Source organism: Litorivivens sp. (genome assembly GCF_057445395.1).
The window spans coordinates 1-47,556 of record NZ_JBVBUV010000025.1 but is presented as its reverse complement, the minus strand read 5'-3'; the positions used below and the strand labels follow the sequence as shown (position 1 = coordinate 47,556).

Annotated in this window: 50 protein-coding genes; 21 read left to right on the top strand and 29 right to left on the bottom strand. The window is 56.2% G+C overall.

What is annotated here, in order from left to right; translation table 11 throughout:
- Positions 1-24 precede the first annotated feature (24 nt).
- Both rpmB and rpmG read left to right on the top strand, forming a co-directional pair.
- Positions 25-261 (top strand): 50S ribosomal protein L28, encoded by a 237-nt coding sequence (gene rpmB / locus AC222A_RS09460; protein ID WP_372748257.1) that lies wholly within the window; start codon positions 25-27, stop codon positions 259-261.
- Between the two features lie 11 nt (positions 262-272).
- Positions 273-443, top strand: a complete 171-nt coding sequence (rpmG, locus tag AC222A_RS09455; RefSeq protein ID WP_372748258.1) for a 50S ribosomal protein L33 — start codon at positions 273-275, stop codon at positions 441-443.
- A gap of 63 nt (positions 444-506) precedes the next feature.
- On the opposite strand, the gene AC222A_RS09450 is transcribed toward rpmG, so the two are convergent.
- Positions 507-959 carry an SRPBCC family protein gene (locus AC222A_RS09450; protein WP_372748259.1) on the bottom strand — a complete coding sequence of 151 codons (453 nt, stop codon included), beginning with the start codon at positions 957-959 and terminating at the stop codon, positions 507-509.
- Between the two features lie 85 nt (positions 960-1,044).
- Between AC222A_RS09450 and AC222A_RS09445 the strand changes: the two genes are divergently transcribed.
- From AC222A_RS09445 to AC222A_RS09435, 3 genes are read left to right on the top strand one after another with little or no spacing between them, the layout of a single operon-like run.
- Positions 1,045-1,941: an alpha/beta fold hydrolase gene (locus AC222A_RS09445; RefSeq protein ID WP_372748260.1), complete on the top strand. Its 897-nt coding sequence runs from the start codon at positions 1,045-1,047 to the stop codon at positions 1,939-1,941.
- 19 nt (positions 1,942-1,960) lie between these two features.
- Positions 1,961-3,115: an iron-containing alcohol dehydrogenase gene (locus tag AC222A_RS09440; protein WP_486774894.1), complete on the top strand. Its 1,155-nt coding sequence runs from the start codon at positions 1,961-1,963 to the stop codon at positions 3,113-3,115.
- A gap of 8 nt (positions 3,116-3,123) precedes the next feature.
- Positions 3,124-3,567, top strand: a complete 444-nt coding sequence (locus AC222A_RS09435; RefSeq protein WP_372758545.1) for an acyl-CoA thioesterase — start codon at positions 3,124-3,126, stop codon at positions 3,565-3,567.
- Here the strand turns inward: AC222A_RS09435 and AC222A_RS09430 are convergent.
- The 3 genes from AC222A_RS09430 to truC form a co-directional block, all read right to left on the bottom strand.
- The gene (locus tag AC222A_RS09430; protein ID WP_372748638.1) at positions 3,540-4,421 is read right to left on the bottom strand and encodes an alpha/beta hydrolase fold domain-containing protein; all 882 of its coding nucleotides are present in this window, start codon (positions 4,419-4,421) and stop codon (positions 3,540-3,542) included. The genes AC222A_RS09435 and AC222A_RS09430 overlap by 28 nt on opposite strands.
- 48 nt (positions 4,422-4,469) lie before the next feature.
- On the bottom strand, positions 4,470-5,309 hold the full coding sequence (locus tag AC222A_RS09425) for an acyl-CoA thioesterase (protein ID WP_372748639.1): 840 nt from the start codon (positions 5,307-5,309) through the stop codon (positions 4,470-4,472).
- 172 nt (positions 5,310-5,481) lie between these two features.
- Positions 5,482-6,228, bottom strand: coding sequence for a tRNA pseudouridine(65) synthase TruC (gene truC, locus AC222A_RS09420; RefSeq protein WP_486774893.1), 747 nt, complete (start codon positions 6,226-6,228; stop codon positions 5,482-5,484).
- 116 nt (positions 6,229-6,344) lie between these two features.
- On the opposite strand from truC, the gene AC222A_RS09415 reads away from it, so the two are divergent.
- Positions 6,345-7,004: a glutathione S-transferase family protein gene (locus tag AC222A_RS09415; RefSeq protein ID WP_486774892.1), complete on the top strand. Its 660-nt coding sequence runs from the start codon at positions 6,345-6,347 to the stop codon at positions 7,002-7,004.
- A 74-nt stretch (positions 7,005-7,078) separates the two neighbouring features.
- Here AC222A_RS09415 and AC222A_RS09410 read toward each other — a convergent pair whose 3' ends face one another.
- Positions 7,079-9,013: a flavin-containing monooxygenase gene (locus AC222A_RS09410; protein ID WP_372758544.1), complete on the bottom strand. Its 1,935-nt coding sequence runs from the start codon at positions 9,011-9,013 to the stop codon at positions 7,079-7,081.
- Between the two features lie 115 nt (positions 9,014-9,128).
- The gene (locus tag AC222A_RS09405) at positions 9,129-9,317 is read right to left on the bottom strand and encodes a hypothetical protein (protein ID WP_372748643.1); all 189 of its coding nucleotides are present in this window, start codon (positions 9,315-9,317) and stop codon (positions 9,129-9,131) included.
- A 91-nt stretch (positions 9,318-9,408) separates the two neighbouring features.
- Here AC222A_RS09405 and AC222A_RS09400 point away from each other — a divergent pair, with 91 nt between their 5' ends.
- The 4 genes from AC222A_RS09400 to AC222A_RS09385 all read left to right on the top strand — a co-directional run bounded on the left by AC222A_RS09400 (position 9,409) and on the right by AC222A_RS09385 (position 13,335).
- Positions 9,409-10,665, top strand: coding sequence for a dicarboxylate/amino acid:cation symporter (locus AC222A_RS09400; RefSeq protein ID WP_372748644.1), 1,257 nt, complete (start codon positions 9,409-9,411; stop codon positions 10,663-10,665).
- Positions 10,662-11,234, top strand: coding sequence for an NUDIX domain-containing protein (locus AC222A_RS09395; RefSeq protein ID WP_372748645.1), 573 nt, complete (start codon positions 10,662-10,664; stop codon positions 11,232-11,234). The genes AC222A_RS09400 and AC222A_RS09395 overlap by 4 nt, the downstream gene beginning before the upstream one ends.
- A gap of 77 nt (positions 11,235-11,311) precedes the next feature.
- The gene (argA, locus tag AC222A_RS09390; protein WP_372758819.1) at positions 11,312-12,607 is read left to right on the top strand and encodes an amino-acid N-acetyltransferase; all 1,296 of its coding nucleotides are present in this window, start codon (positions 11,312-11,314) and stop codon (positions 12,605-12,607) included.
- The gene (locus AC222A_RS09385) at positions 12,607-13,335 is read left to right on the top strand and encodes a 16S rRNA (uracil(1498)-N(3))-methyltransferase (RefSeq protein ID WP_372749951.1); all 729 of its coding nucleotides are present in this window, start codon (positions 12,607-12,609) and stop codon (positions 13,333-13,335) included. The genes argA and AC222A_RS09385 overlap by 1 nt, the downstream gene beginning before the upstream one ends.
- Positions 13,336-13,468: 133 nt before the next feature.
- Here AC222A_RS09385 and AC222A_RS09380 read toward each other — a convergent pair whose 3' ends face one another.
- The 8 genes from AC222A_RS09380 to pilG are packed head-to-tail and all read right to left on the bottom strand — an operon-like array spanning position 13,469 to position 25,189.
- Complete coding sequence (locus AC222A_RS09380; protein ID WP_372749950.1) at positions 13,469-13,951, bottom strand: chemotaxis protein CheW; 483 nt, start codon at positions 13,949-13,951, stop codon at positions 13,469-13,471.
- An 11-nt stretch (positions 13,952-13,962) separates the two neighbouring features.
- A complete protein-coding gene (locus AC222A_RS09375) occupies positions 13,963-14,880 on the bottom strand; it encodes a chemotaxis protein CheB (RefSeq protein ID WP_372749949.1) in 918 nt (305 codons plus the stop codon).
- A 25-nt stretch (positions 14,881-14,905) separates the two neighbouring features.
- Positions 14,906-20,809 (bottom strand): hybrid sensor histidine kinase/response regulator, encoded by a 5,904-nt coding sequence (locus AC222A_RS09370; RefSeq protein WP_486774891.1) that lies wholly within the window; start codon positions 20,807-20,809, stop codon positions 14,906-14,908.
- Positions 20,810-20,821: 12 nt separating this feature from the next.
- Positions 20,822-21,655 carry a CheR family methyltransferase gene (locus AC222A_RS09365; protein ID WP_486774890.1) on the bottom strand — a complete coding sequence of 278 codons (834 nt, stop codon included), beginning with the start codon at positions 21,653-21,655 and terminating at the stop codon, positions 20,822-20,824.
- Between the two features lie 47 nt (positions 21,656-21,702).
- The gene (locus AC222A_RS09360) at positions 21,703-23,790 is read right to left on the bottom strand and encodes a methyl-accepting chemotaxis protein (RefSeq protein WP_486774889.1); all 2,088 of its coding nucleotides are present in this window, start codon (positions 23,788-23,790) and stop codon (positions 21,703-21,705) included.
- Between the two features lie 58 nt (positions 23,791-23,848).
- A complete protein-coding gene (locus AC222A_RS09355) occupies positions 23,849-24,391 on the bottom strand; it encodes a chemotaxis protein CheW (RefSeq protein WP_372749981.1) in 543 nt (180 codons plus the stop codon).
- Between the two features lie 11 nt (positions 24,392-24,402).
- Positions 24,403-24,768, bottom strand: coding sequence for a twitching motility response regulator PilH (pilH, locus tag AC222A_RS09350; RefSeq protein ID WP_372749980.1), 366 nt, complete (start codon positions 24,766-24,768; stop codon positions 24,403-24,405).
- Between the two features lie 34 nt (positions 24,769-24,802).
- The gene (gene pilG, locus AC222A_RS09345; protein WP_372749979.1) at positions 24,803-25,189 is read right to left on the bottom strand and encodes a twitching motility response regulator PilG; all 387 of its coding nucleotides are present in this window, start codon (positions 25,187-25,189) and stop codon (positions 24,803-24,805) included.
- Positions 25,190-25,412: 223 nt separating this feature from the next.
- Here pilG and gshB point away from each other — a divergent pair, with 223 nt between their 5' ends.
- Genes gshB through ruvX form a run of 4 tightly spaced genes read left to right on the top strand, consistent with a single transcriptional unit; the run spans position 25,413 to position 28,259 of the window.
- Complete coding sequence (gene gshB / locus AC222A_RS09340; protein ID WP_372759062.1) at positions 25,413-26,369, top strand: glutathione synthase; 957 nt, start codon at positions 25,413-25,415, stop codon at positions 26,367-26,369.
- Positions 26,370-26,374: 5 nt separating this feature from the next.
- Positions 26,375-27,244: an energy transducer TonB gene (locus tag AC222A_RS09335; RefSeq protein ID WP_372750024.1), complete on the top strand. Its 870-nt coding sequence runs from the start codon at positions 26,375-26,377 to the stop codon at positions 27,242-27,244.
- A 41-nt stretch (positions 27,245-27,285) separates the two neighbouring features.
- On the top strand, positions 27,286-27,846 hold the full coding sequence (locus AC222A_RS09330; RefSeq protein WP_372750023.1) for a YqgE/AlgH family protein: 561 nt from the start codon (positions 27,286-27,288) through the stop codon (positions 27,844-27,846).
- Complete coding sequence (gene ruvX / locus AC222A_RS09325; protein WP_372799131.1) at positions 27,843-28,259, top strand: Holliday junction resolvase RuvX; 417 nt, start codon at positions 27,843-27,845, stop codon at positions 28,257-28,259. The genes AC222A_RS09330 and ruvX overlap by 4 nt, the downstream gene beginning before the upstream one ends.
- Positions 28,260-28,282: 23 nt before the next feature.
- Here the strand turns inward: ruvX and AC222A_RS09320 are convergent, their stop codons facing one another.
- A complete protein-coding gene (locus AC222A_RS09320; protein WP_372750021.1) occupies positions 28,283-29,434 on the bottom strand; it encodes a PilT/PilU family type 4a pilus ATPase in 1,152 nt (383 codons plus the stop codon).
- Positions 29,435-29,449: 15 nt separating this feature from the next.
- Positions 29,450-30,484 (bottom strand): type IV pilus twitching motility protein PilT, encoded by a 1,035-nt coding sequence (locus tag AC222A_RS09315; protein ID WP_372758406.1) that lies wholly within the window; start codon positions 30,482-30,484, stop codon positions 29,450-29,452.
- A gap of 73 nt (positions 30,485-30,557) precedes the next feature.
- Here AC222A_RS09315 and AC222A_RS09310 point away from each other — a divergent pair, with 73 nt between their 5' ends.
- Positions 30,558-31,250 (top strand): YggS family pyridoxal phosphate-dependent enzyme, encoded by a 693-nt coding sequence (locus AC222A_RS09310; RefSeq protein ID WP_372749930.1) that lies wholly within the window; start codon positions 30,558-30,560, stop codon positions 31,248-31,250.
- Between the two features lie 2 nt (positions 31,251-31,252).
- The gene (trmL, locus tag AC222A_RS09305; protein WP_372749931.1) at positions 31,253-31,717 is read left to right on the top strand and encodes a tRNA (uridine(34)/cytosine(34)/5-carboxymethylaminomethyluridine(34)-2'-O)-methyltransferase TrmL; all 465 of its coding nucleotides are present in this window, start codon (positions 31,253-31,255) and stop codon (positions 31,715-31,717) included.
- Here the strand turns inward: trmL and AC222A_RS09300 are convergent.
- Positions 31,694-32,605, bottom strand: a complete 912-nt coding sequence (locus tag AC222A_RS09300; protein ID WP_372749932.1) for a LysR family transcriptional regulator — start codon at positions 32,603-32,605, stop codon at positions 31,694-31,696. The genes trmL and AC222A_RS09300 overlap by 24 nt on opposite strands.
- 99 nt (positions 32,606-32,704) lie before the next feature.
- Between AC222A_RS09300 and AC222A_RS09295 the strand changes: the two genes are divergently transcribed.
- Genes AC222A_RS09295 through AC222A_RS09285 form a run of 3 tightly spaced genes read left to right on the top strand, consistent with a single transcriptional unit; the run spans position 32,705 to position 34,665 of the window.
- Positions 32,705-33,580 carry a pirin family protein gene (locus tag AC222A_RS09295; protein ID WP_486774888.1) on the top strand — a complete coding sequence of 292 codons (876 nt, stop codon included), beginning with the start codon at positions 32,705-32,707 and terminating at the stop codon, positions 33,578-33,580.
- 46 nt (positions 33,581-33,626) lie between these two features.
- Complete coding sequence (locus AC222A_RS09290; protein WP_372748703.1) at positions 33,627-34,172, top strand: NADPH-dependent FMN reductase; 546 nt, start codon at positions 33,627-33,629, stop codon at positions 34,170-34,172.
- A 49-nt stretch (positions 34,173-34,221) separates the two neighbouring features.
- On the top strand, positions 34,222-34,665 hold the full coding sequence (locus tag AC222A_RS09285) for a low molecular weight protein-tyrosine-phosphatase (protein WP_372748704.1): 444 nt from the start codon (positions 34,222-34,224) through the stop codon (positions 34,663-34,665).
- 73 nt (positions 34,666-34,738) lie between these two features.
- Here the strand turns inward: AC222A_RS09285 and AC222A_RS09280 are convergent, their stop codons facing one another.
- The 10 genes from AC222A_RS09280 to AC222A_RS09235 form a co-directional block, all read right to left on the bottom strand.
- Positions 34,739-36,124, bottom strand: coding sequence for a tetratricopeptide repeat protein (locus AC222A_RS09280; protein WP_486774887.1), 1,386 nt, complete (start codon positions 36,122-36,124; stop codon positions 34,739-34,741).
- Positions 36,121-36,723, bottom strand: a complete 603-nt coding sequence (locus AC222A_RS09275; protein WP_372748706.1) for an energy transducer TonB — start codon at positions 36,721-36,723, stop codon at positions 36,121-36,123. Before AC222A_RS09275 ends, AC222A_RS09280 begins: the two co-directional genes overlap by 4 nt.
- Positions 36,724-36,729: 6 nt before the next feature.
- Entirely contained in the window at positions 36,730-37,137 is a 408-nt protein-coding gene (locus AC222A_RS09270; protein ID WP_372748707.1) for an ExbD/TolR family protein, read from the bottom strand.
- An 11-nt stretch (positions 37,138-37,148) separates the two neighbouring features.
- Entirely contained in the window at positions 37,149-37,676 is a 528-nt protein-coding gene (locus tag AC222A_RS09265; protein ID WP_372748708.1) for a MotA/TolQ/ExbB proton channel family protein, read from the bottom strand.
- A gap of 3 nt (positions 37,677-37,679) precedes the next feature.
- Positions 37,680-39,068: a MotA/TolQ/ExbB proton channel family protein gene (locus AC222A_RS09260; RefSeq protein ID WP_372748709.1), complete on the bottom strand. Its 1,389-nt coding sequence runs from the start codon at positions 39,066-39,068 to the stop codon at positions 37,680-37,682.
- Positions 39,068-39,907: a DUF3450 domain-containing protein gene (locus tag AC222A_RS09255; protein WP_372783873.1), complete on the bottom strand. Its 840-nt coding sequence runs from the start codon at positions 39,905-39,907 to the stop codon at positions 39,068-39,070. The genes AC222A_RS09260 and AC222A_RS09255 overlap by 1 nt, the downstream gene beginning before the upstream one ends.
- 421 nt (positions 39,908-40,328) lie before the next feature.
- Positions 40,329-40,826: a dihydrofolate reductase gene (locus AC222A_RS09250; RefSeq protein WP_486774886.1), complete on the bottom strand. Its 498-nt coding sequence runs from the start codon at positions 40,824-40,826 to the stop codon at positions 40,329-40,331.
- Positions 40,823-41,662 carry a thymidylate synthase gene (locus AC222A_RS09245; RefSeq protein ID WP_372748713.1) on the bottom strand — a complete coding sequence of 280 codons (840 nt, stop codon included), beginning with the start codon at positions 41,660-41,662 and terminating at the stop codon, positions 40,823-40,825. The genes AC222A_RS09250 and AC222A_RS09245 overlap by 4 nt, the downstream gene beginning before the upstream one ends.
- A 2-nt stretch (positions 41,663-41,664) precedes the next feature.
- Complete coding sequence (gene lgt / locus AC222A_RS09240) at positions 41,665-42,471, bottom strand: prolipoprotein diacylglyceryl transferase (protein WP_372809672.1); 807 nt, start codon at positions 42,469-42,471, stop codon at positions 41,665-41,667.
- A 2-nt stretch (positions 42,472-42,473) separates the two neighbouring features.
- The gene (locus AC222A_RS09235; RefSeq protein ID WP_372749707.1) at positions 42,474-43,265 is read right to left on the bottom strand and encodes a sulfite exporter TauE/SafE family protein; all 792 of its coding nucleotides are present in this window, start codon (positions 43,263-43,265) and stop codon (positions 42,474-42,476) included.
- 110 nt (positions 43,266-43,375) lie between these two features.
- On the opposite strand from AC222A_RS09235, the gene AC222A_RS09230 reads away from it, so the two are divergent.
- Positions 43,376-44,131, top strand: coding sequence for an NRDE family protein (locus tag AC222A_RS09230; protein ID WP_372759302.1), 756 nt, complete (start codon positions 43,376-43,378; stop codon positions 44,129-44,131).
- Between the two features lie 12 nt (positions 44,132-44,143).
- On the opposite strand, the gene ptsP is transcribed toward AC222A_RS09230, so the two are convergent.
- Together ptsP and AC222A_RS09220 are read right to left on the bottom strand one after the other, a co-directional pair.
- Positions 44,144-46,438: a phosphoenolpyruvate--protein phosphotransferase gene (gene ptsP, locus AC222A_RS09225; RefSeq protein WP_372759303.1), complete on the bottom strand. Its 2,295-nt coding sequence runs from the start codon at positions 46,436-46,438 to the stop codon at positions 44,144-44,146.
- Between the two features lie 2 nt (positions 46,439-46,440).
- Positions 46,441-46,950: an RNA pyrophosphohydrolase gene (locus tag AC222A_RS09220; protein ID WP_372760539.1), complete on the bottom strand. Its 510-nt coding sequence runs from the start codon at positions 46,948-46,950 to the stop codon at positions 46,441-46,443.
- Between the two features lie 198 nt (positions 46,951-47,148).
- Here AC222A_RS09220 and AC222A_RS09215 point away from each other — a divergent pair.
- Positions 47,149-47,556, top strand: a 408-nt coding sequence (locus AC222A_RS09215) for an HAD family hydrolase (protein WP_486774885.1), incomplete at its 3' end; no start/stop codon positions are given.

The window sequence follows — 47,556 nt, the reverse complement described above, 5'->3', positions numbered from 1 at the left end:
GTCTGAAAGACGAGCGAGAGTATCATGTCCAGAGTGTGTCAGGTTACTGGTAAGCGTCCCGTAACCGGAAACAATGTATCCCACGCCAAAAACCGCACCAAGCGTCGTTTTTTGCCGAACCTGCACAGACATCGCTTCTGGCTGGAAAGCGAAAAGCGCTTTGTGACCCTGCGAGTATCGAGCAAAGGTATGCGCATCATCGACAAGAAGGGCATCGACGCTGTTGTTAGCGATCTGCGTGCCCGCGGCGAAAAGGTATAAGGTAGAACATCATGGCCAAGAAAGGTGTAACCGAAAAAATTCGTCTGGTGTCCTCTGCTGGCACCGGCCACTTCTATACCACGTACAAGAACAAGCGTAACTCGCCTGACAAGTTCGAGTTCAAGAAGTACGATCCGGTTGTTCGCAAGCACGTGATCTACAAGGAAGCCAAGATCAAGTAATTGATCGGCGACCTGACGCATCGCGAAAGCCCGGCGCTGCCCGGGCTTTTTTGTGCGCGCGTGCTACGCGTTTGATGACGCCCGCCGCTCCGCCTCATCAGCGATGCCTTGGCTCATACGGCGAAAACCGTCGCGCAGGAAGTGCCCGAGCAACAACCCCACCACCGGTGCAAACCAGCCACTGAGCTCAAAACTGGAGAGATACCGGGTGCGCCCGTCCGCCAGCGCTTCAATGCGGTGTGATCGATAACTCTTCATGGCTCCCAACGGCGCCGGCTTTATGCCGTAACTCAACAACACCCCGGGCTCATGCTCAAAGATGTATTCTCTCTGCGCTTGCGCCACAAATGGCAGAACCCGCACACGCATGTCTATTGGGTCACCAACTTTCAGCGTGGAACGACAGGTCTCCACAAACGTATTCCAACGCGGATAGGCCTCAAGATCCGTGAGAACTTCCCACACCTGCGCGGCCGAAGCCTCAATTTCGTGACTATATCGAATGGTAATTGGCATTATTTCCCGACCTGGCAAGAGCAGTGCTGTGCAATGGACGGCAATTTTGCCATAGTTGGCCACAACTTTTGAGAACTTCGGACACATGCAGAGTAACGGAACCAATATCAGCGGCATCGACCAGTGGCTGGAAGCAGGCACCTTTTTTGCCGTCGACGGCCACAAGCTCTTTTACCGGGACAGCGGCCCGAGCGACAAGCCCGTGGTCTTGCTTATCCACGGCTTCCCCACCAGCAGTTGGGACTGGTACAAACTGTGGCCCTTACTGGAAGAACACTACCGCCTCATCGCGCTGGATATGCTTGGCTTTGGCTTCAGCGACAAACCGCGCGACCACACCTACAGCATTCACCAGCAGGCCGACATCGTCGAGGACCTGATCTGCGCACTGGAGATTGATCGCTTTCACGTATTGGCCCATGACTATGGTGATACGGTTGCCCAGGAACTGCTCTACCGACAAAACACCGGCAAGGGCAAGGGGCACTGGCTCTCCGTCTGCCTGCTCAACGGCGGTCTGTTTCCAGAGACCCACCGCGCCCGCCTGATACAGAAATTACTGGAAGGTCCACTCGGCGCTTACATTTCCCGACTATTCGGCAAAAAACAGTTTGAGCGCAGCTTTACCGCCATCTTTGGCACGGCAAGCCGACCCAGCCAGACAGAACTTAACGCTTTCTGGGAATTGATATGCCGCCAACACGGCAATCAGATTCTTCACAAGCTGATTCACTACATGGCTGATCGCCGCAAAAACCGGGAACGCTGGCTGCTTGCGCTGCGCGATAGCTGCGTACCGGTGATGCTGATCAACGGCAACGCCGACCCGGTATCTGGCTCGCATATGGTCGCGCGCTACCGGGAACTGGTCCGACCCAACGACACGATTGTCGACCTGCCGGAGATTGGCCACTACCCACAGGTTGAAACACCCAGCGCCGTGGCCTCTGCCTACCACAGTTTTGTGCAGGAGCAATCGTAACCATCTACGAAGGGATGCAATCATGAACTTCCAGTTTGAAACCTGCCGCCGGATTGTTTTTGAAAACGGGGCCAGCCGCCAACTTCCCGAGCTCTGCCAGGCCTTGGCCCGAAAACACTTGCTGCTCGTTACCGATCCGGGCCTGAAAGCCACGGGTATCGTGGAACGCATCCAGCAGCTCCTTGAGCAGGGCGGCCTTGCGGTCAGCCTGTACAGCGACGTTCAGGCCGATCCACCGGAAGCCGTGGTGCTCGCTGCTGCTGCGTTTGCTCGCGAACAAGGCATCGATGGCGTGATCGGTCTCGGTGGCGGCAGCTCCATGGATGTAGCCAAACTCATTGCGGTGCTCGCCTACTCGAACCAATCACTGACGCAAATGTACGGTATTGGCAATGTGCAGGGCGAGCGCCTGCCACTGATCCAAATACCCACCACCGCCGGCACCGGCTCGGAAGTCACTCCGATTGCCATCGTCACCACCGGCGAAACCACGAAGATGGGGGTAGTCTCGCCTCAACTACTGCCAGACATCGCCTTGCTCGACCCGGAGCTAACTCTCGGCCTGCCACCAGCGGTAACCGCCGCCACCGGGATAGACGCCATGGTGCACGCCATAGAGGCCTACACCTCCAAACTGAAGAAAAACCCATACTCCGATATGCTGGCCAGACAGGCGCTGACTCTAATGGCCGCCAACCTGCCCATCGCCATCAATGAAGGCAACAACATTGAAGCCCGTAGCAACATGCTGCTCGGCGCCTGCCTTGCCGGTCAGGCCTTTGCCAACGCACCAGTGGCCGCTGTACATGCACTGGCCTATCCACTGGGCGGGCACTACCACATACCGCACGGTTTAAGTAACTCGCTAGTGCTGCCGGCCGTTCTGGAATTTAACGCCAGCGTCGCCGCAAACCACTACGCCGAACTCCTGCCCTGCCTGCAGCCAGGGGTGCAGATTTTGTCACCGCACACCGCCTGTGATCAGTTCATTGCCGCCATGCGCAAGTTAGTCGCCCAAGCGCCGCTGCCGCAAACCCTGAAAGAGGCCGGCGTACCGGAAAGCGACCTACCGATGCTGGCGAGCGATGCCATGCTGCAACAGAGGTTACTGGTAAATAATCCGCGGGAAGTCAGCGAGGCTGACGCACTGACCATCTATCGATCGGCATTTTAGGGAATACCATGACACCCAAGGATCGCGCCTACTACAAACGCTTCTACCCCATCACCACCCGCTGGATGGACAACGACATCTATGGACACGTGAACAACGTTACCTACTATTCCTATTTTGATAGCGCAGCCAATCGCTTTCTCATTGAAGAGTGCGGCCTGGACATACACAGTGGTGACATTATTGGGTTCGTGGTGTCATCAGGCTGCGAGTACTACACGCCGGTTGCATATCCGCAGCAACTGGAAGCCGGACTGGCAATTGAAAAGCTGGGTAACAGCTCGGTGCGCTACAACATCGGAATTTTCAAGGCCGGAGAAGATTACGCTGCTGCGAGCGGTCACTTTACCCATGTTTTTGTCACCCGGGCACAGCAGAAGTCGGTACGCATACCCGACGTCATGCGCGCAGCCATGGCCAACATTCAGTGCAACGACTCCGGCGAACGCTGAAGAAATCGCATACTCGCGTCAATCGCTGACCCGCTGAGAGCAAAGGCCGTAAAGTGCCCCCTCAATCGGAGCAGGTATAGTTCTGCCGGAACACCTTGTTGCCGAAGCGCCGCATAGAAATCGGTCGCGTGATCGTCGGCAACCAGCAAATCAGCCGCTCCGTGGTAGATAAAGAATGGCGGCGCATTGTCGTGAACGTGAACAACCGGTGACGCCTGAGCAAAGGCCTCGGGCATCTGTTCTATCGTCCCACCCAAAAACTGCGGCACCAGCCGACCGCCTGTAAATTTGCGCAGATCAGATGGCGTTCCCCCTGCCACCACCGCGTAGGGACGAGTAACAGCGCCACCGTAAGGAACATCCAGATCGCTTGCGGTGCCTGCCACCAAGCCCAACAAACTCACCAGATGGGCTCCGGCGGAATAGCCCAATGCCGCCACCCGCGACCGATCAATCGCGAATTCATCCGCGCGCTGGTGAATCCAGTGCATGGCCTGCTGCAGATCGTGGAGCTGCGCCGGAAAACGATACTGCGGCGCAAACCGGTAGGCGATATTTACCGCGACGAAGCCGTTGGTCGCAAGGCGCTCGCTAATACCCGCCATATCCTCGGGAGAGCGCCCTTCCCAGCCTCCACCGTGTACTACCAGTACCGCCGGGAACGGCCCTGCGCCCAGAGGTCGATAGACATCTGCCAGCAAGGGCTCCGGCCAGCGGTCTGGGCTATAACGCAGTCCGCGCACTACCTGATAGTCAGTTTGCTGCAGCTCGACCTCGGCAGCCCCCGGCGGCACCCCTTTATGGGACGCACAGGCTGACAGGAAGAGTAAGGCGGGTAAAATGAGCAAACGCACGATGAGGAAATCTCCGAACTTAAAGCGCCTTATACGTGCGGAGTGGGCCTACCGGTTTTTCAGCCGCAGCAAGCCCTCCTGAGTCACCGCCGCCACCAGTTCACCCGAGCGATTATAGATACGTCCGCGACACCAGGCCCGCCCATTGGCTGCCACATCGCTGTGCGTTTCATAGAGCAGCCAGTCATCCACCCGAAAAGGTCGGTAAAACCAGAGCGCGTGGTCGAGTGAGATGGTTGCCAGTTCCGGGTTAAGAAAGGAAACGGCGTGCGGGTTCAGCGCTGTGATCAGAATCGGATTATCCGACGCATAGGCCAACAACTGCTGATGTGTTGCCAGATCGTCGCCGATGATATCCGTCGCCTTGAACCAGCTGTAGGACACCGCCTCACTGGGCTGCAGATTATCCAGGTCTTGCGGATTAACTTTCCTGAACTCAATGGGCCAGTTGCCCTCACGATTCGGGAAGTATTTCTTCAAGCGCTCATCGTCGCTGACCAGCGCTTCGGGCGGCGGCACATCAGGCATCGTACACGCGTGCTCGAACCCCTCTTCCGTCACCTGGTAGGACAGCATCGCACTAAAAATGGCCTTGCCATATTGCCGGGCGACCACCCGCCGAGTGACAAAGCTGCGACCGTCGCGAATCGGGTCCACTTCGTACACCACCTGCCGGCTCGGGTCGCCCATGCGCAAGAAATAAGCATGCATGGAGTGTAGCGTGAATGTTTCAGACACAGTGCGTCCAGCAGCGCTTAAAGCCTGCGCTAGCACCTGCCCGCCGTATATGCGACCACCACTGTTATGGGCCGCTCGGCCGGTGTACAGATTGGTATCAATCTCTTCAAGCTGGTTACAGACCAGCAATTCGGCTAACGCTTTATGCACGTGTGGACTCCTGAAATACAGCAGGCTTTCTACCACCCGCCGTCGCAATTTACCACCGCCGAAAACGCCCAACGAATCTGCACCCACGCTGATACATACTGCATTGCAATTAGCGCAGAGCACACCCTGAACAGAGCAGCCTTGCGCTAGATGCCCACAGTAGCAACCACTGCTATGGCGGCGTGCCCCCGGACAAATATTTGCCCCAGCCGAAACCTTCGCACAGCCGGATAAAATCCTCACCCGGGTGAGCAGATAGCCTCACTTCATCCGCACTTAGCGGATGCTGGAAACGCATTTCGACGCACGCCAGCAATAATCGATGGCAGTGGTATTGCGTCTGAAAAAAGCGATTGTGAACACCCTTTCCATGCTTGGCATCACCAATAACAGGGTGCGCGATATGTTTCATATGCCGTCGGATCTGGTGTTTGCGGCCGGTTTTGGGAATCGCTTCAACCAGTGAATAGCGCGTCTGCGGATAGCGCTCAACGTGCACCGGCAACTCAACCCTCGCCAGACAACGAAAGTGTGTCAGCGCAGGCTGGGGTGGCTTGTCCTGACGGGCCCGGCTATCCGTCATTTTGTCCAGCTCCTCCTTCAAAGGGTGATCAATCGCGCCATTGTCAGGCGCAAAACCACGAACCACAGCCAGGTAGCGCTTATAGACGCCTTGTTCGGCAAACTGCGTCGAGACGGCGCGAGCCATTTCAGGTGACAGTGCAAATAACAAAACCCCGGACGTGGGCTTGTCGAGTCGATGCACCGGATAAACCTTTTGCCCGATCTGATCCCTGACCAGCTGCAGCGCGAACCGGGTTTCGCGGCGATCAATGGCACTGCGATGCACCAGCAGGCCGCTGGGCTTGTTGATCGCAACAAAGTGATCGTCGCGATAGAGAATATCCAAGACAGACAAAGGCAGGCACCGGCAAAAACAGGCATTATACCTGCGGAGGCCTTGTGCATTCATGCACTCGACGCCGCGCGAAAATGGCGCTAGCTTGTTGAACCACACAACAGAGGATTTTCACGATGAGCACACTCACCCTCTACGGCGCTCACATTTCTCCTTATGTGCGCAAAGTTCGTGCAGCCCTGGCATACAAGGGGCTCGACTACGAACACGTTTTTGTTGTTCCGGTTGGTGACGATCAGCCAGAAGAGTTCAAGGCCAACAGTCCGCTGGGCAAAATACCGCTGCTGCGCATTGGGGATCGCTACCTGAGTGATTCATCCGTTATATGCGCCTGGCTGGAGCGGGAATATCCCGACAGGCCGCTATTGCCAACCGACAACTTTGAAGCAGCGCGTGCGCTGTGGTTTGAAGAATACGCCGGCAGCGTTATGACGACGGCCATGGGTGGGCACCTGTTTGCCGAAGTGGTGCTCGCCCGCCTGGTATTTAAACGCGACCCGATACAGGCGGATATCGACAAAGCCATCAACCAGGAAATACCGGCGATATTTGACTACCTCGAATCAGAGATAGCCAGCGATTATCTTCTGGCGTCCGGTTTTTCTCTAGCCGACATTGCCGTGGGCGCAATCAGTGTAGCCATGCTGCACAGCAGCCATGCCTGCGATGCTGCGCGATGGCCCAAAACCGCTGCCTACCTTGGCCGCATTCAAAACCATGAGATCTTTGCTTCACTGATCGCCGAAGAACGAGCAATGCTGGCCAGTTTTGGTTGACACCGGAAATCGGTCTGACCGCGTAAGTTTCTACGCTACGTGGTCGCCTGACTGATTCGGCCTGATCGCAGCGTTCACGTGAACGCATAGTCGTCGGGGTTAATTGCCTTAGTCCACTCCCAGAAATCACGCAGACGCCAGGGAGACAGCACGGTAACTTTGCCAGCCTCATTCTGATACCAGCTATGCTTCACCGTCGGGTGCGACCAGACCATATTCGACAACTCATTTTGCAACTTCAACTGATAATCTCGATGCACCGTGTGTTTTACCTCAAGCGCTTTCGCGCCTTCTTGCAGTAGGGTTTTGATTCCAGACAGGGCGTAGCGCACTTCACACTCTGAATTGAATATCAGGCTGCCGCCAAAGGCGAGGTTGGTACCCGGACCATAGAGACAGAACAGGTTGGGGAAGTTTGGCACAGTGATACCCAAGTAGGCCTCAGGCTCGTCACCCCACTGCTCACGAAGTGTCATCCCGCCGCGACCGACAATCTCCATCGGCCAGAGAAATCGGTTAGCGTGAAAACCCGTGGCATAAACAATAATATCTGCCTCAAACAGCTCACCATGAGCGTCGACAATACCCGCCTCAGTGATCTCGCGAATGCCTTCGGTTCGCAGTTCAACATGGGGTTTAGTCAGCGCAGTCAGCCAGCTGCCGTTATCCTGCAGCGTACGCTTGGCCAGCGGCACATAGTCTGGAATCACTTTATCCAGCAATGCCTCATCATCACCCACCTGCTGTTTCATCCAGTCGGTAAACACCTCGCGCACCATCTCGTTCATTTCATTGATAGAGCGTTCCTGGTGGGGCCAGTCTGGATCAATTTTCAGGCTCGGCAACAGACCGTCGCAGGCGGGCCAGAACAACAGGAAGCGGTACCAGCGTGAATAGAATGGCAGTTTTTTCATACACCACTGGGCACCGCTTTCTACCTTGCGGTGATAGTCGACGTTGGGAAACATCCACGGCGCAGAACGCTGATACACCTTCAGCTCGGCGACCTTATCAGCAATGGCAGGCACCAGCTGAAAAGCACTGGCTCCCGTACCGATAACAGCGACCCGTTTGCCGGCGTAATCCACATCACTACGCCATTGGGCCGAGTGCATGGCGATCCCCTTGAACCGATCTCGTCCTTCAATATCAGGCAATTTGGGTCGGTTTAGCTGACCTACCGCACTAATGAGTGCGTTGCTCGTGTGCGTTTGTTTCTGACCATCGGCATCACGACAGGTCACCTGCCACTGGCTATTTGCTTCATCGTAGGCCGCGCTCACCACTTCGCTGTTAAAACGAAAGTGCTCGCGAATACCAAACCGATCCAGGCAATCTTCAAAATACTGCTGCAACTCTGGCTGCTGGGCAAAGTATTCGCTCCAATTGTGATTGGGGGCGAATGAGTAACAGTAAAAATGATTGCCAACATCCACCCGGCAGCCGGGATAACGGTTCTCATACCAGGTGCCGCCCACCCCCGCGTTTTTCTCAATCACGGTGAACGACAGGCCAGCCTCCTTCAAGCGAATGGCAGACAGTACTCCGGACATACCACCGCCGATGACGGTGACATGAAAACCTGATCGCTGCTCCACCGGAATGGCGTCCCAGTCTAGTTGCCGCGCATCGCCATCGAGCTCCATTTCCTCGAGCATCATGGGTACGTAGTCCATGGGCACTTCTTCAGCCACCAGGAAACTCATCATTCGGCGAATGGTTTCGTGATCACTGAGCTGAACAGGCTTACATCCGCCATCGCGGTAGCGTTTGATCACCTCGAGCGCCTGGGCACGCACTGCGGCCTTGTCCTCGTCCGACATGTAACCCTGCACTTCGTTGAGGTAAACCCCGAGCGGCCTGATTGCACCATCCAGCAAGGCGGTGTCACCACTCATATGAATCATGGAGAGCATCAATGTGGGAATAGAGGCGTCGGTCAGAGCCTCGGCGATAAACGCGTCATCTTCAGTAATGGGCTCCAATGCCGGAGCCAGCGCCTGGGTCATGGTGTCATCCGTTATCTGCTTACTATTACCTTGAGCATACGGAGGCTAGATACCCAGCGAAATTACAGCTGTGTTATTTTGGCCGGCGGGAGCCCCACCGGCGGCTTCGCGCCAGTTACGCGCCAGGGTTACCCCGGTCGCGGGGCCAGTCTGAAAACGCGAGAAAAAACAGAAAGCCAATATTCACCAGCGGAATAAGTAGCAACAACGACAGCCAACCGGAATAGCCTGCTTTCTCGCAGATTTTCCAGAACGGGACTACGATCAGTAATAGGGTCAGCAAAATACCCAGATTTATTTCCATTAAACTCTCCCTGACTTGAGCGATGGGATCAGTGGCGCGAGAAGGCCTCGCGCGTTAAAGTGCAGTGTCGGGCCATATTGTTGAAAATTCTATGAAAAAAGTCGCGCTTCACTGGCAAATTGCCATCGCCATTATACTCGCCGTTATTGTTGCCAGCCTCACAGGTCGCGAGGCCGGGCTGGGCGATCTAACGTTTTACGCCATTTACGCCTTCCTGGGCACCCTTTTTCTCAATGCGCTGAAGATGATTATTGTGCCGCTGGTCACCGCCTCCATCATTAGCGGTATTGCCAATATCGGCAACAACGAGGGCCTAGGGAAGCTGGGCGGCAAAACCATCGCGTTTTATTTAACCAGTAGCCTGCTGGCGATTCTGGTGGGCCTCGCAGCGGTAAATATTTTGCAGCCTGGGGTTGGCTCCAATCTCGCCGATGGTCTTAGCGGCGACCAGTCAGTGTCAGACGTACTTTCCAAAGTTGAGGGTAAAAGCACCGCAGACATCGTGGATGTTTTCATTCGCATGGTTCCCCCCAACATCATTGCGGCAGCGGCTGACGGGCAAATGCTTGGCCTGATTTTCTTCAGCCTCCTGTTCGGGTACTTCCTGGCGCAAAGCCGTTCACCGCAGACCGACACGGTGCGCGATTTCTTTAATGGCCTGATGGACATCATGACCCTGATCACTCTCTGGGTAATGAAGTTCGCGCCCCTCGGAGTTTTCGGTCTGGTCGCAAAAACGGTGGCCGATACCGGTTTTGCCAGCTTCAAACCGGTGCTGGTGTTTTTCTTCACCGTGGCAATCGCCTTGGCCATTCACGCGTTTATCACCATGCCCCTGTTACTGAAGTATATTGGCCGAATCAACCCCACCAAACACTATCAGGCCATGTCACCGGCAATGCTGACAGCGTTTTCCACGGCCTCCAGCTCCGCCACCCTGCCCTTGACCATGGAATGCATGGAGGAGGCCGGTGTTTCCCAGCGAGTTCGCGGTTTTGTCCTGCCACTGGGGGCCACTGTGAACATGGATGGCACCGCCCTCTACGAATGCGTAGCCGCCATTTTTATTGCACAGGCCTTTGGTATTGAGCTGAGCTTTGTCCAGCAATTTACCATCGTGGTGGTCGCCCTCCTCACCTCGATTGGCGTCGCCGGTATACCGGCCGCGAGCCTGGTAGCCATTTCCATCATATTGGGGGTCATCGGACTACCACTGGAGGGTATCGGCTTGCTGATGATTACCGATCGGGTATTGGACATGATGCGCACTGCCGTCAACGTATTCAGTGACACCTGCGCCACCGTGATTATTGCCCGCAGTGAAGGCGAAAAAACCAAACTGGTATGAACTACTGTCCGGAATGCGGCATAGCACTCACCGCCCAAAGTTATCAAGGGCGCGGCGAAGTTCTGCTGTGCCCCGCCGGACACGCATGCTATCCGCCCGGCCCGAAAATTCTGGTAGCGGCCTTTGTCAATTGCGGTGAAAAATTGCTCTGGATGAAGCGCGGCAACCCGCCCCGGGCAGGACACTGGGCGATTCCTGCCGGCTTTATGGAAAATGGTGAAACCCTGCGTGAAGCCGTGTCACGCGAACTGCGCGAAGAAACCTGTGTGCACATTCCGCCAGAAAACTTCAGCCCTTACATGATCGGCTCCATCAGTTTTATCAGCGAGGTTTACATCGGGCTACACGCCAGCGTGGACACTACGGCTTGTGCCTGCGGCGAAGAGGCCCTCGACGTCGGCTTTTTCAGAGAAGACGAAATCGACTGGGCCGAGGTTGCCTACCCCAGCGCCAACGACGCCGTTAAAACCGCCTACCGCGAAGCCAGGGAAAATCGCTTTGGCATCTACCACGGCGATTTTACCGACATGATTGACCGCCTCGACCTGGTTCTCCCACCGCCACCGTAAACCTGTAACGGCACTGAAAAAGCGCTTGTATCCCCTTGTTACTGTGCCCAAAATAGCCCCAAGACACAGGGGAAACCATGGCCGACGACACCTCCTATATCAAGTGGTTCCGCAATTCCGCGCCCTACATCAATGCGCATCGCGGCAAAACGTTCGTGCTGATGATCAGCGGCGAGGCGATCGAACACACGAACTTTGACAATATCATCCACGATATCGCCCTGCTCAACAGCCTGGGGGTAAACCTGGTGCTGGTACACGGTGCCCGTCCGCAGATTGAATCGCGGGTGCAGCAGCAAGGTATCGACAGCCGCTTTCATCAGGACCTGCGCATCACCGATGCCGGTACGCTGGCGTGTGTATGCGATGCGGCCGGCTCCGTGCGGGCGCATATTGAAGCCCTGCTGTCGATGGGCGTTGCCAATTCGCCCATGCACGGCGCCGCGATACGGGTGGTATCGGGCAACTATGTGACCGCCAAACCTTTTGGGGTGATAGACGGGGTCGATCTGGAGCACACCGGTCAGGTGCGCCGGGTAGACGCAGACGCCATCCACCGTCAGCTGGCCCAGGACAACGTGGTGCTTATTTCACCGTTGGGGTACTCCCCCACCGGAGAAATTTTCAATATTGCCCTGGAAGATATCGTGGTTGAGACCGCCGCAGCGATTAAGGCCGACAAACTGATTGTCTTTGATGAACTGCCCGGCGTGATCTGCGAGGGAGACCTGATCCGAGAATGCGAGCTCAGCGAGGCCCGCGATCTGCTGCCCACGGCAGAAAACGACTACGCCTTACTGACGGTGATCCGCGCGGCAGAACGCGGCATTCCACGCTGCCACCTGATTGGCTTCGCCGAAGATGGCGCGCTGCTGGAAGAACTGTACACCCGCGATGGGGCCGGCACGCTGGTCTCCAATGACCACTACGAAGAACTGGCCACCGCCACGATCGATGACGTGGGCGGCATCCTGGAAATCATTGCACCGTTGGAACACAGTGGCGTACTGGTCAAGCGTTCTCGCGAAGTACTGGAAACCGAGATCCACTGCTTTCGGGTCATCCGTCGCGACGGCGTAGTGATCGCCTGCGCCGCGCTATACCCCTACCCCGAACAAGCCACGGGCGAGGTTGCCTGCGTGGCCACGCACCCAGACTACCGTCGCAGTGATCGCGGCGAACGCCTGCTGCGCTCGCTGGAAAAATACGCGCGCCAGCAGCGCTTGCAGTCGGTGTTTGTGCTTACCACGCAAACGGCACACTGGTTTCAGGAGCAGGGTTTCGCGCCCAGCAGTATTGAAGCGCTGCCGCCCGGCAAGCAGCAGCTCTACAATTTTCAACGCAACTCCAAGGTGTTTGTAAAACAGCTCTGATGCGCATCCCAAGAATTTACACTGATCAGGCGCTCAACCCAGGCACAGAAATCACTTTGGAGGAAAGCTCCTCCCGCCATCTGTGCGCCGTGTTACGCCTGCAGGCGGGTGACGCCCTCACCCTGTTTAATGGCGATGGCTGCAGCTATCAGGCGTCCATTCGGCAGCCCGACAAAAAGAAAGCGTCGGTTGCAATTGGCGAGTGCAGCACACAGGACCCTCGCTCCCCACTGAGCATTCACCTCGGTATCGCCCTGTCCAAAGGCGATCGCTTTGAATGGGTTCTGCAGAAAGCCACCGAGCTAGGCGCAGCCCGAATAACCCCGTTGTATACCCAGCGCGTCGATGTAAAACTCAATCGCGAACGAACCGAAAAAAAACAGCGCCACTGGCAGCAGATCATCGCCAGCGCCTGCGAGCAATGCGGCCGCAATAGCCTGCCGTACCTAGATTCACCCGCCCAGCTGCCAGACTGGCTCAACAATGTGCAAGCTGACCAGAAATGGGTGCTTTCGCCCGCCCATCACGACGATTTCAACACAGCGTCGACACCCGCGTCGGCGGCGCTGCTGATTGGCCCCGAGGGTGGGCTAGACGATAGCGAAGTGGAGCTGGCGCTGCGCTCGGGCTTTAAAGCCCTACAGCTTGGGCCACGGGTACTGCGCACGGAGACTGCGCCGATTGCTGCAATCAGTATCTTGCAGTATCGGTGGGGAGATCTGGGGTAACTGTTGGTTTGCTAAAGCTAACGGGCAATGTAAGTTGCCCGCTGGAAAGCATGGCGGCTCATCGAGCTGCAGTCGAACCCCGCTGCACTGCTAATCACTGAATGGCTGACTGGTTGATGCCTGCAAACGGCCCCTATTGATTCATCAAAACTCGGCAAATTTGAGCCTCTATCACCACCAGATCGGGGATAACCGCCGCCTCTCCCGCCAACAGCACCTGAGATGATTCAACATGTCCGGGCACAGCGGTGTCGTCCCGGGCAACATCCTCTTCCAGTATCCGCGCTTGGCGCGGCATGCCGCTGCAGCGAATACCGTAGAACGGAAGTTCTTCTCGACCACCGATACCGTTAAGGATGGCGACATGCCCCTTGTCCTCAACCAGATCATCCGCATCACCGTTTAGGCGTTCAAAGGAGATCAATGGCACCTTCTGCCCGCGCCAGTCAATCAATCCCAACATCCAGGGCGGTGCCGACGCCAGCGGCTGTACGGTAGAGATGACAACAAATTCGGCTACATTAACGTTGGGCACAAGCAACTGTTTTTGTTGCGAAGGCAGCATCAGTACGGGTACCGAATCCGTGAACTGAATTTTTCTTAGCGTCTGTTCCATGATTTAGCCTCTTATGACTTGGCTGCATTTCTGAGCCGGGACGCCAGCGTGGCCGCAAGCTCTCGCGGTGTACCACTAACGCCCACGACACCCGTGCGGTTTGCCGCCTCGGGCATGGTGGCAATGAGACAGCTCTCAGGCGACTGACTCCACACTTGGCCACCCACACGGTTGACCAGTACCGCCGCACGCTCACCGTCGTTGCAGGTGCCACTGAATACAATCAGTCCCAGCCGCTCGCGATACAGGCGCGCCAGATCGGCGGCGACTTCGTCAATTCCCGGTCTGAACTTTCCCAGCCAAGGTTTACTCGCCGGGATGACGCGCTGAAAAGGCAGAAACCGGGGGCGTTTTTCCGGCGCGACAATCAGTATCCTACCGACACCCAGACGCGTTTCGCCATCAAATTTGAAAGCCTCGAAAGGCGTCTGTCGATTCAGGTGTGTCACCAGCGCCTGATCAAAGGCCTCCTCAATGTGCTGCACGTAGACAAAGGCCACTGGCAAATCGCCAGGCAAAGCCGCCAGAAACTCAGTCACCGCCTCCGGCCCGCCCAGTGAGGCGGCCAGCAGCCAGATCTGTTGCGGTGGCAGGATGACCGGCGGGCTGAGTGTAGGCAGCAGCGTGGCATTGAGCTTGGTCATCAACTGATTCAGCCAGCGCGTGTGTGCGTCGCGATCTTCCGGCCATTCGTTAAGCACCAGCGTCGGCGCTGACGACACGCTGCCGATATAATCCAGCGCACGTTCCACCTGTCGCTCCGGCAACAAAATCAGCCAGGCTTGCGGCGCTTCTTCCAGCGATGGATAGAGGATTTCCAGGTGCGGCGCATCACAGCTCAGCAACACGTAGTGGGCGGCTTTCACCAGCTGATTTTCCAGCCACTGTCGCCGCCGGACATCATCAACCACCAAGGCAAGTTGGGACATGTTCTAACCTGCCATTAACAAGAGATCAGGACTCTACCGCCTCATCGGACACTTCCGATATCGCCTGAAGCAGTGTGATTTCCTGGTATGGCTTACCCAGATACTTATTGACGCCCAGGTTATATGCCCGCTCACGGTGTTTGTCACCAGTACGTGAGGTAATCATGATGATCGGGATATCCTGCAACCGACTGGTGTGGCGCACCCGGCTGGCAACTTCAAATCCGTCCATTCGCGGCATTTCGATATCCAGCAGCATGACGTCCGGCAGCTGCTCACAGGTCTGCAGCTGAGTTACCGCATCAACACCGTCTTTCGCCAGCATGACGTCAAAACCTTGCCGCTCCAACAGCCGCGAAGTCACTTTGCGAACCGTAACCGAGTCATCAACCACCATTACCAGACGGTTGCGCTGCTCTATACGCTGCGCACTTTGCTCCAACGCAAGGTCGCGGCCTCGCTGGAGCTCTGAACGCACCAGTGCCGGTATATCAACAATAACAACCACACTGCCGTCGCCAAGTACCGTCGCGCCGGACAGGCCGTGCACATGACTGAACTGCGGCCCCAGTGCTTTTACAACAATCTCGCGTGAACCCAGAATGCTGTCTATCTGCACGGCTGTCGGCCGGTCGGTACCACGCGCCAGCAACACCGGTCGCGGTTCGGTCTGACCTTCCAGGTGGGGAGACAGGCTGGTGCGCAACAGAGTACCCAGGTAATTCAGCGAGTAACTCTGATTGGCGTATTCAAACGGCGGCGCATCCGGCTGATAGTAAACTTCCAGTTCATAGGGGCTCACCCGCACCACACCTTCAACGGTGTTGATAGGAATCGCAAAAATGTCGCCCCCTATACTAACCATCAGTGCGCGGTTAACCGATACCGTAAAGGGCAACCGTATTGTGAAACGCGTTCCCTTACCGCGTGTTGAATCGACCGCAATACTGCCGCCGAGTTGTTTTATCTCGCTGTAGACCACGTCCATGCCGACGCCGCGACCGGAGATCTGGGTAACTTCGCTGGCGGTGGAGAAACCCGCTTCAAACAAGAAATCGGCCAGACGCTCCTGAGAAACCTGCTCACCCTCCTCCAGCAGCCCCATGGCTATCGCTTTTTTGCGGACGGCGTCGAAATCGATGCCGGCGCCGTCATCGCTGAGCACTATCAGCACATCGCCGCCTTCACGGCCAAAACGCATACTGATATTGCCGACCGGAGCTTTATCCGCAGCACGGCGCGCTTCCGCCGATTCAATACCATGGTCTACCGCATTACGCAGCATATGCTCCAGCGGCGGAATAATCCGCTCCAGCACCGTTCGGTCCAATTCGCCCTCGGCGTTATAGACCTTGAACTCCACTCGCTTGCCAAGCTCCAGACTGATCTGCCTGACAATACGGCGAAGGCGCGGCACCATGCGGGTAAAGTGAACCATGCGCGAGCGCATGAGGCCTTCTTGCAGTTCAGTATTGATTCGCCCCTGTTGAATCAACAGGGTTTCCATATCCCGGGTGCGCTCGCCCAACGTCTGACGTATATCGATCAGATCCGAGGACGATTCCATCAGCGAGCGCGATAGCTGCTGCAACTGGGAATAGCGGTCAAACTCCAGGGGGTCGAACCCTTCCTGTTCAGACCCCACCTGCTCCTGACGGAACAGAATCTGGGCCTCGGTTTCAATGTCGAGTCGCCGCACCTGTTCCTGCAGGCGCTCAACGGTCATCGACATCTCATCCAGCGATGCGGTCAGCTCCGAGACCTGTTCTTCTGCTCGGCCGCGCGATATCGACGTTTCACCAGCAAGGTTAACCAGGTTTTCCATCAGCTGGGCGGAGACCTTGATCATCTCCTGCGGCATCTGCGAATCGGCACTCGCAGGTCGCTCTACAGCGTCACCTGACGTCGGAACAAGGGCGCCGGGCTGCGGTGCATCGCTGAGCTCGCTTTTTGCGGCCACAGCGGGCAGCAGAGGCTCACTCACCCATTTGCGGTTGCCGCTGCGAACGGCGGTCAAACCTTCGTTGATGCGATCCTGATAGGCCAGCATTTGCGACAGAAAATCATCGTCCCGACGATCGGTCTGTTCAATGTAGGCTTCAAATTCGTGACACAGGTCGCCAAGCCCGGACAGCCCAGCCAGTCGGGCACCTCCCTTAAAGGTATGGAGGTGACGCTGCAACAGTTCCAGGTGTTCTGCATTACTGCGATCACCGGTCCAGTATTGGAGGGCATCGTCGATTGCTTCCACCAGATCGTCGGCTTCCTCCAGGAAGATTTCGACCACCTCGCTGTCGGCATCGCTTTGCTGCTCTACCAGCGCCGGTGTCTCCTCTGGCGGCTCTGCCAGCACAATCGGTTCACTCAGCAGCGGGGGTTCAATGACCGCTGCAGGTGTCTCAGCGGAGAAAGTCTCGCCGCGTTTAATCGCCTCAACACCAGTGACCAGCGCATCCTGGAATACGTGCAGACGCGGCAGAAACTGGTCACTGTTGGATTCACCACTGGCTATCGCTGACTCGACAAAGCTTTCAAACTCATGGGTATAGGCGCCCAGCTTTGTCAGCCCAGCCATGCGCGCACCACCTTTGATGGTGTGCAGGTGACGCAATAGGTTGTTGAGATCACTCTGGCTGCCATCGCTGTCGGACCAGGCATTGATGGCTTCGTCGACACCTTCCAGCAGCTCGTCGGCTTCCTCGAGGAAAATTGCAGTCACTTCCGGGTCGGCTTCTTCGTCCTCAACGGCCGACGCTTCCAACGTGATGTTTTCTGGCTCTGGCTCTGAGAACGTCTCGGTCGCAATCTCAGGCGTGGGCTCCGGCGGCACCGTAATGTCTATCTCTTCGACATCCGCTGTTTCATCCGCATCCCATCCCTGCGCGACATCGTTGAGCGCGGTGCGGTAATCAAACTCTCGTAACTGCGCCACCAGGGCATCATTGATGTCGGGCTTCTGTTCCGCGGCCAATTGGTTCAGCATGGCATCGAGGGAATCGGTTGCGCGACGGCACAGATCGACAGCCTCATCAGGAACCGGGTTTACTGCATCTTGCATAATGATCTGAAGTGCGCCGGCCAGCTCCGCAATCGCATCCAGACTGCGGATGCTTTCTGCCCGCTTGGAGATATGGCCTGCGGTTTCCGACAGCCGGTGCAGACTCTGGGCATCGGCATAATGCTCCAGGGTATGGGCCATGGCGGCCAGGGTGTCACCCGTGCTCACCATAAAGGCGTCGAGTTCACCCGGTGCAATTCTATCTTCTTCCCGAGCATCAGCTGCCGATTGAGCGTTCATCAACAAGCGGCGGTGCAGGGAGTCGATGCGCCCGAGCAACACGTCACTTTTTGCAACCTGGACGCCTTCGCCGGCCGCAATTCTGTCAATGGCGGCCCCTATCGCATTCACGGCATCGCGCAACAGCATCAAGGCGTCAACGTCGGCCATCGCACGCAATGCCCGCATTTCCTTAACAAACCGCTCCAAAGGCGATACAACGGTGGCAACCTCCACCATTTCAGCCATATTGGCCGCGCCTTTCAGGGTGTGCAGGGACCGCTGCATAGCATCGGGTAATTCAATGGGGGCTTCGGCCCGGCTCAGAAAATTTTCGACGACCTGCAGGTGAATACGCGCCTCGGCGACAAAGATTTCCGACAGCGCGTCGTCCGTTTCGTCCCCTGGTGGCTCGGGCACTGCGGCCACCTGTGCCGAGGAATCGTCTCCGGTTTGCGCGTCTTGTGCCTCCGACTGCGCACCCACATCGCGCTGCAGTGCCGATAGATCGGGCGATGCCTCTTCAGCCAGTGCGTCAGCTTGCGCCGCAATCGCTCGCGCCTCTTCCACCTTGTCATGGCGTCGAGCTTTGAATCCTGCAATAAGCGACGGCAGCAGTGCCAGTGATTGGTCAATCACATCAAGGCGCTGTGCATCCAGCCTGAAACGGCCCTCAACCACACGGTTGAGCATGTTTTCAATCGACCAGGCCAACTCACCAATTTGCAAGGCATTAACCATGCGGCCGCTGCCTTTCAGGGTATGAAATCCACGACGCACTTCGCCCAGCGCGTTTTCATCGGAGGGTGCCGTGCTCAGTGTTGGCCGGTGCTCATTGATGGTGTCGAGCACTTCATCGGCTTCTTCGATAAAGATTTCGACCAGTTCTTCGTCAACAGCATCATCGCCGTCATCAGCCTCAACCGAAGTTTCGGTTGGCGCTGCAGAGGTCGCTGCAACGGTAACGGGCTCCGCTGGCGCTGCCTGTACCGACGAGACTTCGGTGCGATCGTTATCGTCGTCCAATAATTGAGCAGGCATATCGGTGGGATAGCCCAGCTGCTCTATGCAGCGCTCGGCAACTGACAAGATATCATCGTCGACGCCGCCAAAATCACTGGCGCAACGCTCCAGATAGTAATCCACCGCCGTGAGAGAATCGGCCAAGGCATCGAGGGTTTGCCAGTCTGGCGTGTGGGGGTCATCGAGCAACTGCTCGCTGACAAAGCGTCGACAACTTTGCAGCACATCGGCGGCACGCCCCAGCTCCGCCAACAACAGGCTGCCGGAAATACTGGTCAATAATTCCGGTAACTCTTTGAGATAGTCAGTGTTCCACTGGTTGGCAACGAAGTTGACGACCGCTTCCTTGGCAAGCTCCAGCCCGTTACGCGATTCGCGAACCACGGACAGATAGGCTCGGTCGAGTTGTTGCTGGGCTTCCTCACTGCCGTTGAATAAAACACGCTCACCAACCGGCTCATGCACCTCGCCAAGGGTCGATGCAAGTTGCCGCAGATCAACATCGAGACCGCGCCCGCCAGCCGCCGCCTCATCAAAGCGCAGTGTCAGCGCGCGCAGCGTTTTAAACTGCTCTGTCAGACCCAGCACGGCTGCCGCCTGCTGCACGTTTTGCAACCGCTGCAGGTTGGTGTCGTCATAACCGCCGCTTTTCAACGCATTCGCCAGCAGCGAGCACTCCACAGAAAGTGCCTCATGAATGGCCTTGGCGCCGCTATCAGGCTGATCGCCGGTCAGCGCCGGCAACCCGGCGGCAGTTTTGTAACGCTGCTTTACGTCGCGTATGTAGTTGGAGTTGCCGCGGCAGGTTGCCACATAAAACAGCATGTCACGCAGCAGCGCCTCCGGCAGTGGCCGCTCCAGTACCGCTGGCCCGGCCTCAACAAACAGCCGTATCTCCTTGTCGACCCGACGCAGCAGGCTACGCACCGCAAAGCCGCTGTGGATAGAATTGTTCAACAAGCCTTCGAGCAGGGCGATGCAAACCACCCACACATCCTGCACGGCGTGGCCGCGACAGATCTTCGCGGCCCGGGCGCAGACTTTGGCCATGTAGTTCAGGTTTTTACGGGTTTCGTGGCCGCGGTAGTATCCCAGCAGTGCGACCTGATACATCTGCCGCAACTTTTTGGCAACATCGAGAAACTCGCCTTCCGCCAGTCGCAAGGGCGCTTCATCGGTACGTGTACCTGCGGCCATATCCGGCAGAAAAACGCTTCCGGTAGCCAACAGGGGCTGACTGCGCACTGCGCGCAGCTCATTGATGGCAAGGATCAATTCGGAGGGGAATTCGCGTTGCGCTTCTCGAACCTTTTCAAGATAGCGCGGCATATCGGCCAACGCTCGCTGCAGCGCGATCATCGCGTCAGACAGCATGGAGTCCGGCAGGGTTCGGTCCAGCAGTGCCTTGACCAGCTCTTCCATCTCTTCAGCCAGCAGGGCTACGCCGAAAAACTCAACGATTTGCAGGCTGCCCTGAACCTCATGAATATGGGCCAGGCAGAAATGCAGGCGGGTGCTGTCATTGGGGTCGTCGATATAGGATTGCAACGCACTTTGCGCCGCCTCCAGGGATTCAGCAATCTCCCCGGCCACCCAATCTAGCCCCACGTAATCGCGACGTTCCGTCATTATCTTCTCGTCTTAATCATTCGCACGACGCTCGAAAACCTGCACATTTTCGCCCGCTTTGCGTACGAGGTCCGGATGCTGCCAGCCTCGTCCCTCACTGGCACCGATGACCAAAATACCTCCCGGCTTCAGTCTGCGCACCAGGTTATTCAACACCTGGCGCTGGCGCCAACCTCGAAAATACACCAGCACATTCTGGCAAAAAATCACATCCATGCTGGATCTCGGCGTGCTTTGCGGATCCAGCAGGTTAGATTGCAAAAAACAAACGCGCGATGCCAGTTGTGGCTGCACCCGATAATTCAGCCGATCGGCGGACTCCATATAGCGCGTTCTCAGGCTGTCCGGCAGCTCCTGCAAACGACGCACATGAAAGCTCGCCTGCCGGGCACTGCGGATCGCCGCACTGCTGATATCGCTGCCAATGACCCCGTAGTAAACACGTTCGCCACTGGCCTCGATCAGATCCGCCGTCACCATCGCCATGGTGTAGGCTTCCTCACCGGTTGAGCAGCCAGCACTCCACAGATCGAGCGTCAGTTTCTTGTCCGGCGCCGCCGCGATGCGGGTCTGCACATACTGTGCAAGTACCCGATAAGCCGCTGGGGTGCGGTAAAAACGAGTTTCCTTTACAGCCAGATGGTCGACCAGCCAATTGCCCTTGCCGTGCCACGGTTGCGATTCCGCACGCCGCAAAATCAGGTCAGCTTCTTCACCATCGGCTTTGCCTAGCCAGGGCTGCAGGCCCTTCTGAAGTATATGGCGGTGCTGTGACAGATTGATGCCTGTCTGCGCTTCCAGCACAGCCTGCCAGCGACCAAGTTCGTCATCATTCACATTGACCATATGCGGTGGCCACAGACCCTCCTGCCCGAAGGCAGTGCGCCTGTATATCAGGCCTCTTCCTCATACACACCGTCATTCTCATATTCAGCATCCGAACGTTCGGTTTCGGCCTGCTGCGGCAGCTTAAAGCCCGCTACCGAACGTCGCAATTCGTCAGTCATCTCTGCGAGATTACCGATAGACCGTGCCGTTTCGGTGGTACCTGCAGAAGTTTGCGAGGTGATCTCCTGAATAACATGCATCGTGTTGGAAATGTGACCCGCCGAGGCCGCCTGCTGCCGCGCTGCGTTCGAGATGTTCTGAATCAATTCCGCCAGTTCCTGCGATACCTTCTCGATCTCTTCCAGAGCCGCACCAGCGTCCTGGGCCAGACGAGCACCACGCACCACCTCGGTGGTGGTCTGCTCCATTGAGATAACGGCTTCGTTGGTATCTGACTGGATGGTTTTAACCAGTGCTTCAATCTGCTTGGTTGCGCCCGAAGAACGTTCCGCAAGGCGCTGAACCTCGTCCGCAACAACCGCGAAACCGCGGCCCGCGTCACCGGCCATCGAGGCCTGAATCGCTGCGTTCAATGCGAGGATGTTGGTCTGGTCGGCGATGTCGTTGATCAACGATACGATATCCCCGATCTCCTGCGAGGATTCACCCAGTCGCTTGATCCGCTTCGAGGTTTCCTGAATCTGCTCACGAATGTTATCCATGCCTTTGATGGTGTTCTGTACCATCTCGGCGCCAGTGTTGGCGATTGATACCGAGCGCTTCGCAACCGCGGCGGACTCGACGGCGTTTGACGATACCTGGTCGATGGTCACCGCCATTTCATTGACCGCCGCCGATGCACCGGCAATTTCCTGCGCCTGGTTTTCAGAAGCTTCGGCCAGCGTCAGTGCGGTTTGCTGGGAGTTCTGCGCCGCGCCGGATACGCGCAGTGCGGTGTCGTTAATCTGTGATACCAGCACCCGAAGCTGGTCAATGGTGTAGTTGATAGAGTCTGCGATGGCGCCGGTAAAGTCTTCCGATACCGTTGCCGTTGTGGTCAGGTCCCCGTCTGCCAGATCGGCCAGCTCGTCCAGCAGTCGCAGGATCGCGCTCTGGTTCCGGTCATTGGTCTGGGCGGTTTCCTGCAGTCGCAACTGGGTATTGCGGAACGATTGAATACCGATAAGCGCCAGTGAAATGGGAATAAGAATGACAAAGCCAAGAGCCGTGGTGGTAGATAGCAGCCGCTTGTCTTCCAGGTTGTCTATGGCGCTCGATAGTTTGTTGGTGGCTTCCTGTACCTTGGGCGCATCAACAATAATGGATTCTGCAGCGGTGGTCGCTTCCAGCAAACTGGGTGAGGCCTGGAAGATATCGTCAACGGAGCTTGCCACGAATTCAAACAGCTGGCTGATTTCCTGCAAGCTCTGCTGGGCCTCGGGGTCTTTAACCTGGCTGACCTGCATCGCCGGGTTGCCTTCGATCATACCGCGCAGAACGGTACCAAAGGTGCTCGCGTCGATGTTGAACTGGTCAGCTGCAATGGGCGCGTCCTGCCCACCATCAAGCATGCGGTCTACGTTACGCGCGATCCGCTCTGCCAGCCAGGATTGGCGCTGGGCCACAGCCACCTGATCGGCCGGCGCATTGCGATCCAGCAGAATCTCCACAACGTTATTGTATTCCTGCTGAAGTACCGGAATAGATTCGTTGAGCGTCAGGGCAACCTCGTGCAGGAAGATGATCCGCTCTTTGTTGGTAATGATGGTTTGCGCTGCCTCACTAACCCGCTCCCAGTCTGAATCCAGCGCATTGAGCTCGGATGACAGCAGTTCGCGAGGTGACGGCAGATCGCGAGCACCGCGCTCCAACACGGTCAGCGCCTGCTCAAAACGCTCGCGAGCATTGGCCAGCGACTCAAAAGCCTCACCGTCACCGGCTGCTGCCTCGCGAGAGCTGGTTTCAATCTGCTGCGTATACAGCCTGAGATCCGCGGTCAGTTCCAGATAACGCTGATCGTAGCTGGCATCGCGCAGTACGATATAGGCGTTAATACCGGCGCCGATAAAGCCGGCCAGCATCAGCACAATAAACAAACTGATGGAGCGATTCGCACGCAAGCGCGAAACGCCGCTGTCTTTACTTAATTTCATTCTCCGGACTCCAGGCCGTCTAGACTGTGGCTCTCTCTAATTCCCCATTGCAGCCCGGTCAGGCTGCGACGTTATAAAATCTGTCGTCCTGAATCAGCTTTTCAGGACTGAACACCGACCAGCGCTCCCCGTCGCGCTGATATGCTCCCTCGATGTAAGGCAGCAACGGTTCCGGCGTTTCTTCAGGTACGCCGGCACTGTACAAATCCACCGGAAAGGTTTCCATTCCGCGGACACTACTTACAATCAGGCCGCTGTAGAGTTCACCCAGCTCCAACACCAGCACGCGATGCTCTTTGCGGTCGCGACCAAGCGTGCCACCGAGAAAGGCCTCCATATCCATCAACGGCAGCAGGCGCCCGCGCACATTGGCGATGCCGCGCACCCAGTCCTGCACCGACGGTAAACGGGTGTGGGCGGGAATTGTCAGAATCTCAGTGACCTGACCCATCGGCGCCACGAGTTGCGCACCACACAGGGTAAACGCGATACCAGTCCATTCAGGAACTATTTCGGTTTGTTGCGGCAGACCTGTTGCAACGGCAACGCTGCGGTTAGCGTAGGTCAGTAATTGCTGAAAGGGATCGGCAGGTAATTCCATTTCACCCCCGGTCAGGCAGTCAGCACCGATTTGATGGTGCTAACCAAGGTGCTGTCGTCAACGGGCTTAGTCAGATAGCCCTTGGCTCCCTGACGTTTGCCCCACAGGCGATCCGTCTCCTGGTCTTTGGTCGTTACAATAATCACCGGGATGCCGCTGGTCGCAGAGTCGCTGGTCAATTGCCGCGTCGCCTGAAACCCATTCATGCCGGGCATGACAATATCCATCAATACCACGTCAGGCAGTTCCGCCCGCGCCATTTCAACACCCTTTTCCCCAGTTTCAGCAGTCAGCACTTCATAGCCGTGCTTGCTCAGCATTTGCGAGATTTTGTAAGTTTCCGTCGGCGAATCGTCGACAATCAAAACGCGAGCCATGCTCAATTCTCCATAATTCGCAAGGTTATTATTGTTATGCCGCAGCCACGTGGGACTGAATAGCCTCAAGTAATTCGTTTTTGCTAAAAGGCTTGGTCAGGTATTGGTCAGATCCAACAATACGCCCCTTCGCCTTATCAAAGAGACCATCCTTGCTTGACAGCATGATGACCGGTGTCTTGTTGAATTCACTATTATTTTTAATCAAGGCACAGGTTTGGTAGCCATCCAGGCGCGGCATCATGATATCAACAAAAATGATGTCGGGCTTTGTGTCGGCAATCTTTGCCAAAGCATCAAAACCGTCGGTCGCGGTTATTACCGCACAACCCACCTTTGTGAGCAAGGTCTCAGCGGTGCGACGAATCGTTTTACTATCGTCGATCACCATGACTTTGAGGTTTTCGAAGTTTACTTCCATATTCTCACCGTAAAACTGCCGGTCGCGTACTCAACACACGTACAGCTTATATTATTGTCCAAGTCAGTTCCCCTGTTTAACACGGATTCAAGGTTTAATCCATAACTGACGCTGGCAGCGAGGAAATTTGCCCGCCGCAGGCACGCACAAACACCGTGTTTTCCCACCTTCGAATCAATAGGTTATGATCGCAGCCTGCAGAGTTAGCGCGAGGCCTAAGTAGATGCCGATTAAACTTGGTGTAGTCATGGATCCCATTGATCGAATCCACTACAAAAAAGACTCCACCCTAGCCATGCTGTGGGCCGCCAGTCGCCGCGACTGGCAACTGCAGTACATGACACCCGAATCGCTGTTTGTCGCGGATGGCAAGGCCTGCGCCACCATGCAGCCCCTGCAGGTGTTCGAAAACCCTGAGCATTATTACTCGCTGGGCGACCCTCAGGATCTGCCACTGGCAGACCTGGACGTGATCCTGATGCGCAAGGACCCCCCGTTCGACAACGAATTCCTCTACGCCACGCACATACTGGAAATCGCCGAGAAACAGGGCGCACTGGTCGTCAACCGTCCCCAAAGCCTGCGTGACTGTAACGAGAAGCTGTTTGCAGCCCAGTTTCCCCAATGCATCCCCCCGCAAGTGGTCACGCGCAGTGCTGCACGTCTGCGAGAGTTCCATCGCACCCACGGCGATATAATCCTGAAACCTTTGGACGGCATGGGCGGCGCATCGATCTTTCGGGTGGGGCCAAGCGATCCCAATCTCGGCGTTATCATTGAAACCCTGACCCGGCACGGCCAGGAAACGGTTATGGCGCAGCGCTTCCTCCCTGAAATACGCGATGGGGATAAACGGGTGCTACTGATTGATGGTGAGCCCGTCGACTACTGCCTGGCGCGCGTTCCCGCCCAAGGCGAAACCCGCGGCAATCTGGCGGCCGGCGGCACCGGACGCGCGCAGCCCATCAGCGACCGCGATCGATGGATCGCCAGTCAGGTAGCGCCGGTGCTGCGCGAAAAGGGCCTGCTGTTTGTCGGCTTGGATATCATTGGCGATTATCTGACCGAAATAAATGTCACCAGCCCCACCTGTATTCGCGAAATAGACCGGGCTTATAATACGGGTATTGCCGACCGACTGATGGACGCCATCGCCACCCGCATAACCGGATCCGACTGATAACAATGAATGCCGTCGCCCAGACAGCCTCACCACAGCCCGACAAACTAGGCTTCTTTTTCTGCCTGGCCGTCGCCCTGCACGCGGCCATTATCCTGGGCGTGGGTTTCACGGAAGAACTGCGCCAGCGCTCAGCCCCGCGACTGGAAATTACACTCGCGAAATTCAAGTCAGACCCCAATCCGAATGCCGATTTTCTGGCCCAGCACGATCAACAGGGCAGCGGCACACTCGAAGAAAAAGCCCTGATCACTACCGATAAACAGCGACCGATGCGCGATACCCTGCATTCGTCGCCGGAAACACTGACCCTCGCCAAACAAAAGCAGGCCGCTGACACCCAGAAGCTGCTCAGCTCCAATGCAACAGCCGAGCGCAAAACCTCCCAGAAAGATAAGGAAAAAGAACAGCTGACGGAGCTGATCGACGGCCCCGCAGACAGCACCCGGTTGAGCCGCGAAATTGCCAGCCTGCAAGCCAAGCTGGATATTCAGCGCCAGGCCTACGCCAACCGCCCCCGCGTTAGGCGCCTCACCTCCATGTCCACGTCCCGATCAATCGACGCGGAATACCTGCATCACTGGCGCACCGAGGTGGAAACAATCGGCAACAACAACTATCCCGACCAGGCCAAACGACTGGGCCTGGAAGGTTCGCTCAGGCTCATGGTGGCACTGCTACCCGATGGCAGTATCGACAAAGTGGAAATCCTGCAGAAATCCGGGCACCCACTGCTCGACAGCGCCGCCATTCGGATTGTTCGCCTCGCCGCCCCCTTCGCCCCCTTCCCCCCCGAGTTGCGACGCGAAGTCGATGTGCTGGAAATCATCCGCACCTGGCGTTTTGAACAGAGCACTCTCACCTCGGAAAGTTGATATTCACTTGTGTTCCCCTTCAGCTGGGCGATAATGAACCCATGCGTGAAAACACCCTCAAAAACCACTTCCTGATCGCCACACCTGCGCTCAACAGCGGTTTTTTCGCGGGCAGCGTGACCTACATCTGCGAGCACGACAAAGACGGCGCCATGGGAATTGTGGTCAACCACCCGCTCGACGTTAGGGTCGACGAGGTACTCGATCAGTTGTCGCTGGCCGATGCCGCGTACCCACACAATGAACCCGTATTCGCCGGTGGCCCACTGCACACCGACCGAGGTTTTGTGTTGCACAGCTCGGCAGCGCAGCGCTGGCAGGAATCAATCGCCATCAGCAGCGATATTCAGCTCACCACCTCGCTCGACATTCTCGGCGATATCGCCACCAACGCCGGCCCACCATACAACCTGATCGCTTTGGGCTACGCCGGCTGGGCCCCCGGGCAACTGGAAGCCGAACTCGAGGAAAACGCGTGGCTGACAGTCCCGGCGGATCACCACCTTCTGTTTGAAGTACCCCACCATAAAAAGCTGGATGCGGCGCTACGCAAAATGGGCGTCGATCTGGCCAAACTTGCACCTTACACCGGCCACGCGTGAAAACGATTCTCGGATTTGATTACGGCACACGCTGGATTGGTGTCGCCGCCGGACAGACACTGACCGGCACCGCGACCGCCCTGCAACCGTTGATGGCAAAAGACGGCGTTCCCCGCTGGGAAGAAATTGAAGGCCTGCTGCAAGAGTGGAAACCACAGCTGGTGATTGTCGGGCTGCCCCTGAACATGGATGGCACAGAATCAGAGCTGAGCCAGCGTGCACGTAAATTCGGCAACCGCATTCACGGCCGTTTTGGTGTCGACATTGGTTTCTGGGACGAACGCTTAAGCAGCTTTGAAGCCAAGGGCGACATCATCGAGCAGCGCCACAGCAAGCAGTTCAAGCAGATGAAGGTAGACAGCCTGAGTGCCAGGCTGATTCTGGAATCGTGGATGCGCAGCCAACCTGAGTAAATCCGACCGCGCCAATGATCACGCTAGCGTTTATAGCCACCCGGCCGCGGCGCATTTGATTCGTCATCCATCAGCGACAGCCGTTTCGACATCTCACCCAATTGGTCCGAATCTGCCCCACCCATCTTGATCATCAACCGCAAATCATTGGGGGAGTCTGCATGTGCCAAGGCATCTTCATAGGTGATCTGCCCGTCGCTGTAGAGCTCGAACAAGGCCTGATCAAAGGTCTGCATGCCCTGCTCTGTGGAGCGTGCCATCAAGCTTTTCAGCTCATGGACTTCGCCTTTACGGATCATATCCGATGCCAACGGCGAATTCAGTAACACCTCAATACAGGCGCGGCGACTCTCGCCATCCGGGGTAGGGATCAGCTGCTGGGCAATCATCGCCTTGAGGTTTAGCGACAAATCCATCCACAACTGACCGTGACGTTCGGCCGGGAAAAAGTTCTGAATGCGATCCAGTGCCTGGTTGGCGTTGTTTGCGTGCAAGGTACACAGGCACAAGTGGCCGGTTTCGGCAAAGGCAATTGCGTGCTCCATGGTCTCGCGGGTACGCACCTCCCCGATGAGAATGACATCCGGCGCTTGCCGCAGCGTATTTTTCAGCGCTACTTCAAAGGATTCGGTATCAATGCCCACTTCGCGCTGGGTCACGATACAGCCATCGTGCTTGTGTATAAACTCAATCGGATCTTCGATGGAGATAATATGACCGCGCGAATTCTTATTGCGGTGACCGATCATCGCCGCCAGCGAGGTTGACTTACCCGTACCGGTTGCCCCAACAAAGATGATCAGGCCGCGCTTGGTCATAGCCAGATCTTTGACAATATCCGGCAGCCCCAATTCATCAATCGTGGGTATCTGCGTTTCAATGCGGCGCAGCACCATGCCGGCAAAATTGCGCTGCTGGAAAGCGCTCACCCGGAAGCGGCCTATGCCGCGAGAGCTGATCGCAAAATTGCATTCGCGCTTTTCAGCAAACTCCCGACGCTGGGCATCATTCATCACGCCCAAAACCACTTCGCGCGACTGATCCGGCGACATGGCCTGAGTTGAAAGGGGCATCATTTTGCCGTTGAGCTTGATCGACGGCGGAACTCCAGCCGTGATAAACAGGTCGGACGCCCCTTTCTCGACCATCAGCTTCAACATTTTTTCAACTATCACTGCGTAACCTCAGGCTCAGAAGTTTTCGGGGAACCGCGCTTTCGCTTTTGCCGCATCACGGCTGATCACTTTGCGTTTAAACAGAGCCTCCAGACACTGGTCCATGGTCTGCATGCCAAGGTCGCCACCGGTCTGAATAGACGAATACATCTGCGCCACCTTGTCTTCCCGAATCAGGTTCCGAATCGCGGGGGTGCCCAACATGATTTCGTGGGCTGCCACCCGACCACCGCCCTGCTTTTTGAGCAGGGTTTGCGAAATAACGGCCTGCAGCGATTCAGACAGCATCGAGCGAACAATCGACTTCTCTTCGGCCGGAAAGACGTCGACAACCCGGTCAATGGTTTTGGCCGCTGAAGTGGTGTGCAAGGTACCAAACACCAAGTGACCGGTTTCGGCCGCGGTCAATGCCAGGCGGATGGTTTCCAGATCCCGCATCTCGCCCACCAGAATAATGTCCGGATCTTCCCGCAGGGCCGAGCGCAGCGCCTCACTGAAGCCGTGGGTGTCACGATGCACTTCACGCTGATTGACCAGACATTTCTTCGACTCGTGTACAAATTCGATGGGGTCTTCAATGGTCAGAATATGCTCAAAGCGGGTGTCGTTGATAAAGTCCATCATCGCCGCAAGGGTTGTGGATTTACCAGAGCCGGTCGGCCCAGTCACCAGCACAATCCCTCGGGCATAGCTTGAGATTTTCTTGAACACATCACCCATGCCCAATTCGTCCATGGTCAACACCTTGGAGGGAATGGTTCTAAAGACCGCGCCAGCGCCACGGTTCTGATTAAAAGCGTTTACCCGAAAACGGGCAACACCGGGCACCTCGAATGAAAAGTCAGTTTCCAGGTATTCCTCAAAGTCGCGACGCTGCTTGTCACTCATGATTTCATAGATCAGGCTATGAACGTCTTTGTGTTCCAAGGGCGGCAGATTGATCCGCCGCACATCGCCATCAACCCGTATCATGGGCGGTAAACCGGCAGAAAGGTGCAAATCAGAGGCATTTTGCTTAGCGCTGAAGGCCAGTAATTCTGTAATATCCATGCTTTTCCTTGTTATTCATCGGCGCTGGAAAACAGCGCGCACGGTTTGAGCGTAGGAGTACGAGCTACCCGACATGATCGACGAAGCTTTGATTAACCGCAATATAGCAGAGCTGCGCCAGCGCATCCGCCTTATTGCACAAGAATGCGGCCGCGACCCCAATGATATTACCGTACTTGCGGTCAGCAAGACCCGCCCGGCGGCAGCTATTCGCGTGGCTGCAAGCGCAGGGCTCACCAATATCGGCGAAAATTATATTCAGGAAGCCGTCGACAAGCAGCTCGAGTTACAGGATCTGCCGCTGCAATGGCACTGCATCGGCCCGCTGCAATCAAACAAGACCCGGCTCGTCGCCGAGCATTTTCACTGGGCCCATACCGTTGACCGACTCAAGATCGCGCAGCGCCTAAACGATCAGCGCCCGAGCACACTGCCAGCACTGAATGTCTGCTTGCAGGTCAATATTGATCGCGAGCCCCAGAAAGCGGGCGTAGCGCCCGACGAACTGAAGAACCTGGCCGAGCAGGTTGCTACCCTGCCCAACTTGATGCTGCGCGGTGTGATGGCCATTCCCGCCGCGCGGGACGATACAGCTGCTCAGCGGCAGACCTTTGCAGCGGTGCGCGCCTGTTTTCAGTCCTTGCAGGGTGAATACCCACAAATGGATACGTTATCCATGGGCATGTCACGGGATTTCCCGGCGGCCATTGCCGAAGGGTCAACCCTGGTGCGAATTGGCACAGATATTTTCGGAGCACGCACCTGATCATGCTGGATATCGTACTCTACCAACCGGAGATCCCACCCAATACCGGCAACATAATCAGGCTGTGCGCAAACACCGGCATGCGCCTGCATCTGATCAAACCACTGGGTTTTGCCCTGGATGACAAGCGACTGCGTCGGGCCGGGCTGGATTATCACGAGTGGGCCGACGTTAAAACCCACACTGACTGGGCGAGCTATCTTGAGCACGAACAGCCAAGGCGAGTATTCGCGTGCTCCACCAAAGGCACCCGCTTTTATAGCGACGCGCAGTTTCAGCCCGGCGATTGCCTAGTCTTTGGTCCGGAAAGCCGCGGCTTGCCCGCAGACTTCCTGGCAGCCCTGCCCAGCCAGCAGATTCTCCGCCTACCGATGAAAACCGATAGCCGCAGCCTGAATCTGTCCAACGCTGTGAGTATTTTTGTTTATGAGGCGTGGCGCCAGTCAGGCTTTAGCGGCGGGCAGTGATCCGGACATCGCCGTCCGAAACCAATCCACAAACCAGCGCAATGCTCGGCCGTTCTGGCCTTTTTTCCAGGCCAGTACCAGCTCGCTCGGAGCATCTGTTTTCAGCATTGGCGGCATCACCAACTCACCCCTGGCCAGCTCCCGCTCTATACAATGACGCGGCAAGTAGCCAACTCCGAGCCCCCGACGTTGCAGCTCAATTTTCTGGGCAATGGACGACACAGCCAGAATCGGCTGCGACGGAAACACACGCCGGGTCATCACGGCGCGGTGCCGGGCGGTGTCGCGCACGACAATAGCGCGAAATGGCGCAATATCGTCGGGTGATAGGGGGCGCGAAGGCTGCGCTAGCGGATGAAATGGCGCCACTGCAAACACAAACTCAACCACCATCAGCGAGCGCACCTCCAGCTCTGCCGGCACATCTGGCAAACGTGGTGCACCCACAACCAGATCAGCCCGCCCCTCCAACACCGCTTCCCAGGCACCGGACAGCACCTCTTCGCTGAGCCGCACTTCGGTGCCTGATTCAAGCCCGGTAAAGGCCGCTAGAGCATCGGCCACCACGTCGAAATCGATCAAAGAATCAATTGCGATGCGCAGCTGGGATTCCCATCCCCGCTCCGCCTGACGCGCGGCCTCTGCCAATCGATCAGCGGCCTCCAACAAGCCTCGCCCCTGCGCCACCAGTAGCCGCGCAGCCGGAGTCATCACCGCGCGGCGCCCTTCTTTATTAAACAGCTGCACACCCAGTTCCTGCTCCAACTTTTGCACGGCATAGGTAACCGCCGATGGCACTTTGTGCAGCTGCTCAGCCGCCGCCGCAAAGCTACCCGCCCGCTCAATCGCGCTGAGCACTTCCAATGCCTCTAGAGTTAACGCTCGCATACTTATTAGTTTGAATTATTTGAACAATTACTCCAAATATCTTCGCTTTTTATTCTCATATCAAGAACTAAAATGGCATTCACACTCAGGAGTATGGTCATGAACACGAAACGAACACTACAAGCTGTCTACCCCGCACAGCCCAGCCGTGACGGTGACGGCGTGCGCATTCAACGCATTGCTCCGGCGGGGCAATTTGGGCTGTTCGACCCTTTCCTGATGCTCGATGAAATTGCCAGCGACCACGCGGCAGATTATATCGGCGGCTTCCCGGAACACCCTCATCGCGGCTTTGAAACTGTAACCCTCATGCTCAAAGGTCGCATGCGCCACCGCGACCACCTCGGCAACGAGGGCATCATCGGGCCCGGAGATGTGCAGTGGATGAGCGCAGCGAGCGGCATACTTCACTCAGAGATGCCCGAACAAGACGAGGGACAGCTGCACGGCTTTCAATTATGGATCAACCTTCCGGCACGGGAAAAAATGGCGCCGCCCCAGTACCGAGAAATTCAGGCTGACGACATACCACTCTGGCAACCCAGCCCAGGTGTCGTCGCCCGTGTTATTGCTGGCCAGATAGGCGGCATACAGGGGCCGGTTCAGGGTGTGGCCACGCAGCCTCTTGTGGTCGATCTAACGCTTGAAGGCAAGGCCAAAGTTGATATTCCCGTCTCATCCACGGCAACCGTGGTGGCCTATGTATTTCGCGGGGAAGCCACATTGCCTGCCAGCCCTGCGAGCTCGGGCACCGCAGTGGTCTCCGCGCAACATCTGGCGCGGATGCACCCAGGAGAAACATTCAGCGTAAGCAATTCCCGCAGCCACACCACACAGTTGCTGGTATTGGCCGCCGAACCGCTAAACGAGCCAATAGCCCACTACGGCCCCTTTGTAATGAATACGCGCGATCAAATCGAGCAGGCGCTGAACGATTTCCGCAACGGCACATTCACCGAAACCACGACTCGGTGATTCTCTACGACCTAAAACGAAACTATCCCATTTCAGGAGTTCAACAATGAATATTCTCGGCATCAACGGCAGCCTGCGGCGACAATCACTCAACCTGAGTTTGTTGAAAGCTGCTGGCGACCACCTCGATCAGGACACCGTGTTTGACATTGTGAGCCTGGCCGACCTGCCTTTTTACAACGAGGACCTCGACGGCGACAACAAACCCCAGCCCGTTGTAACCTTCAAGCAGCGCATCGAGGACGCAGACGCCCTGCTGTTTGCCACACCCGAATTTAATCACAGCGTGCCAGGCGTGCTACAAAATGCGATCGATTGGGCTTCACGCCCGGCATTCAACTCACCGCTGACACACAAGCCTACTGCAATACTCAGCGCGTCCATGAGCCCAATCGGTGGCGCCCGGGCGCAGGCTCAGCTGCGTACCGTACTCCATGGCACACTGTCGCCGGTATACCCGAGCATCGAGTTTTTACTGGGCTCAGCTCATCAGGCCTTTGACGACAGCGGTCAGCTCATCGATGAAACAGCACAAGCGCGATTACAACGCTATATCACGGGTTTTCAGGAGTGGCTGGCGCGGCAAGCTTGAGCGACGCTACAACGCCCCGTAGAATCCCCTCTTCATTGAGGGGAAAGCCGTGTTCAATAACATACTCTTCGTCTGCACAGGCAATATCTGCCGCAGCCCAGCCGCCGAATACCTGCTTAAGCATCAGCTCAACCAAGCAGGAAGAGTCGGCATTACTGTGAGCTCGGCAGGTCTCGGCGCGCTTGTCGACCACCCCGTCGAAGACAATGTCGCGGCGCTACTCAGCGCAGACGGCATCGACCCCAGCGCACACCGGGCGCGTAAAATAAGCAGTTCCATGACTAACTCTGCCGATTTGATACTTACCATGGAAAGCCATCAACTGGATGAGCTCCATCGGCGCTATCCGGAGAGCCGAGGGAAATGCTTTCTGTTGGGAAAATGGCAGAACGACCTGCCGGTACCTGACCCCTACAAACGCTCGTCCGAAGCCCATGAGATAGCTTACAAACGGGTAAAAGACGGGGTTTCTGCCTGGGCGAAAAAACTCTAACGTTTTACAGATAGCGAAAATAAAAAACCCGGCATACGCCGGGTTTTTAGTGTGTACTGCCTAGTGACGGTTGTTACACGTCCTGGGCCAGCGCCTTTTCACGCGCCAACTCACGCTCCATGAACTCCAGCCATTGCTCGGCATATTTCTGCGAACGCTCATTTTTCTTCGCTTCGCGGAAAGCCTTGCGGGCCGCGTCATAGTTCTTCAGGTTGAACTCCGCCATACCCAGCACCAACTGTGCACTATCCGGGCGTTTTACGCCGCCTTTCTGCAAGCCGTTGCGAACCGCTTCAGCAGCCTTCTCAAACTCGTCGTTATCCAGATAGATATTACCGAGTCGAGTCCAAAGCTCGCCTTTGTCCGATTTGGCTGCGGCAGCACGCATCTCAGGAATCGCTTTTTTGATTTCCTGCGCCTGACGCCAAGAGTTAGCCAGCAACTCCAGATTCTTCGAGGTCGGGTCGATCTGCTTCGCCTTGATACCCTTGTCGATCACTTTGGCCGCCTTGTAAGGCACCTCGATCGACAGGAACAGGTAAGCCATATTGATCAGCTCTTTTTCCTTTTCCAGCAGGTTCTGCACGTAGGCGGTTTCCATGGCCGAGACCATGTCTTTCTCGCGCTTAAGCTCGCCGTACATTGCCGCCAGCTGCTGCCAGTAGGCTTTTTTCTGGTAGTACTTCAGCGTTTCTTCCAGAATATCGACAACTTTTCTGATGTCGTTTTTCTCGAAGTACAGGTATCGCTGCAAGCCCCACCACTGCTCTTTGGGTATCTTGCCTTTCGATTTGTAATCGTTGATCGCAATTTCGACGTGTTCCAACGATTTACGTTGATTGCCCAACTGGTAATAACCCTGACTCAGCAAGGCGTGTGCGTTTGCACCCACGGGCTCACCAAGCTCTTCTTTAAGCTTGAACCAGTTGAGCAGGGTATCCACCCCTTTCTTCCAGTCTTCTTTTACGAAGTAGAGCTGCGCAATGGTGAACTTCGTGTTCACTTCCATCGCGTAGGGAATGTCTGGTTGCTTAATAACTTCTTCGTAAGCACCCAAAGCCCGGTTATAGTCTTCTTGGGTAAAGTAGATAAAGGCGTATAGATTAAACAGGTTGGCCAGCTCATAGCTGTTCAACGCGCCGCGGCCTTCCTTGTCACGCAATTCGTTCAACTTGCCTAGCGCTTCGTTGTACTTCTTCTCTTCCGCCAACAATTGCGCTTCATTGAGCTTTTCAAACACTTTGGCACGGATCGCCGGCGTTCGCCGGGTTGCCTGCTTCTTCTTGTCCTGCGCCTGAACTTTGCCCAGTGCGGTTTCACCCAGCACCGGCTCAACCGTGGTCGTGACCAGGGGCACCGCAAAATTGACGGCAACCCCCAGCGCGGCCGCTGTCAGCCAGCGACCGACTGACTGAACACGGCTACACGGTTTGCTCTGTATCATGTTGTCAGTCTTCATTTATCCAACTCGTAGGTAAAGCGGTTTTGGATACCGGGAACTTCGATCGGATCCCCGTCCACAACCCGCGGCTTGTATTTGAACTTCTCCGCAGCTTTCACAGACGCACGTTCAAAATAGCCCGGCGGTGAACAGTCAACCGGTGTAATGTCGCGTGTGGTACCTGATTTGGTCACCGTATACTCAACCGTACAGTAGCCTTCCACACCGCGACTCTGTGCACGACGAGGATAGATCGGGGCCACTTTAACGATAGGCAGATACTCACCATCTGATGCCGACAGACCGCCCTGCGCGTTGGTCAGGGAGAGCTGCTGTGTTGGCGCCATATTGACCACCTCCACATCAGGGTTGATATCTTCCATCTCCGGTTGTTCCATATCCGGCGGCGGCTGTTCAGGCTCCGGCGGCTTATCCGGCTTGCGATCGATATTGGTTTCAATATCGCGATCCGGCATATCTATGTCGGCGATGCGGGTGGCTGGCTTGTCGTCCAGGCTCTTGTCGGCTGTTTCGATCAGTGTCGGCATCAGCACAAACAGAGCAGCGGTTACGACAAAGCCAAGCGCAGCGCCTATGAGTAGTCTGAGTCTATTCATAAGCCTTTAGTCATCTTCAGTGGCCAGTGATACGTCGTAAACACCCGCTGCCCGCGCCGCGTCGATAACCGCGGTGACGGTTTCGGTGTTGGAGGCCTTGTCAGCCTGAACAACGACCGCGCCCTTCGGGTTTTCCGCATGCATACGTTCGATCACCGAACGCACGGAGCGCTTGTCCACGCGCCGCTTGTCTATCCAGATCTCGTTCGTGGCATTTACTGCCACCAGGATATTGACGTTTTCTTTCTTGGTGGCTGTCGATGCTTCCGGCCGATTCACCTCAATGCCCGCTTCCTTAATAAAGGAGGCAGTTACAATGAAGAAAATCAGCATGATAAAGACCACGTCAAGCATCGGCGTCAGGTCAATTTCGGAAGCGTTTTCTTCAGCTCCAGCTCTTCTCATTCTGCGCATGTTGGAATCTCTTAATGATCTGTGGTCAGGTGGTCTTTCAGTAGTTCACTTTCGCGCTCGGCGATTCGGGTGATATAGGTATTACCGAATACCCCTGAAAGCGCGGCAACCATTCCGGCCATTGTCGGAATCGTAGCTTTGGAAACACCACCAGCCATGGACTTGGCATCCCCACCACCGGTTACAGCCATGATGTTGAACACTTCGATCATACCGGTCACCGTTCCCAGCAGACCCAGCAGTGGACACAAGGCCACCAGAGTCTGAATCAGGGGCAAGTAGTCCTTGATCTTCAGGTTAACCCGGGAAATCAGCAGTTCGCGTATGGCGTGGGCATTCCACGACTTACGCTCGCTGCGAGACTCCCAAACCTGCATAACCTGATCAACATCCTGTTTGAGACCGAACCGGAAGTACCAGAAACGCTCAAAGAGCAAGGTCCACATCAGGAAGGTCACGGCGGCGATCAACCAAAGTACATCGCCGCCGGCATCCATGAAGCGCCGAATGATGTCTGCCCATTCGTACAGCTGATACATGGATTAGGCCCCCTGTTTAGCCTCAGTGTGCTGAGCGACAAGGCCTGTGCTCTGCTCTTCCAGAATGTGGATGATCTTCTTGGAACGACCGCTCACGATTGTGTGCAGCAGTACCGTTGGGATCGCCACGCACAGACCCAGTACCGTTGTTACCAGTGCACCGGAGATACCACCAGCCATGGCTTTCGGATCACCTGCACCGAAGATAGTAATTGCCTGGAAGGTAATGATCATACCGGTAACCGTACCCAGCAGACCCAGCAGCGGCGCAACCGCAGCGATGATCTTGAGCAGGTTGAGTGATTTCTCGAGGTTCGGCAGCTCTTTCAGAACGGCTTCAGACAACTTGAGCTCGAGGGTCTCGGAATCCATTGTCGGATTGTCCTCGTGTACTTTCAGCACACGACCCAGCGGGTTGTTGTCGTTGGCAGAACCAGACTTAAGCTGAGAGTTCACTTTCGCTCCAACCATGGTCAGAACCAGCAGACGCCAGATCGCGATAATGAAGGCAATCACACCCACTGCGGTAATGATCTTACCCACAACGCCACCTTGCTCCCAGCGCTCGAGCAGCGTCGGGCTGTCGATCAGGGCCGCCAGGAAAGTACCGCCAGTAGGACCGGTCGGGTCGATACCGAAAGCGTGGTAGCCCTCGCTTGCGTTAGCCAGCTCTTCAGCCCAGCCCAGGTAAGGACCGCTTGGCTGACGAGGCAGAATTTGCAGGCTGCCACTTTCCGGCTCGTACTTCAGGTACTTGCCTTCGCCGTTCACGATGTTGAATGTGCCGACGCGAGTTACCTTCTGCTTGGTGGTTTCACCAGAGGCGCTGGTAACGTCAGTTTCGAAACGCACCACACGGCCTGCTTCGGTCATTTCAACCATCAGGGCGTGCCACATCTTCTCGATCTCAGCGATGCTGGGCAGCTGTTCAGCACCCGCCATCTTGTCGATCAAACCGTTTACAAATGCTTCACGACCAGGAAATTGCACGCTGACCAGCGAGCTCTGATAGTTAGAACGCAGATCGCCCGCTGTAGAGGTCAAGTGACCAAACAGCTCTGTCAGGGTACCCAGACGCTCTTTCAGCTGACGCTGCTTATCAGTCAGCACCAGTTCCAGCTCTTCGAATTTACCTTCAAGAGCCGCAGAACGCGCTTCCTCTTTTTTAAGCATATTGCGGGCTTCGTCCAGCAGTTCTTGCTGTTGGTAACGAGCCGCTTTGAAACGCTCTTCGCGGGCGCGATTTTCTTTGGCTTCCTTGACGCGACCCTGCTCCACGTGGCGCAGCAGCTCATCAAGGGATTTCGCTTCCTGGGCAACTACAGGCGCGGAAACGATTGCCAGCGCACTGCCCAGAGCGATCAATGCAGATTTCAACATTGTCTTTTTCATTACTGAACATCCTCCGGAGCAGGAATCGGCAGTTTCATAATATCGATAGACGCTTGCTTACGAGCAATACGCAAACCTTTCAGGATGGCGCTCTTGTACTCGTTGCCCAGCGGCTCAAACTGGCGCTTCTCGTTGTTCCACATACCGGATTTGTCGGTGTCAGTGGTTTGGTAAAGCAGGGCGATACGGCCAATGCGCAGGAAGTTCACATCACGCTCAACACCGTCAACCTCAGCTTTACCGGCGTAGGTATCGATCTTGCGACCGTATTCGGTTTCGATCTTGTACGCTTCCAGTACCTGGCGGAATTTCTCCGCGATAGATACATCGGAGCGATCCAGGTTATTACGCAGGAATTCAATACGCTGTTCACGCTCTTCCCTGTGGAAAGGCACGTCCAGTCGCACAAACTCTTCCAGGCCATCGATCATCTTGATGATGGTAGGCATCATCTGGCGCTGAATAATCGTCGCCTCATCGATAGACTTCTCAAGCTCTTTAATTCGGCGAATCTGGTTGGTGATCTGTTTCTCAAGGCGCGCGTTGTACACCTTCAGACCATCTACCTGCTTCATCACGGTCTTGTAGTCTTGAAGCAGATCGCTGGTTTGCGATGCCAGCTTGTCGATGCGAACCTGAGACTCGCGGGCCGCACTGTTCTTCTTGTGGCCAACGGCAAGCACTTCCTTAACCGTTGTTTTTGGCTCCGGTGGAGCCGCCGCTGCTGCGTCCTCGCCTGCTTCTTCATCAGACGATGCAGCATGAAGTTGTGCACCTGTCAGAGCCAGCATAGATAGCGACACTGCAAGCGCGACTGATTTCAATCGATGCATATTCATGGGGATTGCTTTTCCTATTAGGGACATGTGTGTAAAGCAGACCGTTTTATTCTTTAAAGAGCTGCAAGTTACAAACCTGTAATTGGTCACAGCGACCCACATTTTAATCACGAGCATTCTTAAGAATCAACGACCGACTGCTTGGGACTGTGACGGCAAAAATCGAGCCCACAAACGTGTACTGTGGTTACGAACTCTCCATCTTTCGGTAACACTTTATTAAATCGAGGTAACAATCTGGTTAAATTTCAGGCTAAAAGGCATAGTGGAGATCACTTATTGACCAACTCACAACCCCAACTGCCACAAAAAATTAACAAAGCCACGTAAAAATAGTGAAAAATTGTTAGTAGGTGGCGACAAGTTCCAGCCGGGTAACACCTTTTTCGACCGAAAAAACCGCTGTTTTCCGAAAGCGTCGTTACGCACCGCGCTCGTAAACAACAAACGAAAAGCGCCAGTCACCTTCCATACCAGGCTGCTCTGACACCTTCACCCAACCTTCATCCAGCGCCGGAAAATAGGCGTCGCCCTCGATTTCGGCCTGCACCTGCGTGAGATAGAGCCGCTGCGCATGAGGCAACAGCGACCGATAGAGCTGCTCGCCGCCAATCACCATAACTTCTGCCACACCATCGGCCTCGGCCACCTCGGTTGCCAGCTGCAGAGCCTGCTCGGTGCTGCGCGCTATGCGCACACCGTCAGCGCGCCAATCGGACTGACGGGTCACCACAATATTGGTGCGCCCCGGTAATGGGCGGCCAATGGAATCAAAGGTTTTGCGCCCCATCACCACCGGCTTACCCAGAGTAGTCGCCTTAAAGTGCTTCAGGTCTGCAGAAATATGCCAAGGTAATGCATTGTCGCGACCAATCACCCGGTTGCGCGACATGGCCGCAATCATCGCCAAGCAAGTCATATGGCGATTGGCGCCTTGATCGCCGGCTGTGGATCATAGTTATCAAAAACAAAATCTTCGAAGGTGTAGTCAAAGATCGACGCCGGCTTGCGCGCAAAGCGCAACGTTGGCAGCGCACCCGGGCGCCGCTTTAGTTGCTCATACACAATATCGTCAGTGAGATGATTCAGGTATAGATGACAGTCGCCAAACGTGTGCACAAACTCCCCCACCTCCAGATCACATTGCTGGGCCACCATATGGGTCAGCATCGCATAACTGGCGATATTAAAGGGCACCCCCAGAAACAGGTCAGCACTACGCTGATACAGCTGACAGGAGAGCCGGCCTTCGGCCACGTAAAACTGAAACAGCGTGTGACAGGGAGGCAGCGCCGCCTTGCCATTGCGCACGTTCTCATGCGGGCTCACCGATTCATCTGGCAGGTCTGCGGGGTTCCAGCCGCTAACTATCAGACGGCGCGAGTCCGGCTTGGTCTTGATCATGCGGATCAGCTCGCTGATCTGATCCACCGTTGAACCATCGGGACAAGCCCAGCTGCGCCACTGCTTGCCATAGATGGGGCCAAGGTCGCCATCTTCCAGCGCCCACTCGTCCCAGATGCTGACACCGCGCTCCTTGAGCCAGCTGTTGTCACAGCTGCCATTGAGAAACCAGATCAGCTCATAGATCACGCTGCGCAAGTGCACTTTTTTGGTGGTCAGCAGCGGGAAACCCTGCTGCAGATCAAAACGTAACTGCCGCCCAAAAACGGAGCGCGTGCCCACACCGGTACGATCCGACTTGTCGACCCCGTTATCAATGACATCCTGCATCAGGTCAAGATACTGCTTCATGATTAGCCTTTATTACCCTGAGTAAAATTTTGCCTGCGGTAGCTCCACACCAAAATACCAATCCCCACCAGAATCATCGGCAGAGACAGCAGTTGGCCGCGGGTTAGCCAGCCAAAGGCGACAAAGCCAATATGCGCATCGGGCTCGCGCACAAACTCCACAAGGAAACGGAAAATGCCGTAGAACAAAACAAACACCGCGCCAACCGACCAGGCCGGGCGAGGCTTGCGCGAAAACCAGAACACGATGGCGAATAATACCAGCCCCTCAAGCGCAAATTGATAGAGCTGCGACGGATGGCGTGGCAATTGCGACGGATCGCGCGGAAACACCATGGCCCAAGGCACATCGCTTGCCCGCCCCCACAGCTCCTGGCCAATAAAATTCCCGAGCCGACCCAGGCCGAGCCCGATGGGCACCAGCGGCGCAACAAAATCCAGCAGCTCACCAAAGCGCAAGCCCTGCGACCGGGCATACCACCACTGCGCCAGGATCACGCCCAACATGCCACCGTGAAAGGACATACCGCCCTCATTGACCTTGAACAGCCACAACGGCTCCGCCAGAAAGCGGTCGAAGCCATAAAACAACACATAACCAACCCGGCCGCCCAGCACCACGCCCAGCGCCCCATAAAAAATAATATCATCCACCTGCTCAGGCGAAACCGGCCGCCAAGCCTGACGACTGCGAGTTCGCGCCAACCACCAAGCCGCGCCGAAGGCCGCCAGATACATCAAACCGTACCAGTGAATCGCCACTGGCCCCAACTGAACGGCGACCGGGTCAAATGCCGGATGCTGCAACATAACTAAAAATTCCTGTATATAAACTGCACGCCAACAACGGCGAGAAAGAGGGCAAACACTCGCTTCAAGTGAGCTTCCGGCAAACGCTGGGCAAGCTTTGCACCAAAGCGCGCAAACAGGGTGCTGGTTAGTACAACCCCTAAAAACGCCGGCCAGTATACAAACCCGCTGCTGTAGGCAGGCAAATCCTCGCGCCCCCAGCCAGCCCAAATATTCGTGGCAAAGCCGACAATGGCGATGGGCAGACCGCAGGCGGCAGAAACACCGACCGCTTTCTGCATAACCACATTCGACCAACTGAGAAACGGCACGGTAAGCGAACCGCCGCCAATACCAAACAGGGCTGAAACATAGCCTATCACGCCCCCCGCAGCCGTTAGGCCAACCCGGCCCGGCACCACGCGGGAAGGTTTAGGCTTCAGCCCCAACCCCATCTGGGCGGCGATCAGCAGGGCAAAACAGCCAAACAGACCCTGCAATAACTGCCCCGCCATGCCCGCCGCCGTGTGTACACCCAGAACCACACCCACCGCGATGGCCGGCGCCAATTTCCAGAACAAACGCCAATCGACATTGCCGTACTCGTGATGGGCACGCACCGAACTGACCGATGTAAACACAATGGTAGCGAGCGAGGTCCCCACCGCCAACTGGGTGAGTGTTGTCGCGGGAAAATCCATAAAGCTGAACGCAAACACCAGTGCCGGGACAATGATCAGGCCACCACCGACACCAAACAGACCAGCCGTAAGGCCGGCCACCGCACCCAGCAGCAGGTAGCCAACTAACAGCACAAGTGGGCGCTATCCTCTCGCCGCACGGGGAATTTTTCGTTTTTCATTTAATCACAAGCCTAGAAAACCTTGGTATTATGGCGCCCACATGCTCAATGTAAACCACAGCCATGTGCCTGATTGTAGTGGCCTGGAAGGCCCACCCCAAGTACCCGCTCATTGTGGCGGCGAACCGCGACGAATACTACCAGCGCCCCAGTATCGCCGCACATTACTGGAAGGAATCCCCCGAGGTATTGGGCGGCCGAGACCTGGAAAAGGGCGGCACCTGGCTAGGGGTAAACCAGCGCGGAGACTTTGCCGCCGTCACCAACTTTCGCGGCGGCGAACTGCCCCCGCAAGGGCGTTCCCGAGGTGAGCTGGTTGCCCGCTATTTGCTGAGCAAGCAATCCACCACAGAATTTATGGGTGGCGTGGACCGCGAGCGCAGCCAATACAATCCTTTCAACCTGCTGATCTGCGATGGCAACGCCTTGGTGTACACCAGCGACATCCACGATAGCTTTCAGGAACTGCCCCCCGGCATTCACGCTATCGGCAACCAGCGCCTGGAAAGCGACGAACGCAAAACCAGCATAGCCCGTGTGGAAATGGCAAAGCGACTGAAAAAGGGGCCCAGCGAGGAGCAGCTGTTTGCCATGCTTGCCGACCCGAAACCCACCTCGGATTCATCCGACCCACTGGAAAACGCCCTGTCGGCGTTTTTCATTCGCGCCATCGAGCGCAACTACGGCACTCGAGCATCCACATTGTTTCTGCGCGACAACCTAGGTAACGGTTTATTTTGCGAACAGCAATTCGATGCCAACGGACCACTCGGTGAACCCAAGCGCTTTACCTTGCAGGCAGCGGCAATGCCAGTTTGACGCACCCCGCAGTTATTGCCGCGGGGGCCGCAACTCCTCACCCAGGTTCGGCTGCAACATCTTGCCAACCCCGGCCGCTGCCATCGCGTTGCGGACCAATTCCCGCACTTCTACCGCCGACTCCATTTTCAATGCGCGCTCAAGCAGATTTTCGGCAGCTTCAACACTGTGACTGCGTATCACGGATTTAACTTTCAGCAGGCTGTTGGCGTTCATCGACAACATGTCGTAACCCATCGCAATAAGCAAAATGGCCGCGCCCGGATCACCAGCCAGTTCACCACAGATACCCACCGGCTTGCCTTCTGCATCTGCCGCCAAGGCAACATCGCGCAGCGCTCGCAACACCGCCGGATGCATGGAGTGATATAGATCCGCCACCCGCGAGTTGTTGCGGTCCACCGCCAGCAGGTACTGCGTTAAATCATTGGACCCCACCGAGAGAAAATCTACGCGTCGCGCCAACTCCCGCGCCTGATAAACAGCGGAAGGCACTTCCACCATGACACCAATAGGCGGTAACTTGGCCTCGACCCCTTCATCCACCAGCTCATCATGCGCCCGGTAAATCAGCTCCAGCGCCTCTTCCAGTTCCGGCACATTACTGATCATCGGCAGCATGATACGCAGATTGTCCATGCCGACACTGGCCTTTAGCATCGCCCGCACCTGCACCAGAAAAATCTCCGGGTGATCTAGCGTAACCCGGATACCGCGCCAACCCAGAAACGGGTTTTCCTCCTCAATGGGGAAATACGGCAGGGATTTATCGCCACCGATATCCAGCGTGCGCATCGTCACCGGGAGAGGCGAGAAAGCCTGCAGCTGCTCGCGATAGATAACCCGCTGCTCTTCCTCACTGGGAAATCGCTCTCGCAGCAGGAAGGGGATCTCGGTACGGTATAGGCCCACACCTTCCGCCCCGTGATCAATCGATTTGGCCACATCCACCATCAAACCGGTATTTACCCACAGCGGTACACGATGGCCATCGAGGGTTTCACTGGGCACATCACGCAGTGCTTCCAGCCCCTTGGTCAGCTGTTGCTGCTCTTCGTAAATGGCTTCGAACCGCGCGTACAATTCCGGCGCCGGATTGTAATGAACAATACCGTTGTAACCGTCCACTACCAGCTTGGCGCCTTCCACCTGTGTAAACGGCAGATCTACCGCCCCCATAATGGTGGGAACACCCATCGCCCGCGCCAGAATAGCCGCATGGGAATTACTGGAACCACGCACGCTAACCAATCCCGCCAGCTTTTCACGCGGCACTTCCGCCAGCAGCGACGCGGTGAGCTCTTCACCCACCAAAATTGTGCGGTCCGGGTACTCAATGTCTCGCGTGTTGGCAGTTTGCAGGTAGGCAAGTACTCGCCTACCTAAATCCTTAACATCGGTAGCCCGCTCTTTCAGGTACGCATCTTCCATGCTTTCAAAGGTGCGAACATGGGAAATAACCACCTGCGCCAGAGCGCCCTGAGCCCACTCTCCTTCCCGGATTTTATCTTCAATCTCGATACCCAGCGCGCGGTCATCCAGCATGCTCAGGTAAACATCAAACAGCGCCTGCTCTTCCTTGGCCAGCCTATCCTGCAAGCGGTTTTTGATGTCAGTGATATCTTCGCGAACTGCCTGCAGACACTGAAAGAAGAATGCGACTTCACCTTCTACATCATCGCAGGGGCGGCTCGGCACCGAGTACAGGTCAGCCTCGGGAATAACCAGCACCGCAATCCCCATGGCAATGCCAGGCGCACCGGGAATACCCTTGAACTCAGCACTGCGCGAGGGGTCACGTCGCCGATTTTTGCCACCGATAGCACCGGTAGCCTTGGCATGGGCAATAACGCCTGCCAACTGGGCCGACATCGTGACCAGAAACGCTTCTTCGTCTTCGTCAAAGCGGCGACTGTCTTTTTGCTGCACAACCAGCACGCCCAGCAGGCGACGCTGGTGAATAATCGGCACGCCGAGGAAGGAGTGATAAAGCTCCTCGCCGATACCTTCAAGATAGAAATAGCTGGGGTGTTCTTCGGCTTTATCCAGATTCAGGGGTTCTTCGCGACGGGCAACCACACCCACCAGGCCTTCATCTTCTCCAAGGCTGGCAACACCCACCAGCTCCGGGTTAAAGCCCTGGTTAGCCATCATGACCAGTCGTTTTGAATCGGGGCTTCTCAGGTAAACGGTACAGACTTCCACACCCATGACCTGGGCAATACGCTGTACCATGATATCGAGCGCCGACTCCAGGTCATCGGCTGAGTTGACCGCCTGAACTATGCGGCGCAGGGCATCCAGCATCATCAGCCGGCCCTCCGTTCGCCGTCACTAACCAACCGACTGTGACGGGGACACAACTCCTTGAGTGCGCGACGATACACATCGCGTTTAAACGCCACCACCTGATTTACCGGATACCAGTAACTTACCCAGTCCCAGGCATCAAATTCAGGCTTGGTAGGATCGCGCGTCAGATTCACGCAGCTTTCGTCGCCGAGAAATTCCAGCAAAAACCACTTCTGCTTTTGGCCGATACACACCGGCCCTTTATGGTTGCGTCGCACCAAACGCTGCGGCAGGCGATAGCGCAACCAACCTCGCGTTGCACCCAGCACGCGCACATGCTCGGGCTTGAGGCCAATTTCTTCTTCCAATTCACGAAACAGGGCCTGCTCAGGACTCTCGCCCTGCTGAATGCCACCTTGCGGAAATTGCCAGGCATCCTGACCTGCTCGACGCGCCCAAAGTACGCGGCCCTGGCCGTCTGCCAGTACCATGCCTACATTAGGTCTGAAGCCTTCCGCGTCGATCACTCTGAACTCGCCTATTTCACATTATCCGCAACGTAATACCTTGTCAGTACAGCAATTTATCAGCCACACTAAAAATTCATTGTTCCACAAATCCCCGCCGCTGGGAATCGCCAGCCGCAACTCCCTCAAAGTCCGTGAAAATTCACGGGCAGGCCGGTATCCTAACGCCCTCTTTCGCAACCAGAGACAACAAGCAACGTGGCACTGGCAATTTTTGACCTCGACAACACCCTGCTCGGTGGCGACAGCGACCACGCCTGGGGCGAATTTCTGGTAGATCGGAATCTGGTTGATGGCGAAGCATTCCGCGAGGCCAACGACCGCTTTTATGAGCAGTACAAAGACGGCGGTCTGGATATACACGCCTATCTGCGCTTTGCGCTGGAACCCCTGACCCGATTCAGCCGCGCCGAACTGGACGAGTTACACCGGGATTTCATGGCCAACTATATCGAGCCCATGAAATTACCAAAGGCCAGTGCGCTGATCGAAAAACACAAAGCCGCCGGCGATCACTGCATGATCATGACCGCCACCAACACCTTTATTACCCGCCCCATCGCCGAAAGTCTTGGGATACCCGACATCATCGGGTCAGAACCTGAG

Bases quoted from the DNA above. Each gene is read 5' to 3' on its own strand.
- rpmB (WP_372748257.1), top strand. From the start codon at position 25: ATGTCCAGAGTGTGTCAGGTTACTGGTAAGCGTCCCGTAACCGGAAAC.
- rpmG (WP_372748258.1), top strand. From the start codon at position 273: ATGGCCAAGAAAGGTGTAACCGAAAAAATTCGTCTGGTGTCCTCTGCT.
- AC222A_RS09450 (WP_372748259.1), bottom strand. From the start codon at position 959: ATGCCAATTACCATTCGATATAGTCACGAAATTGAGGCTTCGGCCGCG.
- AC222A_RS09445 (WP_372748260.1), top strand. From the start codon at position 1,045: ATGCAGAGTAACGGAACCAATATCAGCGGCATCGACCAGTGGCTGGAA.
- AC222A_RS09435 (WP_372758545.1), top strand. From the start codon at position 3,124: ATGACACCCAAGGATCGCGCCTACTACAAACGCTTCTACCCCATCACC.
- AC222A_RS09415 (WP_486774892.1), top strand. From the start codon at position 6,345: ATGAGCACACTCACCCTCTACGGCGCTCACATTTCTCCTTATGTGCGC.
- AC222A_RS09410 (WP_372758544.1), bottom strand. From the start codon at position 9,013: ATGACCCAGGCGCTGGCTCCGGCATTGGAGCCCATTACTGAAGATGAC.
- AC222A_RS09405 (WP_372748643.1), bottom strand. From the start codon at position 9,317: ATGGAAATAAATCTGGGTATTTTGCTGACCCTATTACTGATCGTAGTC.
- AC222A_RS09400 (WP_372748644.1), top strand. From the start codon at position 9,409: ATGAAAAAAGTCGCGCTTCACTGGCAAATTGCCATCGCCATTATACTC.
- AC222A_RS09395 (WP_372748645.1), top strand. From the start codon at position 10,662: ATGAACTACTGTCCGGAATGCGGCATAGCACTCACCGCCCAAAGTTAT.
- argA (WP_372758819.1), top strand. From the start codon at position 11,312: ATGGCCGACGACACCTCCTATATCAAGTGGTTCCGCAATTCCGCGCCC.
- AC222A_RS09385 (WP_372749951.1), top strand. From the start codon at position 12,607: ATGCGCATCCCAAGAATTTACACTGATCAGGCGCTCAACCCAGGCACA.
- AC222A_RS09380 (WP_372749950.1), bottom strand. From the start codon at position 13,951: ATGGAACAGACGCTAAGAAAAATTCAGTTCACGGATTCGGTACCCGTA.
- AC222A_RS09375 (WP_372749949.1), bottom strand. From the start codon at position 14,880: ATGTCCCAACTTGCCTTGGTGGTTGATGATGTCCGGCGGCGACAGTGG.
- AC222A_RS09370 (WP_486774891.1), bottom strand. From the start codon at position 20,809: ATGACGGAACGTCGCGATTACGTGGGGCTAGATTGGGTGGCCGGGGAG.
- AC222A_RS09365 (WP_486774890.1), bottom strand. From the start codon at position 21,655: ATGGTCAATGTGAATGATGACGAACTTGGTCGCTGGCAGGCTGTGCTG.
- AC222A_RS09360 (WP_486774889.1), bottom strand. From the start codon at position 23,790: ATGAAATTAAGTAAAGACAGCGGCGTTTCGCGCTTGCGTGCGAATCGC.
- AC222A_RS09355 (WP_372749981.1), bottom strand. From the start codon at position 24,391: ATGGAATTACCTGCCGATCCCTTTCAGCAATTACTGACCTACGCTAAC.
- pilH (WP_372749980.1), bottom strand. From the start codon at position 24,768: ATGGCTCGCGTTTTGATTGTCGACGATTCGCCGACGGAAACTTACAAA.
- pilG (WP_372749979.1), bottom strand. From the start codon at position 25,189: ATGGAAGTAAACTTCGAAAACCTCAAAGTCATGGTGATCGACGATAGT.
- gshB (WP_372759062.1), top strand. From the start codon at position 25,413: ATGCCGATTAAACTTGGTGTAGTCATGGATCCCATTGATCGAATCCAC.
- AC222A_RS09335 (WP_372750024.1), top strand. From the start codon at position 26,375: ATGAATGCCGTCGCCCAGACAGCCTCACCACAGCCCGACAAACTAGGC.
- AC222A_RS09330 (WP_372750023.1), top strand. From the start codon at position 27,286: ATGCGTGAAAACACCCTCAAAAACCACTTCCTGATCGCCACACCTGCG.
- AC222A_RS09315 (WP_372758406.1), bottom strand. From the start codon at position 30,484: ATGGATATTACAGAATTACTGGCCTTCAGCGCTAAGCAAAATGCCTCT.
- AC222A_RS09310 (WP_372749930.1), top strand. From the start codon at position 30,558: ATGATCGACGAAGCTTTGATTAACCGCAATATAGCAGAGCTGCGCCAG.
- trmL (WP_372749931.1), top strand. From the start codon at position 31,253: ATGCTGGATATCGTACTCTACCAACCGGAGATCCCACCCAATACCGGC.
- AC222A_RS09300 (WP_372749932.1), bottom strand. From the start codon at position 32,605: ATGCGAGCGTTAACTCTAGAGGCATTGGAAGTGCTCAGCGCGATTGAG.
- AC222A_RS09295 (WP_486774888.1), top strand. From the start codon at position 32,705: ATGAACACGAAACGAACACTACAAGCTGTCTACCCCGCACAGCCCAGC.
- AC222A_RS09290 (WP_372748703.1), top strand. From the start codon at position 33,627: ATGAATATTCTCGGCATCAACGGCAGCCTGCGGCGACAATCACTCAAC.
- AC222A_RS09280 (WP_486774887.1), bottom strand. From the start codon at position 36,124: ATGAAGACTGACAACATGATACAGAGCAAACCGTGTAGCCGTGTTCAG.
- AC222A_RS09275 (WP_372748706.1), bottom strand. From the start codon at position 36,723: ATGAATAGACTCAGACTACTCATAGGCGCTGCGCTTGGCTTTGTCGTA.
- AC222A_RS09270 (WP_372748707.1), bottom strand. From the start codon at position 37,137: ATGCGCAGAATGAGAAGAGCTGGAGCTGAAGAAAACGCTTCCGAAATT.
- AC222A_RS09265 (WP_372748708.1), bottom strand. From the start codon at position 37,676: ATGTATCAGCTGTACGAATGGGCAGACATCATTCGGCGCTTCATGGAT.
- AC222A_RS09260 (WP_372748709.1), bottom strand. From the start codon at position 39,068: ATGAAAAAGACAATGTTGAAATCTGCATTGATCGCTCTGGGCAGTGCG.
- AC222A_RS09255 (WP_372783873.1), bottom strand. From the start codon at position 39,907: ATGAATATGCATCGATTGAAATCAGTCGCGCTTGCAGTGTCGCTATCT.
- AC222A_RS09250 (WP_486774886.1), bottom strand. From the start codon at position 40,826: ATGACTTGCTTGGCGATGATTGCGGCCATGTCGCGCAACCGGGTGATT.
- AC222A_RS09245 (WP_372748713.1), bottom strand. From the start codon at position 41,662: ATGAAGCAGTATCTTGACCTGATGCAGGATGTCATTGATAACGGGGTC.
- lgt (WP_372809672.1), bottom strand. From the start codon at position 42,471: ATGTTGCAGCATCCGGCATTTGACCCGGTCGCCGTTCAGTTGGGGCCA.
- AC222A_RS09230 (WP_372759302.1), top strand. From the start codon at position 43,376: ATGTGCCTGATTGTAGTGGCCTGGAAGGCCCACCCCAAGTACCCGCTC.
- ptsP (WP_372759303.1), bottom strand. From the start codon at position 46,438: ATGCTGGATGCCCTGCGCCGCATAGTTCAGGCGGTCAACTCAGCCGAT.